The organism is Geodermatophilus sp. FMUSA9-8 (assembly GCF_037034165.1).
GTDB classification, from domain to species: domain Bacteria; phylum Actinomycetota; class Actinomycetes; order Mycobacteriales; family Geodermatophilaceae; genus Geodermatophilus; species Geodermatophilus nigrescens.
In genome coordinates this window covers 1-56,987 of the sequence record NZ_JBAGKE010000004.1, presented here as the reverse complement: position 1 = coordinate 56,987, position 56,987 = coordinate 1, and the positions used below count along the sequence as shown (strand labels likewise).

Genomic DNA, 56,987 nt, shown 5'->3' with positions numbered 1-56,987 from the left:
CGGTCGCCGGCGACGGGCGCGGCGACCACCTCGACGTCGCCACCGCCCCGGCGCGCGTCGCCGACCTGCTCGGCTGACCGGGTTGCGGCACGGCCCGGTCCCGTGGCCGGGGGCCGCCGACTCCGGTAGGCACGAGCGGTGACCGTGATCGGCTTCCACAACTCCCACGAGCAGGTCCACCCCGCGGACCTGCTCGCCGCCTCGCAGCACGCCGAGCAGGTCGGCTTCACCGCCGCCATGTGCTCCGACCACCTGACCCCGTGGAACCCGCGGCAGGGGGAGTCGGGCTTCGCGTGGTCGTGGCTGGGCGCGGCGCTGGCCACCACCGGGCTGCCGTTCGGAGCGGTCAACGCGCCCGGCCAGCGCTACCACCCGGTGATCGTCGCCCAGGCCATCGCCACCCTCGGGTCGATGTTCCCCGGCCGGTTCTGGGTGGCGCTGGGCTCGGGCGAGGCGATGAACGAGCACGTCACCGGACACGTGTGGCCGAACAAGGAGCTGCGCGACGCCCGGCTGCGCGAGTGCGTCGACGTCATCCGGGCCCTGCTGGCCGGCGAGGAGGTCAGCCACGACGGGCTGGTCGCCGTCGACCGGGCGCAGATCTGGACGCTGCCCGAGCAGCAGCCCGCCCTGATCGGGCCCGCCGTCACCGCGCGCACCGCCGCCCGGCACGCCGAGTGGGCCGACGGGCTGGTCACGATCAACCAGCCGCACGACGTCCTCCGCGACGTCATCGCCGCCTACCGCGACAACGGCGGGCAGGGGACGCTGACGATCCAGGTGCACGTCTCCTGGGACCCCGACGAGGACCGTGCGCTGGAGATCGCGCACGACCAGTGGCGCAGCAACGTCTTCCCCCCGCCGCTGTGCTGGGACCTGGACACGACGACGGCGTTCGACCAGGCCAGCGAGTACGTCCGCCCGGAGGACGTGACGTCGGCGGTCCGGGTGTCCTCCGACCTCGGCCAGCACGCCGCGTGGCTCAACGAGTACGTCGACCTCGGCTTCGACCAGGTCTACATCCACCACGTCGGCAAGGAGCAGACGGCGTTCCTCGACGCGTTCGGGGAGAAGGTGCTGCCGCAGCTCGACGTCACCCGCCCGGCGCCCGCGGTGTCGGTGCGCCCGCTGCGGCCGCAGCAGGAGCCGCAGCCCGCCGTCCTGAAGTAGCCGCCCGCCTGCTCCCGTTGATCATCGGATGCGTGCACGGCCGGCGGGCGTGTCCGCCCGTGTCGCGTGCACGCATCCGATGATCAACGCGCCCACAGTCGTGATCATCGGACCGTTGCCGCAAGCGACGGCGTGTCCGCGCGTGTCGGCGGCAAGGCGCCGATGATCAACTCGCCGGGTCGGCGTCGGCCGAGCGGACCGGCGTCGTCCGGTTGCCCCGCGCGGCCGGGGTCGACAGGCTCGGCCGCGTGAAGATCACCGACACCGCGGACCTCTGGTGGAAGACGGCCGTCGTCTACTGCCTCGACGTCGAGACCTACCTGGACTGGAACGACGACGGCATCGGTGACTTCGCGGGCCTCGCCCAGCGCATCGACCACCTGGCGGACCTCGGCGTCACCTGCCTGTGGCTCATGCCCTTCTACCCGACGGCCGAGCGCGACGACGGCTACGACATCACCGACTTCTACGGCGTCGACCCCCGGCTGGGCAGCCACGGCGACCTGGTCGAGGTCATCCGCACCGCCAACGACCGTGGCATCCGCGTGATCGCCGACCTCGTCGTCAACCACACCTCCATCGAGCACCCGTGGTTCCAGCAGGGCCGCCGCAGCAAGGACGACCCGTTCCACGACTTCTACGTCTGGCGCGAGGACGAGCCGCCGGACACCTCCGACCAGGTGGTCTTCCCCGACCAGGAGGACTCCGTCTGGACGTTCAACGAGCCGACGGGGGAGTGGTACCTGCACCGCTTCTACAAGGAGCAGCCCGACCTCGACGTGACCAACCCGCGGGTCCGCGACGAGATCGCCAAGATCATGGGCTTCTGGCTGCAGCTGGGCCTGTCGGGTTTCCGCGTCGACGCCGTCCCCTTCTTCCTGGAGACCGAGGGCGGCGCGGACGCCGAGCGCTTCCCGGACCCGCACGAGTACCTGCGGGCCCTGCGCTCCTTCCTCGGCCGCCGCACCGGCAGCGGCGTGCTGCTCGGCGAGGTGAACCTGCCGCACGAGCAGCAGCGGGACTTCTTCGGCGGCGACGACGGCGACGAGCTGACGATGCTGTTCGACTTCGTCGGCATGCAGGCGATGTACCTGTCGATGGCCCGCGCCGACGCCGGCCCGCTGGTGAAGGCGCTGGTCGAGCGCCCGTACGTCGACCCCGACAGCCAGTGGGCCACCTTCGTGCGCAACCACGACGAGCTCACCCTCGACAAGCTGTCCGACGACGAGCGCGCGGAGGTCTTCGCCGCCTTCGGGCCCGAGGAGCGGATGCAGGTCTACGGCCGCGGCCTGCGCCGCCGCCTCCCGCCGATGCTCGACGGCGACCCGCGGCGGGTCCGCATGGTCTACAGCCTGCTGTTCTCGCTGCCGGGCACCCCCGTGCTCTTCTACGGCGAGGAGATCGGCATGGGGGAGGACCTCTCCGCCGAGGGCCGGCTCGCCGTGCGCACGCCCATGCAGTGGACGGCCGGCGCCAACGGCGGCTTCTCCACCGCCGACGCCGACCGGCTGCCGGGGCCGGTGGTGGAGGGCGGGTTCGCGCCGGAGTTCGTCAACGTCGAGGACCAGCGCCGCGACGAGGACTCACTGCTGTCGTTCATGAAGCTGCTCGTCCGCCGCTACCGGGAGTCGCCGGAGCTCGGCTGGGGCACCTTCCGCGTCCTCGAGCAGCCGCACGCGTCGGTGCTGGCGCACGTGTGCGAGTGGGACGACGGGACGCTGCTGGCCGTGCACAACCTCGGCCCCGAGCCGCGCACCGTGCCGCTCACCCTCGACGGCTGCGACGCCTCGCACCGGCTGGAGGACCTGCTGGTCACGCAGTCGACGCCGGTCGGGGCCGACGGCGCGGTGGAGCTGACGCTCGACGGCTACGGGTACCGCTGGCTGCGGGTGGTCGCCGAGGGCAGCCGCCGGCTGCTGTGACCGCCGGTCACCGGCGTTCGACGGGCGGTGCCCGCGCGCCGGGCGCTGGTCCGGCGCCCGGTGGCGGTCCCGGCGCGCCCGGGAGCCTGCCCGGTGCTGTCGGACGGCGCGCCTAGCGTGCTCGGACGATGACCGATCCCGCCGCTCCGCAGCCCGTCCCGCAGGCCCCCGGCCAGCAGCCGCCCGTCCCGTCCGCCGCCCCGCCGGGCGCCGGCGCGCCGGTCACCGCCCCGCTGACCGCGCCCGGCGCCACCGCCGCCGGTGCGGGCCCGGCGCCCGGCGCGTCCGCCGCGTCCGCCGCCCCGGCGGTCGTGCCCGAGCAGCTGCCGCCCGGGCACCAGGCCACCGGGCCGCTGCCGGGGCGCCCGCCCGCGCCGCCGGCCGGCCCGTCGGCCGGCCCGCGCCGGCGCACGGTCCCGCGCGTGCGGATGGGCCCGTGGGCGCCGGTCGCGGGCGGGGCGCTCGGCCTCGTGGCCGGGGTGGTCGCCGTCCTGCTGCTCGCCGGGCGGGCCGACGGCTACGCGGAGGCCCTCTCGCTCACCCTGCTCGTCGTCGGGCTCACCCTGCTCGGGGCTGCCGGGGTGCTGCTGGCCGACGAGGTGCGGGTGGTGCGCCGCGGCACCAGCGACGCCGGCGTCCGCCCGCAGTGGGTGGAGGCCACGGCAGGCCTGGTCAACGGGCTCACGCCGGCCCGGCTGCTCCTGGGCACGTCCGCCTTCGTGCTGTTCCTCTCGGCCTACGCCGCGACCTGACCGCCGCGACCTGACCGCGGGCTGAGCCGGCGCGCGGTCGCGCCGGCTCAGGCCCCGGAGTCCTGGTGGTGGTCGGGGTCGCGCAGCTCGCCCGGGTCCATCCGCCCGTCGACGATGTCCCCGGCGAGGTCGTCGACGACGCGGCCGGTGGCGAACGCGTGCGCCCGCAGCACGGTCAGGGTGTCGACGACGTCGAGGTCGAGGGCCACCGAGGCGACGCCGGTCGCCTGCCAGACCCGGTTGCGGCGGCGGGCGTCGGGGGAGTCCCACCAGCGGGCGCCCTCGTCGGCCCGTGCCCCGCCCGAGGAGCGCACCATCTCCTCGGTGAGCACCAGCACCGCGGCCTCCACCTCCTCGCGCGGCACGCCGGTCAGCGTGTCCAGCTCGCGGGCGTAGAGGTCGACCACGATCGTCGGGCCCAGCGGCGGCGCCAGCGGCAGCGAGAACACCGCCCGGAAGGGCGTCTCGCCGAGCAGCGCGTCGTGCAGTTCGGGCCAGTTGCGGTTGATGTCCTCGATGTCGAACACGATCGCCCGCCCGGTGTCGTGCGCCCGCAGGCACGGCCCGTCGCCGGTGGTGAACTGCAGCTGCTCGGCGCGCGAGGTGGTGCGGTCGCTGGCGCCGATCGGCGTCCGCAGGCCCGCGCCCTCGTGGATGCTCAGCGCGGCGCCGTCGACGCCGACCGCCTGCGCGAAGGCCCGGGCCAGCCGGGAGGGGGCCATCTCCGGGCCGCCCTCGCCGTCCCCCGGGGGGTCCTGCAGTGCCTCGAGGAAGCGCCCCGCCGCGTCGTCCGACGTCACCGATCCGGTCTCCTCACGTTCCGATCGCCCGACCACCTTCGTGCACGGCCGAGGGCGGCACCACACCGGGGTCGCTCAGCGGTACGCGTCGACGGCGAGCACCACGGCCAGCGCCAGTCCGGCGACCGCGATGAGCCGCCGCAGCAGCGCCTGCGGGGCCCGGCGCACCACCCGCGGGCCGAGCCGCCCGCCCACCAGGCAGCCCAGCGCGAGGGGCAGGGCCGCGCTCCAGGCCACGTCGGCCAGCACGATGAAGCCGACGGCGGCCACCGCGTTGGCCGACCCCAGGACGACGTTCTTGAGCGCGTTGCTGCGCGGCAGCGCTTCCCCGGTGCCGAGCAGCACGGTGGCCAGCAGCAGCACGCCCGCGGCCGCGCCGAAGTAGCCGCCGTAGACGGCGATCAGCCCGGTGAGCGCGACCAGCCACCAGGGGTCCCGCGCCCCGTGCGCCCGGCGCCCCTCGACGGCCAGCTCGGCCGGCGGCCGCTGCAGCAGGATGGCCAGCGCCGCCGCGCCGATGAGCACGGGCACCAGCCGCTCGAACGCCTCGGCCGGGGTGACGAGCAGGAGCAGCGCGCCCGCGGTGCCGCCGAGGACGCCGGCGACGACCAGGGGCACCAGCCGCCGGCCCTGTCCGGCGAGCTCGGGCCGCGAGGCGCTCACCGAGCCGACGCTGGTGAGCACCAGGGCCACGGTGTTGGTGACGTTGGCGGTGACCGGCGGCAGGCCGGTGGCCAGCAGCGCGGGGTAGCTGACCAGCGAGGCGAGCCCGGCGATGCTGCCGGTGAGGCCCGCGCCGACGCCGGCGGCCACGAGCAGCAGCCACTCGAGGACGCTCACCGGGTCACCAGCACCACGACCGCGACGACGCCGAGCAGGACGATCGCCGTCCGCAGCACCGCCGACGGCAGCCGTCGTCCGTAGCGGGCGCCGAGCAGCCCGCCGGCCAGCGAGCCGGCCGCGACCAGGCCGGCCGCGGGCCAGTCCACCCGGTCGGCGGCGACGAGCACGTAGGCCAGCGCCGCCACCCCGTTGACCGCGGAGGTGAGCACGTTCTTGAGCGCGTTGAGCCGCTGCAGGGGCTCGGCGAGCAGCAGGCCGAACAGCCCGACCTGCAGCACGCCCTGGCTGGCCGCGAAGTACCCGCCGTAGCTCCCGGTGGCGTAGGCGGCGCCCACGAGCCCGGCCAGGCGCCACCCGCGCGGCGGCCCGGGGGCGCCGGCGCGGCGGTCGGCCAGCCGCCGGGTGAGCAGCGGCTGCACGGCCACCAGCACCACCGCGAGACCGACCAGCGCCGGCACGACCGCCTCGAACGCCGCGGCCGGCAGGTGCAGCAGCAGGAAGGCGCCGGTGAGCGCCCCCAGCACGGACGCCGGCAGCAGCCGCAGCAGCAGCCCGCGCTGGCCGGCCAGCTCCCGCCGGTAGCCGACCGCGCCGCCGACGTTGCCGGGCACCAGGCCCAGGCTGTTGGTCACGCTGGCGGTGACCGGCGGCAGGCCGGTGGCCAGCAGCACCGGGAAGGTGACCAGCGTCCCGGAGCCGACGACGGCGTTGATCGCCCCCGCGGCGAGCCCGGCGACGGCGACCGCTGCCATCTCCCATCCCGTCACGACCGCATCAGCGGAAGCCTGGCACAGCCGCCCGGGCCGGGCGGACCCCCGTCAGGCGGGGACGGTCACCTCGTCGTGGGCGGGGGAGGAGACGTCGACCCGGTTCTTGCCGGCCGCCTTGGCCGCGTACATGGCGGCGTCGGCCCGGCGCAGGGTGGCCGACGGCGAGCCGCCGGGCTCCAGACGGGCGGCGCCGACGCTGGCGCCGACCCACGCGGTGTCCTCGCCGAGCAGGACCGGGCGCGACACGGCCTCGACCAGCCGCTGGCCCAGGGCCCGGGCGTCGGCCTCGTCCCCGTCGGGCATGAGGACCGCGAACTCGTCCCCGCCGAGGCGGGCGCACAGGTCACCCTCGCGGACGGCCGCCGACAGGCGCGCGGCCACCTCCGCGAGCAGCTCGTCGCCGGCCGCGTGCCCCAGCCGGTCGTTGACCCGCTTGAAGTCGTCGAGGTCGACGAACAGGGCCCAGCCCCCGGACGGCCGCTGCGCGTCGAGCGCGGAGGTGAAGGCCGCCCGGTTGGCGAGTCCGGTGAGCGCGTCGGTGAGGGCGCGGGTGCGGACCTCCTCGTGGGCCTCCGCCCCGCGCAGCGCCAGGCTCACCTGGTTGAGCAGCGACCGGGCGGCGACCACGCCCTCGGAGGGCACGGCCGGCGCCGCGCCCATCAGCACCACGGTGCCCGGCACGCCGGGCATCGGCAGGCAGGACCAGGCGGCCCGCACGCCGGCCGCCCCCGTCAGCTCCGCCGTGGGGGACACCGGGTACTCCGGGGACACGGCGAGGTCGCCGGGGAAGGACGAGCGGGGCAGCGGCGGCGGGTCCGACCGGAACGGTCCGGCGTGCCCGACCGGGACGAGCAGCTCGCCGGCGCCCGCGAGGACGACCACGCGCAGGCCCGGGGTGGCGGCGCAGACGGCGGCCCAGGCCTCACCCGCGCGGCGCAGGACGGCGTCCCGGTCGGTGAGCCCCAGCAGCTGCGTGCCCAGCGTGGCGAGCGCGCCGTCCCGACGCCGGGACTGCTCGCGGCCGAAGAGCTGGCTCGCCAGGTGGCGGGCGACGGCGACGGTCACCGCCATCACCGGCAGGGTGCCGGCGACGGCGGCGGCGTGCACCGGGGCGGTCCCGAACAGGTGCGGCCCGGCGAGGGTGGCGGCGAGCAGCGCGGCGCCCACGCCCGTGGCGTGCAGGGCCACCCCGCGGCCTCCGCCGTAGACCGAGCGGGACCACAGCATGGGGAAGGCCAGGCCGAAGGCGGCGGCCGGGACGCCCAGCGGGGCGGTGAACGCCGCGAGCGCGAGACGTCCACCACGTCGCAGGCCGCCACCGCCCGGCCGAGCCGGTAGCGCACGACGGCCGAGCCGGCGATGGCGGCCGAGGCGACCGCCAGGGGGAGCGCGCCGCCCCGCGCGAGCGCCGGTGCGGCCGCCCCGATCGTCAGCAGCAGCGACGCCAGGACGCACAGGCCGAACAGCCAGCGGGTGCGTTCGACGAGCGCGTCGGGGCGGGACCAGGGGGCACCGGAGGTGGTGCGCGGCGGCTCCGCAGCGGTCATGGCGGTCTCCTGGGGACGGGTTGCTGCCCAGGAGATCGGTCCGTTCCCGTTCCGGCTCGACCCGTGCTCCGTGGATCTCCTCCGGACGGGTCAGTCGTCCTTGCGGCCGGCGTCGACCACCCGCAGCACCAGCTCGCCGGCCTCGTCGGAGGCCGCCAGGTCCACCTCGGCGTCGATGCCCCAGTCGTGGTCGCCGGCCGGGTCGTCGAGGACCTGCCGGACCCGCCAGGTCCCGGGCGTCGACCGGTCCCACACGAGCAGCGCGGGCCCGCGGGCGTCCGCGCCGGTGCCCAGCTCGCCGTGCTCGGCGAAGTAGCCGCGGACCACCTCGCCCCACTGCTCGGCGTCCCAGCCGGAGCCGGCGTCGAGCTCGCCGAGGTCGTACCAGCGGCGGCGGGCCCACAGCTGCACGCGGGCGAACAGCGCGTTGCGCACCATCGCCGTGAACGCGCGCTCGTTGCCGGTGAGCGGCCGGGCGCGCGCCGGCGCGGCGACCGGCGCGTCCAGCGGCTGGTCGGGGCTGGTGAGCTGCTCCCACTCGTCGAGCAGCGAGGAGTCCACCTGCCGCACCAGCTCGCCGAGCCACTCGACGACGTCGACGACCTCCTCGGTGCGCGCCGCCGCCGGGACGCCCGAGCGCAGTGCCTTGACCGCGTCGGACAGGTACCGCAGCACCGCGCCCTCGGAGCGGGTGAGCCCGTAGAGGGAGACGAACTCCTTGAACGTGAGCGCCCGCTCCCACATCTCGCGGACGACGGCCTTCGGCGAGGGGTGCGCGTCGCGGGCCCACGGGTTGCTGCGGACGTAGACGTCGAAGGCGTGCTCGAGCAGCTCCTCGAGCGGCTTCGGGTAGGTGACGTCCTCGAGCAGCTCGATGCGCTCCTCGTACTCGATGCCCTCGGCCTTCATCTGCGCGACCGCCTCGCCGCGGGCCTTGTTGGCCTGCGCCGCGAGCACCTGCCGCGGGTCGTCGAGGGTGGCCTCCAGGACGCTGACGACGTCGAGGGCGAAGGTGTCGCCGTCGGGGTCGAGCAGCTCGACGGCGGCGAGCGCGAACGTCGACAGCGGGGTGTTGAGCGCGAAGTCCGGCGGCAGGTCGACCGTCAGCCGGTACCGGCGGCCGTCGGCCTCCGGCTCCGGCAGCCGCTCCAGCACGCCGGCCTGCAGCAGCGAGCGGGCGATGCCGACGGCCTCCCGGATGTGCCGCAGCTGCCGCTTGCGCGGCTCGTGGTTGTCGGTGAGCAGCCGGCGCATCGCCGCGAACGGGTCGCCGGGCCGGTCGACGACGTCGAGCAGCATCGACGTCGAGACGCGGAAGGAGCTCTGCAGCGGCTCGGGCTCGGCGGCGACGAGACGGTCCATCGTCGCCTGCGACCAGGGCACCATGCCCTCGGGCGCCTTTCTCCGCACGAGCTTGCGGCGCTTCTTGGGGTCGTCGGCGACCTTGGCGAACTGCCGCAGGTTCTCCACCTCGTGCTCGGGCGCCTGCACGACGACGGTGCCCGCCGTGTCGTAGCCGGCCCGCCCGGCGCGGCCGGCGATCTGGTGGAACTCGCGGGCGTTGAGCAGGCGGGTGCGGGTGCCGTCGTACTTGCTGAGCGCGGAGAACAGCACGGTCCGGATGGGCACGTTGATGCCGACGCCGAGGGTGTCGGTGCCGCAGATGACCTTGAGCAGCCCGGCCTGGGCGAGGGTCTCCACCAGCCGGCGGTACTTCGGCAGCATCCCGGCGTGGTGGACGCCGATGCCGTGGCGCACCAGCCGCGACAGCGTCTGCCCGAAGGCCGAGGTGAACCGGAACCCGCCGATCGCGTCGGCGATCGCGGCCTTCTCCTCCTTGGAGCAGACGTTGACGCTCATCAGCGCCTGGGCCCGCTCCAGGGCCTGCGCCTGGGTGAAGTGGACGACGTAGACCGGCGCCTGCCGGGTGTCCAGGAGCTCCTGGATCGTCTCGTGCGCCGGCGTCGTCGCGTACCAGTGGTGCAGCGGGACCGGCCGCTCGGCGGTGGCCACCAGCGCGGTGGGCCGGCCGGTCCGCCGGCCGAGGTCCTCGCGCAGCCGCGTGGTGTCGCCGAGGGTGGCGCTCATCAGCAGGAACTGGGCGCGCGGCAGTTCGAGCAGCGGCACCTGCCACGCCCAGCCGCGGTCGGGGTCGCCGTAGAAGTGGAACTCGTCCATGACGACGAGGCCGATGTCGGCGTCGGCGCCCTCGCGCAGCGCCACGTTGGCCAGCACCTCGGCGGTGCAGGCGATGACCGGCGCGTCCCGGTTCACCGCGGCGTCGCCGGTGAGCATCCCGACGTTGGCCGCCCCGAAGACCCCGCACAGGGCGAAGAACTTCTCGCTGACCAGGGCCTTGATGGGCGCCGTGTAGAAGCTGCGCCGCCCGGCGGCCAGCGCCGCGTACTGCGCGCCGGTGGCGACCAGGGACTTGCCGGAGCCGGTCGGCGTCGCCAGGACGACGTTCGCGCCGCTGACCAGCTCGATCAGCGCCTCCTCCTGGTGCGGGTACAGCGGCGTGCCGCCGTCCTCCGCCCAGGCGGCGAACGAGGTGAACAGTTCGTCGGGGTCGTCGCCGCGGGCCCGCAGCGCGCCGAGGTCGCGGGGGTCGTCGAGCAGGGGGAGGGGCGCCGGCCCCGTCGTGCTGGTGGTCATCGTGGGTGACAGCGTGCCGGACGGCCCGGGACTTCCCGGCGGGGCTCCCGCGCCGGGTCCCGGTAACGACACGGCAACGACTCCTGCGGACGAGGTGTGAGGTGGCCGACGTATGGTGAGAAGGTGAACAGTAGATGAACGGGAAGTGAGGTAGAGATGCGCGTCGAGGAACGCCCCCTGATCCACTGGGTGCCCGTGACCGGCCCGGACGGCCGCCGTCACATGGAGATGCGCTGGGACGCCGCCGCCCTGGGCGTGCCGGCCGAGGCGCCGCGTCTGCGGAAGACGGCCTGAGGAGTCCGTTCGGGTTCCGCTGCCGGACGCCCGGGTAGGCGGACGGCGACGCGGTGCGGGGGAGACGACCCCGGGACCGCGCGCCGTCCACCCGCGCACCGAGGAGTCCCCGTGTCGTCACCCCGTCCCGAGTCCCAGCCCGAGCAGCAGCAGACCCCGCCCGGCACGCTGGGTGAGATGGACCCCAAGCCCGACCACGGCGAGGAGACCTACCGCGGCTCGGGCAAGCTGACCGGCAAGGCCGCCGTCATCACCGGCGGCGACAGCGGCATCGGCCGCGCCGTGGCCATCGCCTTCGCCCGCGAGGGCGCCGACGTCCTGATCAGCTACCTCAGCGAGCACGAGGACGCCGAGGACACCGCGAGGCACGTCCGCGAGGCGGGCCGGACGTGCGTCCTCGTCCCCGGTGACATCTCCGACAGGGCGCACGCCAAGACCATCATCCCGAAGGCCGTCGAGGAGTTCGGCAAGGTCGACGTCCTGGTCAACAACGCCGCCTTCCAGATGTCGCACGACACCCTGGAGGAGGTCCCCGACGACGAGTGGGACCACACCGTCGCCACCAACCTCACGGCGATGTTCGTCCTGTGCAAGGACGCGATCCCGCACATGCCCCCGGGCGGGTCGATCATCAACTCGTCGTCGGTGAACTCCGACATGCCCAGCCCCAGCCTCGCGCCCTACGCGATGACCAAGGCCGGCATCGCCAACTTCACCGCGAGCCTCGCGCAGATGTACGCGGAGAAGGGCATCCGGGCCAACAGCGTCGCGCCCGGGCCGGTGTGGACGCCGCTGATCCCCTCGACGATGCCCGAGGAGAAGGTGGCCAGCTTCGGCCAGCAGGTGCCGATGGGCCGCGCCGGCCAGCCGGCCGAGCTCGCGCCGGTGTACGTGCTGCTGGCCAGCGACGAGGCGTCCTACGTGTCGGGCGCCCGCGTCGCCGTCACCGGCGGCAACCCGATCCTCTGACGTCCGCGGACCTCGCACCGTGGTGCCCGACCTCGCGCTGCAGCACGAGGTCGGGCACCACGGTGCGAGGGTCGCTCAGCCGCGGAGGGCCTCCGCGAGCGCGGCGACGTCGGCCGGGCGGACGCGGCAGCAGCCGCCGACCAGCCGGGCGCCCGCGCCGACCCAGGCCGCGGCGTCGTCCGGGTCGATCCCGCCTGCGCCGGTCCACCGCCGGTGCGCCGCGTCCCAGCCCTCCCCGGAGTTCGGGTAGGCCACCAGCGGCACCCCGGCCGACGCCGCGGCCGCCAGTGCCGGGCCCACGCCCGCCGGGTCGGTGCAGTTGACGCCGACGGCGACCACCTCCGGCACGCCGCGAGCCATCGCGAACACGTCCGCGGCCGGCTCCCCGCGGCGGGTGCGGGCCACGCCGTCGGCGCCGACGACGGTGGTCAGCGACAGCCACACCGGCACGCGCAGCGCGGTCGCCTCGGCGAGCACCGCCTCGACCTCGGCGGCCGCGGGCAGCGTCTCGCAGGCCAGCACGTCGGCGCCGGCCTCGGCCAGTGCCGCCATCCGCGGGCGGTGGAAGGCCCGCAGCCGGTCGACGCCGACCTCGCCGACGTAGGCGCCGGTGTACTCCGAGCCATCGGCGAGCGCCGCGCCGTACGGCCCCACCGAACCGGCCACCCAGGAACCCGGGGCGCCCTCGCGGGCCAGCGCGACCGACCGGGCGACCAGCGCCAGCGCCTCCTCCCGGTCCAGGCCCGCGGCGGCGAACCCCTCGACGGTCGCCTGGTAGCTCGCCGTCGTCGCCACCTGCGCACCGGCGGCGGCGAAGGCGGCGTGCGCGGCGACCACTGCGCCCGGGTCGTCGCGCAGCAGCCGCGCCGACCACAGCGCCGAGGACACGTCGTGCCCGCGCGCCTCGAGCTCGGTCGACAGCCCGCCGTCGAGGACGACGGGACCGGTGGCGAGCGCGTCGGCGAGGGAGGTCACCGGCCCATCGTCCGCCCTGCGGCCGGACGGGGGCGCCCGCAGGATCGGGGGATGGTCTTCATCTGGAGCAGCAACTGGCGCCCCCGGCGCCGCCGCCGCGGGTACGGCCCGCCGCCCGGCTACGGGTACGGCTACCCGCCGCCGGGCTACGGCCGCCGCCGCCGGGACGACTCGTGCCTGCGCGACCTGCTGTTCCTCAACACCGGCTGCTGCCTGGCCAACGCGATCGGCTGCGGCATCGACGGGCTGTTCCTCGTGCCGACGACGGTCCGCCACGTCTCCGCCGCCGGCACCGGCCCGCGGGGCTCGCGCGTCGCCGAGCGGCTGGTGGCCGCGGTGCGCGTCTACCAGCGCGAGATCAGCCCCCGGCGCCCGCCGTGCTGCTCGTTCAGCCCCACGTGCTCGGCCTACGCCGTCGAGGCGCTGGAACGCCACGGTGCCCGGCGCGGTGCCTGGCTGACCGTGCGCCGGCTGGTGCGCTGCCGCCCCGGCGCAGCCGGCGGTGCGGACCCGGTGCCCGCAGCCGCCTGAGGTCAGCGGGCGAGGCGGTAGTGGCTCAGCACGACCCCGGTGGTCGTGGGCACCGACTCGACCAGCTCCCAGCGCAGGTGCGCGCCGGCGGGGAAGAGCGTGCGGCCGCTGCCGAGCACGACCGGGGCGACGGCGAGCCACGCGTCGTCGACCAGGCCCGCCGGCAGCAGCGTGGCCAGCAGGTCGGGGCTGCCGAGCACGGTGAGGTCGAGGTCGGTGCCGGCCTTGAGCTCGGCCACCGTCCGCGCCGCGTCGCCCGCGAGCACGGTCGTGTTCGCCCAGGTGGGCGCGTAGCCGGCGTCCCGGGTGACGACGTACTTCCGCTTCGCGTCGAGCACGGGGCCGAACGGGTTGTCGGTCGTGCCGGCCCACGCGGCCTGCATCGACTCGAAGGTGCGCCGGCCGAAGAGCATCGCGCCCTCGCCGGCCATCCCGCGGCCCATCACCTCGCCCATCACCGCGTCGGGATAGGGGCCGAACCAGCCGCCGTGGGCGAAGCCGCCCCGGGTGTCCTCGTCCGGCGACCCGGGGGCCTGGGCGACCCCGTCCAGGCTGACGTTCTCGACGATCGAGATGGTGCCCATGTCACTCCTCCGCTCCGACTGCTACAGAAGTAGTAGTAGCCGCTACGCAAGACGTAGCGCAAGGGGTAGCCTCGGCGCGTGCCCGAGCGCAGCTACGACGACCCGTGCGGCATCGCCCGTGCCCTCGACGCGGTGGGGGAGCGCTGGGCGCTGCTCGTCGTCCGCGAGCTGCTGCTCGGCCCCAAGCGCTACAGCGAGCTCGCCCGCGGCCTCCCCGGCAGCAGCCCCACGGTGCTCAGCCAGCGGCTGCGCGACCTGGAGGCGTCGGGGATCGTCACCCGCACGACGGCGGGCCCCCCGGGCGGCGGGCGGGTCTACGCGCTGACGCCCCGCGGCCGGGAGCTCGACGACGTCCTGCTGGCGCTGGGCCGCTGGGGCTCGCGCACGGAGCAGACGTCGGCCGGCGCGCTGTCGCCCGACGCGTTCGTGCTCGCGCTGCGCACCACGGCCGACCCCGCGCGGCTGGCCGGCTGGTCGGCGCGGGTGGAGCTGCGGATCGAGGACGACGCCGCGCCCGACCGGGTCACGCTCACCGTCGACGGCGGCCGGCTCGCGGCCGCGCGCGGTCCCGCCGGGGAGCCCGACGCCGTCCTCGCCGGGCCCGGCGCGGCGCTGCGGCCGGTGGCGTTCGGCCGGCGGTCCCTCGACGACGCGCTCGCGGCCGGTGACCTGCGGCTCGAGGGCGACGCGGCGGCGGTGCGCCGGCTGCTGGGCGCCGTCGTCCCGCCGGTCCCCGCCTGAGCACCCACCCCCGCTGCCGCGGTCCCGGGAGCGGGGGCGTCGGGGAGACTGTCCGGGTGCCCGCCAGCGACGAGACCTCCGGCGACCTCCCGGTCACCGGGTCCCTCGTCGTGCCGGCGTCGGCCCTGTCGTGGCGGTTCTCCCGCTCCTCGGGCCCGGGCGGGCAGGGCGTCAACACCGCCGACTCGCGGGTCGAGCTGTCGGTCGCCCCGCTGGACCTGCCCGGCCTGACCGGCGCCCAGCGCGACCGGCTCGGGCAGCGGCTGGCCGGCCGGCTCGCCGACGGCGTGCTCACCATCGCCGCCAGCGAGCACCGCCAGCAGCTGCGCAACCGGCAGGCCGCCCGCGAGCGGCTGGCCGCGGTCCTGCGCGCCGCGCTCGCCCCGCCCCCGCCGCCGCGCCGGCGCACGAAGCCGACCCGCGGCTCGCAGGAGCGGCGGATCGCCGAGAAGAAGCGCCGCGGCGAGCTCAAGCGCCGCCGCGGCGGGTGGGACTGACCGGTCAGAACTCCGGCATCGGCACGCCGGGCGGGCGCACCGCCACCCACAGCGGCAGCTGCCCGTCGGCCGAGCGGGTCGCCTCGACGACCTCGAACCCCAGCCCGCGGGCGAACCGCACCACCGCCCAGGCGGGGGCGACCAGCGCGGCGGGGACCCCGTCGCGGTCGCAGCGGTCGAGCACCGGCGCGAGCACCGCGCCGCCGAGGCCGCGGCGGCGCGCGCGCGGCCGGGTGACGAGCACCCGCAGCCGCCAGTGCGGCTCGCGGGGGAGGGCTGCGGCGAGCACCTCGTCGGTGCGGGCGACGGCGTCGGCCCGGTCGGCGTGCAGCCGCGGGACCTCGCGGCCCAGCGCCGCGGCGACGTCGGCCGGCAGCGGGTCGGCCGCGCCGTCGGGCGCCTGCCAGGAGGCGACGGCGTCGACGTCCTCGCTCACCCAGGTGGTGCCGGTGGTGACGCCGCGGTGCGCGTCGAGCTCGGCCAGCCGGGTCAGCCGCTGGGTGCGCCCGTCGAGGGGCAGCGCCCAGCGCACCCACCGCGACTCGGCCAGCGACACCGTCACCGTGGCGGCGATCCGGGGGACGTCGCGCGGCTCGGCGGGCCGGATGACGGGGACGCCGACGTGGACCGTCGGCCCGGGCTCGCTCATGCCGCCATGACACCACGGCCCGCGCGCACGGGCCCGGACACGGCGACGGGGGCCGGTCCACAGCGGACCGGCCCCCGTCGGAGGTCGTGCGGGACGTCGCTCAGACGTCGAAGCCGGCGCGGTCGACCTTGCGGTGGTACCGCGTACCGAGCTTGCCGCCCAGGACGGCGCCGAGCAGCGTCACCAGCAGCGCGGCGACGCCGGCGACGATCCCGGCCGTGGTGAGGGTGTCCCCGCTGATCGGGATGCTCGGCAGGTTGAGCTGCGAGAGCACGTTGTACTCCGAGCCGAGCACCGCGCCGAGGACGGCGAGGACCGCGATGACGAGCAGGCCGATCACCCACACCGCGACGCCCTGCCGGACGCCGTCGAAGCGGGCCATGCGCCCGGCGACGTAGCCACCGGCGAGGTAGGCGAGGAACAGCACCACCAGCAGCGCGATGCCGCCGACGATGCCGATGGTGTCGGCCTGAGCGGTGGCCTGGTCCGCGGCCTGGTCGACGGCCTGGTCGACGCTCGAGACCTGCGTCAGGCCGAAGGCGACGCCGGCCGCGGACAGCAGGGCCAGCAGGATCACGGCCAGGCCGTTGGCGGACAGCCAGCCGAAGAAGGCCGCTCCCCACTTGATGCCGCCGAAGCGGGCGTGCTGGGCGTCGACGGCGTCCCGGGCCTTGCCGCGGGTGGACGACGCGCCGGCCGACGCCGAGGTGGCGTCGCTTCCGTACGAGGAGCTCATGGTGCCTTCCTGGGAACAGGCGCGACCGGCCGTCCGGGGCGTGTGGGACGGCCGGTCGCGGGGGAGGGGTCCGGTGCCGCGTGGCGGACCGGGGAGCCCCGTCCCGGCCCCGGGCTCGGGGCGGGGACGGGGCCTCGGCTCAGCGGCCGATCTTGCCGTCGTCGTCGCGGTCGAGGGCGTCCTTGGCCTTCTGCACCAGGCCGCGGTCGTCCCGGCCGGTGGTGCCGGTGCCGGCGGTGCCGGCGACGCCGGTGGTGCCGCCGTCGACCTCGATCTCCTCCTTGCGCACCTGCTCGCTGACCTGCTGCTGCTCGGTCACCGTCTGGGTGTCCAGGCGGACGCGCTCGACCGGCACGGCCTCCTTCTGCACCACGGGGCGCTCGGCGTGCAGGACGACCTCGTGCTCCTCCTCGGAGATGGCCGGGCCGTCCATGGCGTTGCCGTAGTTGGCGTCGGTGATGGGCTCGCGCTCGACCCGGACCTCCTCGTGGGAGACCGGCACGGTCTGCGTCACGTTCTCGGTCACGACGTACTTGCGCAGCCGCGCCCGGCCGGCCTCGACCCGCTGGGTGCCCACGTTGAGGTGCTCCTCGGAGCGGGTCATCGCGTTGTCGGTGGTCGGGCCGGAGGTGTCGTGGCCGACCGCGCCGCGGACGTCGTCGTAGGTGCCGTCGCCGTCGCGGTCCCGACCGGTGGTCCCGGTGGTCTGCGTGGTCGTGCCGGTCGCCATCGCCTGGCCGGTGGTGCCGGTCGTCATGCCCTGTCCGGTCGTGGTGCCGGAGGTGCCCAGGCCGTAGTAGCGGTAGAGCTCCTGCTCCTCCTGCGGCGACAGGTGCCCGCCGGAGACGTCGACGTGCGGCGCGTTCTTGACGCGGCTCTTGTCGTAGGGCAGGCGCAGCTCGCCGCCGGAGACGGAGGCGTCGGCCAGGGGCACGAAGGCCTCCTTGGTGCCGAACAGGCCGGTGCGGATGGTCGCCCACTCGGGGCGGCCGGTCTCGTCGTCGAGGTAGACCTCGCCGACGGTGCCGTGCTTGCCGTCGGGGCCCATGGCGGTGCTGCCGATGACGTCGCTGATCTGCTGGTCGGAGATCACGTGTGCTCCTCGCGGAAGGGGGTCGGGGGACGGCCCGCTCCCGCTCTCGGCGGTGCACCGGGGGTCAGCGGGCCGACCTGGGGATGCCCCGCCGCTTTACGTCGTAAACCCGTTCTCGTCGCCGGGGACCAGGCCCAGCCGCCGCACGCCCCCCAGCCGTTCCAGGAGGTTCTCCAGCGCCTCCTCGAACTCCGCCGCCGACTCGTCGCGCGACAGCAGGTCCTCGAGCTCCACCACCAGCGGGTACTGCGAGAGGTCGGTGCCGGTGCCGGGCACGCCCTCCGGCTCGTCCTCCGCGTTGATCGGTACCCCCTTCTGCGACACCTCCAACAACAGGTGTCCGAGGAGGAAGCTCGAGTACGCGCGGTAGGCGGCGACGGCGGCCTCGGCGGAGAAGCCGCTGGCCGTCATGGCGGTCAGGAAGGACTCCACCCAGCGCAGGCTGCGCAGCGGCGGGCGGACCCAGGGCGCGGCCGGCGGACGGGTGGCCACCAGCGGGAATACCTCCGGGTGGGCGAGCGCGATGCGTCGCACCCCGTGCGCCAGCCGCTGCAGGTAGTCCTGCCAGCCGCCGGCGGCCTCCATGTGCACGTCGGGGTCGCCGTAGAGCTCGTCGATGACGGTCTCCACGACGCCGTCGAGCAGCTGCTCGCGCCCGGGAACGTAGCGGTAGAGCGCCATCGCCTCGACGCCGAGCTCGGCGCCCAGCCGGCGCATGGTCAGGGCGGCGAGGCCGTGCCGGTCGATGAAGGCGATCGCCGCGCCGAGGATGCGGCGGCGGTCCAGGGGCGTGCGCCCGGTGGTGGGCGCCCCGGCGGGGACCACCGCCGCCGCGCCCGCCCGCCCCTCGGGGGAGTCGGGGTCGGGACGACGCATCGGGATCGTGTCGTCGGTGCCGTCCACGGACACCTCCTCGCGTCGCCGGCATCCCGATCCTCCCCTCCGTCCCGGGCCGCACGGCGACCGGGCACCACCGGTGAGGTCTCCGGAACGAACGGTTGACGTCGCTGCCGCCGTGGGGAAACCGCCGCCCGCGACGCTCCTGGGCGTGTCCGCAGCCCCCGTCCCGAGCGCCGTCCCGGCCGGCCCGCGCACGCGGACGACCGAGACGCACTGCCCGTACTGCTCGTTGCAGTGCGGGATGGCGGTGACCGCCGGGGACCGGCCCGCGACCCTCGTGCCCCTGGACTTCCCGACCAACCGCGGCGGGCTGTGCGCCAAGGGCTGGTCGGCGCCGGAGCTGCTCGACCACCCCGAGCGGCTCACCCGCCCGCTGGTGCGCGCGGTGCCCGGCGACCGCACCAGCCCGCTGGTCGAGTCGACCTGGGACGAGGCGCTGGACCGGGTGGTCGCCGCGGTCCGGCGCACCCAGGCCGAGCACGGCCGTGACGCCGTCGGCTGCTTCGGTGGCGGGTCGCTGACCAACGAGCAGGCCTACCAGTTCGGCAAGTTCGCCCGGGTCGCCCTGCGCACCAGCGCCATCGACTACAACGGCCGCTTCTGCATGTCCTCGGCCGCCGGCGCGGCCGTGCGCGGGCTCGGCCTCGACCGCGGGCTGCCGTTCCCGCTGTCCGACCTCGCCGGGGCCGACGTGGTCGTGCTGGTGGGCAGCAACCCGGCCGACACCATGCCGCCGGCGATGCAGCACCTCGACGCCGGCCGGGCGCGGGGCGCGCTGCACGTCGTCGTCGACCCCCGCCGGACGGCGACCGCGCGCGCCGCCGGCCTGCACCTGCAGCCGCTGCCGGGCACCGACCTGGCGCTGGCCAACGGGCTGCTGCACCTGGCGGTCGCCGAGGGGCTGGTCGACGAGGCGTACGTGGCCGCGCGCACGACCGGCTTCGAGGCCGTGCGCGACGCGGTGGCGTCCTACTGGCCCGACCGGGTCGAGCGGATCACCGGCGTGCCCGTCGCGCAGCTGCGCCGCACCGTCACCGCCCTCGCCCGCGCGGGGAACGCCGTCGTGCTCACCGCCCGCGGCGCCGAGCAGCACCGCTCCGGCACCGACACCGCGACGGCGTGGCTGAACCTGGCGCTGGCCCTCGGCCTGCCCGGCCGGCCCGGCAGCGGCTGGGGCACGCTGACCGGCCAGGGCAACGGGCAGGGCGGTCGCGAGCACGGGCAGAAGGCCGACCAGCTGCCCGGCTACCGCAGGCTCGCCGACCCGGCCGACCGCGCGCACGTCGCCGCCGTCTGGGGCGTCGACCCCGCCGACCTGCCGCTGCCGGGCCGCAGCGCCTTCGAGCTGCTCGATGCGCTCGGCACCGACGGCGGCGTCCGCGCGCTGCTGGTGCTCGCCTCCAACGTCGCCGTCTCCGCGCCCGACGCCCGCCGGGTGGTCAGCCGCCTGGGCGACCTCGACTTCCTCGCCGTCAGCGACTTCTTCCTGTCCGAGACCGCGGAGCTCGCCGACGTCGTCCTGCCCAGCGCCATGTGGGCCGAGGAGTCCGGGACGATGACCAACCTCGAGGGCCGGGTCATCCGCCGGCGGCGGGCGCTCGACCCGCCCGACGGCGTCCGCGACGACCTGGCGCTGCTCGCGGAGCTGGCGCAGCGGCTGGGCGCCCGTGGCTTCTCCGCCGACCCGGAGACCGTCTTCGCCGAGCTCGGCCGGGCCAGCGCCGGGGGAGCGGCCGACTACTCCGGCATCACCTACGACCGCATCGACGCCGGGCAGGGCGTGTTCTGGCCGTGTCCCGCCACCCCGGACGACGGGCCGGCGCACCCCGGCACCCCGCGGCTGTTCACCGAGCGCTTCGCCACCCCCGACGGCCGCGCGCGGTTCGTGCCGGTGCACCACGTCGAGGCGCACGAGCAGCCCGACGACGAGTACCCGTACGTGCTCACCACCGGCCGGGTGCTCGCCCACTACCAGTCGGGCACCCAGACCCGCCGCACCCGCAGCCTGCAGCTGGTGGCGCCGATGCCGCGCGCGGAGCTGCACCCCGACCTCGCGCGCCGCCTCGGCATCGCGCACGACGACGTCGTGGAGCTGGCCACCCGCCGCGGCCGGGCCCGCTTCGCCGCCGCCGTCACCGACGCCATCCGGCCCGACACGGTGTTCGCGCCCTTCCACTGGGGCGGCGGGTCCAGCGCCAACGCGCTCACCGACCCCGCGCTCGACCCCGTCAGCCGGATGCCCGCGTTCAAGGTCTGCGCGGTCGCCGTCACCCGGGTCGGCGGCCCCGCCGAGCGCCTCCCGGCACCCGACGCGGCCGGCCAGCCCGCGCCCCGCCCGCACGCCCGACCCACCCCGCCCGCCCCGCGGTCCCCGTCCCGCAGCCCGAGGAGGAGCCATCCCGTGAGAAGCAGCCCCCGATTCCTGCAGGGCGTGTTCCCGCTGACCGGGGAGGGCCTGGCCAAGCCGGGCCCGGTCGACCCCGCGCTGCGCTACCAGGTGCCCGCCGGCGCCACCGCCCAGGCGCTGTACTTCCGCGGCGGCAACTCCACGCCCGAGCTGGTCTACGTGCTGCTCGTGCGCGACGGCGAGCCGGTGCGCTGGTTCCCGATCGGCGCCAAGGGCGACGTGCACGTGCCGCTGCGGGTGGTCGAGGACCTGCCCGGTGGCACCGTCGTCGAGCTGCACGCCGCCGCCCCCGAGGGCGTCACCGGCGAGCTCGTCGTCGACCTGGGCCTGGTGGAGGTCTGATGGGGACGGTCCTCGGTGGCCGCCCCGCGGGGCTGACCACGATCGCGGTCGACGACGAGCTCGACGACGCCCGGGCGCGGCTCGTCGTCGTCGGCAACGGGATGGCCGGCGCCCGGTTCGTCGAGGAGGTGCTCGAGCGCGGCGGCGGCGAGCAGTTCCGCGTCACCGTGTTCGGCGACGAGCCGCACGGCAACTACAACCGGATCATGCTCAGCCCGGTCCTGGCCGGGGAGACGCACGAGGACGACATCGTCCTCAACAGCCACGACTGGTACGCCGACAACGGCGTCACCCTGCGCGCCGGCGTCCGGGTCGAGCGGATCGACACCGCCGCGAAGCTCGTCTACGCCGCCGACGGCACGGCCACCGCCTACGACCACCTCGTGCTGGCCACCGGCAGCTCCAGCTTCATCCCGCCCATGGCCGGCGTCCGGCGGGAGGACGGCGGCCTGCTGCCCGGCGTGTACGGCTTCCGCACCCTCGACGAGACCCGCGACATGCTCGCCGCCACCCGCCGATGCCGGCGCGCCGTCGTCCTGGGCGGCGGCCTGCTCGGCCTGGAGGCCGCCCGCGCGCTGCAGGGCCACGGGCTGGCCGTCGAGCTGGTGCACGCGATGCCGCACCTGATGAACGCCCAGCTCGACGCGGAGGCCGGCGCCATCCTCAAGCGGAGCGTCGAGGCGCTCGGGATCACCGTGCACCTCGACGTGCTGGCCACCGAGGTGCTCGGCACCGACGCCGTCGAGGGGGTGCTGCTGCGGGACGGGCGGCGGCTGGACTGCGACCTGCTCGTCGTCGCCGCCGGCGTCCGCCCGCACACCGACGTCGCGCTGCTGTCGGGGCTGGAGGTGGAGCGCGGCGTCGTCGTCGACGACCAGCTGCGCACCGACGACCCCGACGTCTACGCCATCGGCGAGTGCGCGCAGCACCGCGGCTCGGTCTACGGCCTGGTCGCGCCCGCCTGGGAGCACGCGCGGGTGCTCGCCGACGTGCTCACCGGCACCGACCCGACGGCGGAGTACCACGGCAGCCGGACGGCGACGAAGCTCAAGGTGGCCGGCGTCGACGTCGCCACCATGGGCGTGAGCGCCCCCGAGCGGGACTCCGACGAGTTCCTCGTCATCTCCGAGCCCCGCCGCGGCGTGCACCTGTCGGTGGTCATCCGCGACGACCGGCTGGTCGGCGCGACCCTGCTCGGCGACACCCGCAAGGTCGCCCACCTGACCCAGGTGTTCGACCGCGGCACCGCGCTCCCCGAGGAGCGCATCCGGCTGCTGGTCGACCTCTCCGACGGGAAGGAGGAGGTCGGCGTCGCCGAGATGCCGGCCGACTCCCAGGTCTGCAACTGCAACGGCGTGACCAAAGGCGCCATCTGCGGGGCCGTGGCCGACGGCTGCGGCAGCGTCGGCGCGGTCATGGACCGCACCCGTGCCGGCAAGGGCTGCGGGTCCTGCAAGGCGCTGGTCAAGCAGGTCGTGGAGTGGGCCGCCGACGGCGAGGTGACCGAGGACCCGGCCGCCTCCTGGTACGTCCCCGGCATCCCGCTGACCAAGCCCGCGCTCGTGGCCGCCGTCCGGGAGCAGGACCTGCGCAGCGTGTCGGCCGTCTTCGCCGCGCTCGCGCCGGGCGGCAAGGAGGACGCCCGCTCGAAGATGGCCCTCACCTCGCTGCTCAAGACGGTGTGGGGCACCGACTTCGTGCGGGAGAAGGACGCCGAGTTCGTCAACGACCGCGTGCACGCCAACATCCAGCGCGACGGCACGTTCTCCGTGGTCCCGCAGATGAAGGGCGGGGTGACGACGCCCGCGCAGCTCAAGCGGATCGCCGAGGTGGCGGAGAAGTACGAGGTGCCGATGGTCAAGGTCACCGGCGGCCAGCGGATCGACCTGCTCGGCGTGCGCAAGGAGGACCTGCCGGCGGTCTGGGACGACCTCGGCATGCCGTCGGGGTACGCCTACGGCAAGAGCATGCGGACGGTGAAGACCTGCGTGGGCAGCGACTTCTGCCGCTTCGGCCTCGGCGACTCCACGCAGCTCGGCATCGACCTGGAGACGCGGTTCCAGGGCATCGAGAGCCCGGCGAAGATGAAGCTCGCCGTCGTCGGGTGCCCGCGCAACTGCGCCGAGGCGTACGTGAAGGACGTCGGCGTCGTGGCGGTGGGCAACGGGAAGTGGGAGGTGTACGTCGGCGGCGCGGCCGGGGCGACGGTGCGCAAGGGCGACCTGCTCGCCACCGTCGGCTCCCCGGAGGCGGTGATCGAGCTGACCGGCCGGTTCCTGCAGTACTACCGGGAGAACGCCCACTGGCTCGAGCGCACCTACGACTTCGTGCCGCGCGTGGGCCTGGAGCACCTGCAGCGCGTGCTGCTGGAGGACGCCGAGGGCATCTGCGCCGACCTCGACGCGGCGATGCAGCGCTCGGTCGACGCCTACACCGACCCGTGGGGCCAGGACGGCCGCACGCCGGCGACGCCGGGGCAGTTCGCGACGTCGCTGCCGCTGGTCCCGCTGCCGCAGGTGCCGGTCCGGTGAGCGCGCCGCACCTGGAGGCCGCCGCGCCCACCACGCCCGGCACCGCGCTCGGGTCGCCGGCCACCGACGTCGCCGTCCCCGGGACCGCGCCGGCGCCGGCCGCCCGGGCGCACGTCGTCGGCCGGGCGGAGGACGTGCCGGCGGGGGAGGGGCGGGCGTTCGTCGCCGGCGGCGTGCAGGTCGCCGTCTTCCGGCTGCGCGACGGCTCGCTGCACGCCACCCAGGCCGCCTGCCCGCACGCCGGCGGGCCCCTGGCCGACGGGCAGACCGACCCCGACGTGCTCGTCTGCCCGCTGCACCTCTACGGGTTCCGCTGGACTGACGGCACCTCGACCGGCGGCGTCGGCCCGCTGACGCTGTACCCGGTGCGCGAGACCGACGGACTGCTCGTCGTGGAGGTCTGAGCGACGTGTGCACGCAGCGCGGTCCGGGGGAGCCCGCGACCGCGCCGCGTGCACAGAGCGACGACGGCGAGTGTGCGCCCAGCGGGGTCCCCGGCCCGTGCGTGAGCCCGGTGGGCGCACACTCGGCGGGTCGGCGTGAGCGTCAGTCCTCGATGACGTCGAGGCCCTGCTCGCGCAGCCGCTGCAGGCTCGCGAGCATCCCCGCCAGTGCGTCCGGCGGGTGTCCCTCCCAGTCCCCGACCTCGCCCACCACCCGCAGCGGCGAGCGGGTGCGGTAGGACCGCGTCGGGTTGCCCGGGAACCGCTTGTCGGTGACGTTCGGGTCGTCCTCGAAGGACCCGAGCGGCTCGACGACGTACACCCGGCCCCGGTCGCCGGTGCCGGCCAGCGCCGTGGCGAGCTCCGCGCCCCACACCGCGGTGTCGAGCAGTGTCGTGAAGTACACGTGGTTCATCACCCGCCCGGCCTGGAAGTTGGAGGGGTGGCCGGGGACGAGCTCGTCGCCGACGGCGAGGTCGGCCCGCGTCCCGTGGAAGTACGGCCCCGCGACGTCGGCCGGCTCGTCGGTCACGCCGGAATCCTGCCGTCCTCAGCCGTGCATGCGCGCGCCCTTGGTGACCTTGTCGACGGCGTTCCTCGGCCCGTGCAGCGCCAGGCCGACCAGGTCGAGCTCGGCACCGCGCACGGCGCGCACCGCGGCCCGGTTCTCCGCGTCGCCGCCGGTGGCGAACAGGTCGGCGGTGAACAGCGACGTCGGCAGCCCGCGCTCCAGCGCCCGGGTGCGCACGCGCGCCAGCACCTCGCCCGACGCGGTGAGCACCAGCACCGGCTGGCGGAACATGGCCAGGTAGGCGGTGCCGTCGGCGTCCTCGTACGGGCGGCCGATGAGCTCGGGCACCGCGGCGGCCACCGCGCTGGACAGGAACGCGGTCACGTTCAACTCCTGCCACGGCAGCAGCCCCTCCCGCAGCACCACGGCGATCTTGGTCGGCCACGGCGGGCCGACGTCCACGGTCTCCTCGACGGCGGCGCTCTCCTCGACGGCGGTGTCCTCGACGGTGGTGGTCTCCATGCCCCCCAGCGTCGGGCCGGCGGGTGGCCCGGTTCTTGTACGTTCCTGACGTGGCAGCCGACGTCGTCGCCTGGCGGCCGGCGGTCCCCGGGCTCACCGAGGTGTTCCACGCCCGGTTCACCGACCACGTCTACCCGGCGCACACCCACGACGCCTGGACGCTGTTGCTCGTCGACGACGGCGCCGTCCGCTACGACCTCGACCGCCACCCGCACGGCGCCTCGGCGGCCGCCGTCACGCTGCTGCCGCCCGGCGTCCCGCACGACGGCCGCTCGCAGTTCCCCGGCGGCTTCCGCAAGCGGGTGCTGTACCTGGAGCCGGCGACGCTCGGCGAGGAGCGCGTCGGCCGCGCCGTCGACCGGCCGGCGTTCGCCGACCCCGTGCTGCGCGACCGGGTGTCCCGGCTGCACGCCGCCCTCACGCCGGCGACCGAGGACCTCGAGGCGGCCAGCCGGCTGGCGTTCGTCGTCGAGCGACTGGGCCGCCACCTCGACCGCGCCGTCGCCGCGCCGGACGAGGTCCGCGACGACCGCGTCGCCGACCGGCTGCGCGACCTGCTCGACGCCCGCCTCGTCGAGGGCCTGCCGCTGGAGGCGGCCGCCGCCGACCTCGGCGTCTCGGCCACCCACCTCGTGCGCGCCTTCACCCGCCGGCACGGCCTCCCGCCGCACCGCTACCTGACCGGGCGGCGGGTCGACCGCGCCCGGCGGCTGCTGCTGGCCGGGATGCCGCCGGCCGACGTCGCCCAGGCGGTCGGGTTCCACGACCAGGCGCACCTGACCCGGCACTTCCGCCGGATGCTGGCGACGACGCCCGCCGCCTACGCCCGCTCGGCCTGAGCGCTCAGGGCGCGGCGACCTCGACCGCGGCCTCCATCGGCCCGCCGCACGCCGCGCTGCCGCCGACCCGCACCCAGTCGAGGTCGCGCTCCTCCTCGGCCAGCACGGTGCCGTCGGCGGCGAGCACGGTGACGACGGCCGAGTCCGGCGTCGTCATGTCGACCGGGACGCCGGCGGTCGAGCCGGTCAGCGCGGCCGTCACCGCGGCGCGCGGCACCGGGTCGGCGTCCTCGCGGACGACCTGCCCGCACCCGCCCGCGCAGGCCACCCGGACCGACGCCGGCGCGGGCTCGCCCCAGTCGCCGGCGAGCTGCACGCGCAGCCCGTTGGTCCACCCGATCGCGGGGCAGACCGCGCCGTCCGGGCCGCCGGGGGCCCCCGCGCAGCCGGCCAGCAGGACGGCGGTGAGCAGCAGCGGCGTCCTCACTCGAGCAGCGCCTCCCCGAGCGGCTCGGCGCGCTCGAGCACCGCGCCCGCCGCGTCGAGGGTCTCGACCGAGGCCAGCCCGTCCGGCGGAGGCCCCACCGCCGCGACGCCGTCGACCAGCGGCACCTCGCCGAGCACGCCGCCGGCCGCGTCGAGCAGCCGCGCCGACGCCGCCTCGGCCGGGGCCACGACGACCAGGGTCGGCAGCACCGGCGAGTCGGCGCTCGCGTCGGTCACGTCGCACACCGCGGCCACCACCCGGTCGCCGTCGCCGGCGGCCCGCAGCTCCGAGCCGCAGGTCCAGCCGGCGCTGCCGGTGCGGTCGACGGCCACCCCGGCCGTCGTCCCCACGTACACCGCGCCCGACGGCAGGGTGGCGGTGAAGACGGCCAGCCGGGCGGTGCCGACGGTCGGCGCGGGCACGTCACCGGCCCACAGCACGGAGAAGGCGACGTCGTCCGGGCCCAGCCCGGTGCGCGCGAGCAGGGCGTCCATCTCGGCTCGCAGGACCTGGTCGCCCGGCGCCGCCGCCGGCTGCGCACGGGCCCAGGCGACGTCCAGCTCCGGTTGCGTGAACTGGCTCCAGGGCGTGTCCGGCATGGTCGTGATCACCTCGGTGCCGTCGCGCTCGACGCGGTAGCGGTAGGCGGCGTCGGAGGGCAGCGGCGAGGGCCCGCGGTCGACCAGCGCGACGCCGTCAGGGGCGTCGACGCGGGCCCAGGTGCGGGAGGCGGTGCCGTCGGCGGCGATCTCGGGCCGCTCCGAGACGCTGACCACGTCGCCCGGCTCGGTGACGACCACCACCGCGCCGGTGACCGGATCGGCCGAGGCCAGCGGCTGGGCGGGGTCGACGACGCGCGGCAGGCCGTGCACCGCCATCTGCTCCGGGGCCGCTCCGGCCGGGCCGGTGAACCACGCGGCGACGGTTCCGCCGCGCGCGCCGAGGTCGGTCTCCAGCTCCGGGTCGGGCACGAGCGGGGCCGGCTGGTCGCCGTTCGGGGCCGCGACCAGCGCCCACCGCTGCCCGGCGACCTCCCCGGCGAACACGACGCGCCGGCCGTCCAGGGCGGGCTCGGGCACGCCGGCGGCGTCGCCCGACCACGGCAGCCGCCGCACCCCCTCGACGAAGGCGGCGTCGCCGGCCAGCGAGCCGCGGGGAGGCCCGTCCAGCACGCCGTCCGGGACGGACCCGGGCGCGGCCACGCCGGTCGCCGGGGCGGGGTCGTCCCCGCCGCGCACGACCACCGGCACCGCGACCACCACGGCCGCCACCGCGACGGCGACCGCGGCAGTGCCGGTGCGCCGCCGCCGGTCGCGCCGGTGCCGCGCCACCACCGCGGCGGCGAGGTCCTCCCGCGGCGGGGGAGCGGTGCGCTCGGCGAGCCGGGTCAGCCGGTCGGTCAGGTCGTCCATCGGGAGCCCTCCCCGGGCACGGGCACGGGCGCGGTCAGCAGCGCGCGCAGCCGGGCGAGCCCTCGGGTCGTCTGGGTGTTGACCGCACTCGCGGAGCAGCCCATGGCCTGCGCGGCCTGCTGCTCGGAGAGGTCGGCGTAGTAGCGGAGGACGACGGCGGCGCGCATCCGCGGCGGCAGCGTCCGCAGTGCCGCGCGCAGCTCCTCGTCGCCGTCGCGCTCGTCGGCCGGTCCGGCCCGGTCGGGCACGGACTCGACCACCTGCTCGCCGGTCGACAGCCGGCGCCGCCAGCTGGTGTGCGCGGTGACCACGGCCCGGCGGACGTACGCCGTCGGGTCGCCGCGGCCGGCCACGCGGTCCCAGTGCCGGTAGGTGCGCAGCAGGGCGGTCTGCACGAGGTCCTCCGCGTGCCCGCGGTCGCCGGCGAGCAGGACGGCGAGGCGCAGCAGCCCCGCCTGCTCGCGGGACACGAACGACTCGAAGCAGGTGTCCTCGCTGCCCACCCCGTGCCTCCCGCCGGTCGCCGTCACCCTCTACACGCGGCGGGGCCCCCGGCGGACCCACAGCGGCGGGTCACGGGACGGTCACGATCACCGTCGTTGCCCGCGCCGCCGGGGACGGCGGGGACGGCGGTCGCGGCGCGAGCGTAGGAGCGCGGCGGGTCAGCCGGCCAGGTCGGCGAGCGCGTCGGCGACCGCCCGGTCCCGCACGAAGTCCAGCGCCAGCAGCCGGTGCACCAGCACGCCGCGGCGGGTCAGCCGCAGGTCGGCCGGGCGCAGCCGGGGGAGCGCCGCGCCGCCCGGGCGCGGGGTGGCCGGCGGCGGGTCGAGCAGGCCGTCGCGCTGCAGCTCGGCCAGGTCCTCCAGGGCGCCCCACGCCGTCCAGCCGCGCGGGTCCTGCGGCACCGGAGTCATGGGCAGCGGGACGCGCTCGCGCCGGCCGACGGCGGCCAGCAGCACCCACTGCCGCCCGGTGAGCCCGGTGGCCAGCCGCAGCCCGCGGTGCACGACGGCGGGGTCGAGGTCGGGGGAGACGGCGGCCTCGGCGAGCAGGTAGCCGAGGTGGCGCACCCGCCACTCCTCGGCGGTGGCGCGGGCGGCCAGCAGGACCGCCTCGCCCACCTCGTCGGCCGGCGCGCGCTCGCCCGGGCCGGGCAGGAGGAAGGCGTCGGTGCGCACGGTACGACCCTGGGCGGCGCGGGTCACCGACAGCTCGGTGGCGAAGGCGAGCGCGGCGCCGGCGCGGCAGCGGCCGCGGGTCGACGCCGGGGACGGCGGCTCGGTGTCGGCCGCGTCCGCGGTGCGCCGCAGCCAGGCGGCGAGCCCCGCGTCCAGGCGCACCCGCGCCGGCGCCGGGTCGAACAGCAGCCCGGCCGCGCCGCGCGCCATCGACCCGGCCACCAGCTCGCCGGCCTCCACCAGCGCGCGACCCGGCGCCCGTTCCCGCTGCTCCACGCGTCGATCATGGCCGAGCCGGGCGCCGCGTGTCGGCCCGGCGGCGGCCGCCTCACCACAGGGGGGCAGGGGCGGTGAGCAGATCGGAACAGGAGTTCCCCGTGACGGCGACGGCGGGGAAACCGCGGCCCGCGACGCTTCCGCCCCATGGCCGCCCCCACCCGCACCGCGCCCCCGACCGCCCCCGCACCGCCGAGCCCGCCGCGCGGCGGGCGCTGGATCGACGACTGGCGCCCCGAGGACCCGCAGTTCTGGGAGAGCACCGGCAAGCGGGTCGCCCGCCGCAACCTGTTCTTCTCGGTGTTCTCGGAGCACGTCGGCTTCTCGGTCTGGAGCCTGTGGTCGGTGCTCGTGCTGTTCCTGCCCGAGCCGGTGTTCGGCATCGACCCGGCCGGCAAGTTCCTGCTCACCACGCTGCCCACCGCGCTGGGCGCCTTCGTGCGGCTGCCCTACACCTTCGCCGTCGCGACCTTCGGCGGGCGCAACTGGACGATCGTGAGCGCCGCGCTGCTGCTGGTGCCCACCGTCGCCACCGCCGTCGTCCTGGAGCCCGGCGTCTCCTACTCCACCCTGCTGGTCGTCTCGTGCCTCGCCGGGGTCGGCGGCGGCAACTTCGCGAGCTCGATGGCCAACATCAACGCCTTCTACCCCGACCGGCTCAAGGGCTGGGCGCTCGGCCTCAACGCCGGCGGCGGCAACCTCGGCGTCCCGGTGGTGCAGCTCGTCGGCCTGCTCGTGCTGGCCACCGCCGGGGCGGAGCACCCGCGGGTCGTGCTGCTCGTCTACGTCCCGCTGATCGTGGTCGCCGCCGTCGGCGCGGCCCTGCTCATGGACAACCTGACGACGGCGCGCAACCAGCCGCGGGCCATGCGCGAGGCCACCCGCGAGCCGCACACCTACGTGATGGCGTTCCTCTACATCGGCACGTTCGGCTCGTTCATCGGCTTCGGGTTCGCCTTCGGCCAGGTGCTGCAGAACCAGTTCGCCGCCGACTTCGCCACCCCGCTGGCCGCGGCGTCGCTGACCTGGCTGGGCCCGCTGCTCGGCAGCCTCGTGCGCCCGCTCGGCGGCTCGCTGGCCGACCGCTTCGGCGGCGCCCGGATCACCTTCTGGACGTTCATCGCGATGGCGGCCGGCGCCGCCGTCGTGTTCACCGCCAGCCGGGTGGGGTCGCTGCCGCTGTTCGTCGTCGGGTTCGTGCTGCTGTTCGTGCTCAGCGGCGTGGGCAACGGGTCGACCTACAAGATGATCCCGGCGGTGTTCCGCACCCAGGCGCAACAGGCGGTGGCCGCGGGCGGCGACCCGGCCGCCGCCGACCGGCACGCGCTGCGCATGTCCGGGGCGCTCATCGGCATCGCCGGCGCCGTGGGCGCGTTCGGCGGGGTGCTGGTGAACCTCGCGTTCCGCCAGTCGTTCCTCACCACCGGCAGCGGCGACGCCGCCTACCTGGTGTTCATCGGCTTCTACGCCGTCTGCGTGCTGGTCACCTGGGCGGTGTACCTGCGCCCGACGTCCCGCATGGCGGGGGTGTAGGCCGCCTCCCTGCGGGCCCCCGAGCGGGGGCCCGCAGGGCCGCGAGGGGGAGCCGCGGGCGGGCTCAGCGGCGCGGGGGGGACGGCACCTGGCCGCGCGTGGAGCCCGGTGGGGCGACAGATCACAAGGCCAGGCGGTAGCCGCGCTTGACGACGGTCTCGACCAGGCCCGGCCCGAGCGCCGCGCGCAGCCGGGTCACCGCCATCTCCACCGCGTGCCCGTCCCCGCCGCCGGGCAGGCCGCGCACCAGGTCGGCCTTCGCGACGACGGCGCCCGGCCGCACCGCCAGCGCCCGCAGCACCGCCATCGAGCCGGGCGGCAGCTCCACCAGCCGGTCGTCGAGCACCGCGGCGTACCCGCGCACCTGCAGGCGGGCGCCGCCGACGCCGAGCACCGGGTCGCGCTCGGGCAGCCGGGCCACCACCTCGCGGGCCAGCGCGCCCAGCCGCGAGCGCTCGGGCTGCACGGTGGCCACGCCCGCCGCCTCGAGCGGGCCCGCGGTCACCGGGCCGACGGCGACCGGCAGGACGCCGCCGGTCAGCGCGGCCACCACGGCGTCGTGCTGCCCCATCTCCGCGGCCACCGACAGCAGGCTGGCCGCGGCCGGGGCGCTGGTGAAGGTGACGGCGTCGACCCCGCGGGCGACCACCGTCGTCACCAGCCGGCGCAGCGGCGCGACGTCCTCGGGCAGCACCCACCGGTAGACCGGCACGGTGAGCACCTCGGCGCCGGTGGCGCGCAGCGCCTCGACGAAGTCCGGCAGCGGGTCGCCGTGCAGCTGGACGGCGACGCGGCGGCCCTCCAGCGGGCCCTCCGCGCCGGAGAGCAGGTGCTCGAGCACCTCGGCGGAGGACTCCGACGCCGGCGACCACGCGTCGACCAGCCCGCCGCCGCGGATCGCGCCGCGCGCCTTGGGGCCGCGGGCGAGCACGCGGGCGGTGCGCAGGTGCTCCACCAGCGGCAGGTCCCACGCCTCGGCGGCCTCCAGCCAGCCGCGGAACCCGACGCCGGTGGTCGCCACCACCAGGTCGACCGGCGCGGCCAGCACCGCCTCGGTGGCCGCGACCAGCTCGGCGTCGTCGGCCAGCGGCACGATCCGGATCGCCGGCGCGTAGACCACCCGGGCGCCGCGGCGGTCGAGCAGCGCGCCGAGCTCCTCGCGCCGGCGGGCCGCGGTGACGGCCACGGTGTACCCGGCCAGCGGGGCCGGTGCACCGGCCGGCGGGTCGGCAGCCGGTGATGCGTCCGCGGGAGCCGGGTCGGGCTGGGGAGCGGTCACCGCACCATGGTGGCGGGTCGGCGTTGCGGGCATGTGTCGGCCCCGGGCTCAGGGACGCCCGGCGTCCCAGCAGGCGAGCAGCACGGTGGCGTCGTCCTGCAGCACGCCGCCCTGGTGGTCGAGCACGGCCCGCATCAGCCGGCGGGCCGTCTCCGGCGGCGGGTGTCCCGCGGCGGACGCCCGGGTCAGCAACTCGACGAGCCGCTCCTCGCCGAACCAGGCCCCCGAGGCGTCCCGGGCCTCGGTGACCCCGTCGGTGTGGACGGCCAGCCAGTCCCCGGGCTCGAGCACCTCCTCGCCGACGGTGACCCCGCCGGCCTCGATCCCGAAGGGCACCCGCCGCCCGCCGCCGAGCTCCTTGACCACCCGGCCGCCGCGCAGCAGCAGGGGCGGGGGGTGGCCGGCGTTGACGTACCGCAGCCGCCCGGAGCCGGTGGCCAGCTCGGCCAGGACGCCCGTGACGAAGGAGCTGCCGGGGAACGTCGCGGCGACCACCTCGTCGACGGCGAGGGCCTGCTCGAAGACGCTGCGGCCGTCGCGGCGCACGCTGCGGTAGGCCGCCAGCGCGCCGGCGGCGATGAGCCCCGCCGGCAGGCCGTGGCCCATCGCGTCGAACACCGCCATCGAGACGGTCTCGCGGGACAGGGAGTAGTCGAAGGCGTCCCCGCCGACGTCCTCGGCCGGCTCCAGCAGCCCGGCGAGCACGAACTGCTCGGAGGCCGCGGTGAGCGGCGGCAGCTGCTGCCAGATCAGCTCGGCCGACACCGACCGCCGCACCGTGCGCCGGGCGCGTTCCAGCGCGTCGCCGTAGGGGCCCATCGAGGTGACCAGGTGGCCGACCAGGGAGGACAGCCAGCGGCACTGGGCGCGCAGGCCGGGGTCCTCGAGCTCGGCCGCGCTGCCGACCTGCACCTCCAGGACGCCGAGCCGGTCCGCGCCGTCGACCAGCGGCACCCACAGCCGCGGGGCGCCGTGCCCCTCCGACGGCAGCGGGGTGCCCGTCTGGAAGACGCGGCCGGGCAGCGTCCCCTCGACGGCGATCGGCTCCCCGGCGGGCTCGTCGTCGCACGGCAGCCGCCACAGCCGGCGCTGCTGGTGGTCGACGACGTGCACGACGACCTCCACGCCCAGCATCCGGCCGGCGTCGGCGGTGAGGGCGGGCAGCCGGTCGGGGGAGGCCGTGCTCGCGGTGTCCAGCAGCTGCAGCAGGGCGGCGAGCGGGCCGGTGGTCGGCCGGTGGCGGTACTGCGGGCGGGTGTAGGGGACCCGCCGGGCGGTGACGAGCTCGTCGAGCCGCTCGTTGACCGCGAGCGCCAGCAGGTCGCCGTCGACGGGCGGCAGCGGGAGGACGCCGCTGAGGTGGGCCTCGACGGCCATGAGGTCGGCGTTCCCGCCGAGCGAGAAGTACCGCACCCACAGCTGTTCGTCGTCGAGACCCGCCAGGGCCTTGGCCGCGCGCAGCGCGGCCAGCTGCTCGGACGGCGGGACGGGGCCGGACCGCTCCATCAGCGGCGCCGGCGGACGGCGGAGTCGACCACGGTGCGCGCGGCCTGCCGGAGGGTCCCGGCCTCCCCGCCGGAGCGGGCGACCAGCATCCCCAGGGCGGCCTCCTCGCTGATCCCGTGCCGGGCCATCAGCACGCCCTTGGCCGTGCTGACGAGGTCGCGGGCGGCGAGCGCCTGGCGGAGCTCGTCGCTGGTCCGGCGGGCCCGCTCCCGGTGCTGCACGTTGGCCACCGGGATCGCCGCCTGCGCGGCGGCCATGGTCACCAGGCGCTCGGTGTGGGCGTCGAGGACACCGGGGGCGTCGGCGTAGACCTTGAGCGCCCCCAGCGTCCGCTCCCCGGCGACGAGCGGGGCGCTGAGCGCAGCGGTCAGGCCGAGCCGCGCCGCCCCGGCCGCCCAGCGGGGCCAGCGGGTCTCCGTGGCCAGGTCGGGGACCCGCACGAGCTGCCGGCCGGCGACCGCGGCCAGGCACGGCCCCTCGTCGAGCTCGTACTGGAGGGCGTCGGCCTGCTCGACCCGGCGGTCGGTGGCGCCCGCGGACCGGCGGCCCTGCTCGTCGACGATCGACACCCCGGCGCCGGCCGCCCCCGGCACGGTCTCGAGGACGAGCGCGCTGAGCAGCCCCAGCGAGGTGTCGACCGTCTCCTCGGACAGCAGCAGGCCCGCCATGCGGGCGAAGACCACCGACAGCTCGTCGGCCAGCGGGAGGTGCGGGGACGCGTCAGGGCGCATGGGTGCACCTCGTCAGGAGTGCGGCCACCTCGGCACCGGCTCTGGGTGGACGTGGTCCGCCCCCGGAGGTTAGTGCCGCGGCGGGGCCGCGGCTCAGCGCAGGGCCGCCGCCGTCCAGGTGGGCACCGCGCCGCCGTCGCCGGTCACCAGCCCGCGGCTGGCCAGCAGCCGCAGGTGCGCGTCGGTCTCGGTGACGGCGAAGATCCGCATCCGCCGCGCGTACTCCGACCACGGGCGCGACCAGGTGAGGTGCGCGGCGAGGTCCCAGGGCGTGCTGCCGGGATGCTCGCGGACGGCGGCCAGCAGCTCGGCCAGCCGCCGCTCGTGGTGGGCGCGCAGCTCGCGGGTGCGCGCGCCGAGGCCGCGGAACCGCCACTCGTGGCCGGGCAGCACCTCGGCGGGCTCCCGCGCGCCGACGGCCTCCAGCGAGCCGAGGTACTCGCGCAGCGGGTCGGCCAGGCCGCCGGCGTGGGTGGAGATGTTGGGGCTGATGCGGGGGAGGACGTGGTCGCCGGCGAAGAAGAGGCCGGTGTCCTCGTCGGCGAAGCACAGGTGCCCGGCGGTGTGCCCGGGCGTGTGCACCGCGCGCAGCGACCAGCCGGGCAGGTCGGCGCGGTCGCCGTCCTCCAGCAGCCGGTCGGGCCGGGCCAGCCGGTGCCACTGCGCGCGCTGCTCCGGCGTGCCGGCGTCGGCGCGGGCGTCCGCCTCCGGCGCACCCAGGCCCACCAGGAAGGCCACCTCGGTCTCGGTGGACAGCTCCGGCGCCCGCCCGGTGAGCGAGGCCAGGCCGCGGGCGTCGGCCGGGTGCATCGCGATCCACGCGCCGGAGGCCTCCCGCACCCGGGCGGCCAGCCCCACGTGGTCGAAGTGCATGTGGGTGACCAGCACGCCGCGGACGTCGGCGACGCCGGCGCCGATGCCCGACAGGCCCGCGCACAGCGCCGCCCAGCTGTCGTCGGCGTCCCAGCCGGTGTCGACCAGCCCGAGCCCGCCACCGGCCAGCTCCAGGACGTAGGCGTTGATCCAGCGCAGCGGGCCGGCCAGCGGCACCGGCACCGACCACAGCCCGGGGCGCACCCGCTCGACGCCCGGCACCGTGCGCTCCCGCCACGCCGCCTGCTGCGCGGGCCCGGTCACCTCCATGCCGGTCACCTCCATGCCCGTCGCTCCTCCGCCGGTCCCTCCCACGCCGGTCCCTCCCATGCCGGAACCCTCCACGCCCGGCACTCTGCCACCGCACCGGGCCGCCGGGCTGGGAGGATGGGAGCCGTGCCGACGCCGCCCGCCGTCCCCGTGTCCGCCACGCCGCGCCGGCTGCGGCTGATCTGCGCGGTCGCCGCCGCCGTCGTCGTGGCCGTGATGGTCGTCGTCGCGGTCCTGCTCACCGAGTCCTCGACCGGCGTGGTCACCTTCGGCCTGGTCGACCAGGTCGCCGTCGTGGGCCTGGGCCTGTTCGTCGGGGGCGGCGTGATGCTGGCCGGCGCGTCCCGGGTCGACGCCGACGCCGACGGCGTGCGCGTGCGCAACGTGCTGGTGAAGCACGAGCTGGGCTGGGACCGGGTGCGGGCCGTGCGGTTCGACCGGCACTCCTCGTGGGCCAGCCTCGAGCTCACCAACGACGACGAGGTCGCCGTCCTCGCCGTCCAGGCGGTCGACCGGCAGCGCGCGCTCGACGCCGTCGAGGGCCTGCGGGCGCTGCTCGCCGCCCACCGCGCGGCCCATCCGAAGCCCGCCACCGGCCCGCTGCTCTACGAGTGGGAGGCCCGGGAATGACCCGGAGGTCCCGGACGCTGTAGCATGGGCGTGCCTCCCCGCTACACGAGGCGCGTGAACCACTCCAGCGGCCCCGCCCCGGGCCGCTGACCCAAGAGGAGCCCGCTCCCACCTGGCGCCGCCGAGGCGCCCAGGTCACCGGTTCGCGAGACGCCGGCCCGCCCCGGCCGGCGTCCCGCGACGTACCCGGCCCATCCGTGGGCCGGGGCGGTACCGGCGAGACGGGCCCTGTGAGCACACCGCTCACGGGGCCCTCGTCGTCTCCGGTCCCGGAGGGCGGCTCCTCCCGTGTGAACTGCAGAGGAGAGGCCATCACCGAGCCCCGTATCAACGACCGTATCCGCGTCCCCGAGGTCCGTCTGGTCGGACCGGAGGGCGAGCAGGTCGGCATCGTGCCGATCGGCGAGGCGCTGCGCCTGGCGCAGGACTCCGAGCTCGACCTCGTCGAGGTCGCGCCGATGGCCCGGCCGCCGGTCGTCAAGCTGATGGACTACGGGAAGTTCAAGTACGAGTCCGCCCAGAAGGCCCGCGAGGCCCGGCGGAACCAGGCGCTCACCGTCATCAAGGAGATGCGGCTGCGTCTGAAGATCGACCCGCACGACTACGAGACCAAGAAGGGCCACGTCGAGCGCTTCCTCAAGGCGGGCGACAAGGTCAAGATCACCGTGATGTTCCGCGGTCGCGAGCAGTCGCGCCCGGAGATGGGCTACCGCCTGCTGCAGCGGCTGGCCGGTGACGTGTCCGAACTGGGCGTCATCGAGTCCAACCCGAAGCAGGACGGCCGCAACATGGTCATGGTGATCGCCCCGCACCGGAACCAGGCCGCGACCGACGGCGCCCGCCGTCAGGCCAAGGCCGAGCGGGCCGCCGAGGGTCAGACCCCGACGGCCTGACCGGCGCACCGCAGGACCGCACCACCGAGACGGCCGGCGCCGTCGCGGCAGCCCCGCGCTGCCGCGCGGCGCCGACACCCACGAACAGGACGACGAGGACATGCCGAAGCAGAAGACCCACAAGGGCACCGCCAAGCGGGTGCGCGTGACGGGCACCGGCAAGATCATGCGCGAGCAGGCCAACAACCAGCACAAGTTCGAGCACAAGTCCTCGCGGCGCAAGCGCCGGCTGGAGAAGGACCAGGTCCTGAGCCCCGCCGACACCAAGGCCGTCAAGAAGCTGCTGGGCATCTGAGCCCCCGCCTCCCGTAACGAACAAGGAGTACTCACGTGGCACGCGTGAAGCGGGCGGTCAACGCCCAGAAGAAGCGCCGGACGACCCTCGAGGCCGCCAGCGGCTACCGCGGTCAGCGTTCGCGCCTGTACCGCAAGGCCAAGGAGCAGATCCTCCACTCGGCCACCTACAACTACCGCGACCGCAAGGTGCGCAAGGGTGACTTCCGCAAGCTGTGGATCACCCGCATCAACGCCGCCGCGCGTCAGAACGACATGACCTACAACCGGTTCATGCAGGGCCTCAAGCTGGCCGGCATCGAGCTCGACCGCCGCGTGCTCGCCGAGCTCGCGGTCAACGAGCCGGCCGCCTTCGCCGCGCTGGTGGAGACCGCCCGCGCCGCCGTCGCCGCCGCTCCGGCCGGTGGCGAGCAGGCCGCCTGACGTTCCGCCTCCCGACGCCGCCGGCGTCCGGTCCTCCGGGGCCGGCGCCGGCGGCGTCGGTGTGTCCGGGGTCCGTGCGACAGGGGAGGACGACGACGTGAGCGAGCTGCTGACCGAGCGCTCGGGCCGGGTGGCCGCCGCGCGGAAGCTGACCCGCCGGGCCGGCCGCGACGAGGCCGGCGCCTTCCTCGCCGAGGGCCGGCAGGCCGTGAGCGAGGCGCTCGCGCTGGCCGTGTCCGACCCGGACGCCGTCCGCGAGGTCTTCGCCACCGAGGCCGCTGCGGCCGCGCACCGCGACCTGCTCGCCGGCGCCGCCGTCCCGGTCCGGCTGGTCACCGAGAGGGCCGCGGCGTCGCTGTCGGAGACCGTGACGCCGCAGGGCCTGGTCGCCGTCTGCGCCCTGCGCGACCTGCCCGCCGGCCGGCTCGCCGCCGACCCGCCGGCGCTGGCGGTGGCCCTCGCCGGCCTCGCCGACCCGGGCAACGCCGGCACCGTGCTGCGCACCGCCGACGCCTGCGGCGCGGGCGCGGTGGTCTTCGGCGCCGGGTCCGCCGACCCCTACGGCGGCAAGGCCGTGCGGTCCAGCGCGGGCAGCCTGTTCCACCTCGACGTCGTCCGGGGCGCGCCGTTGGAGCCGCTGGTCGGCGACCTGCGGGCCCACGGGGTCACCGTGCTCGCCGCCGACGGCGGGGGAGAGGCCTCCCTCGACGGGCTGGGCGACGTCCTCGCCGGGCCGGTGCTGTGGCTGTTCGGCAACGAGGCGCGCGGCGTGCCGCCGGAGCTGGCCGCGGCCGCCGACGCCCGGGTGCGGATCCCGATGCGCGGCCGCGCCGAGAGCCTCAACCTGGCCGCCGCCGCGGCCATCTGCCTCTACGCCACACAGCTCGCCCAGGGCTGACAGGCTGCCCGGGTGGACGACGACGCGGCCAAGGCGACCCTCCTGCGTTACCTGACCTCCGCCCGCGAGGCGCTGCTCTGGAAGCTCGACGGGCTTTCGGAGTACGACGTGCGCCGGCCGCTGACGCCCACCGGCACCAACCTGCTCGGCCTGGTGAAGCACCTCGCCTGCGTGGAGGCCGGCTACCTGGGCGGCGTGCTGGGCCGGCCGTTCCCCGAGCCGATGGTCTGGGACGACCCCGGCGCGGGGGACGACGACGACCTGTGGGCGCGCGCCGACGAGTCCCGTGCCGACGTCCTCGCGCTCTCCGCCCGGGTGGCCGCGCACGCGGAGGCCACCGTCGCCGCGCTCCCGCTGGACGCCACCGGCGAGGTGCCGTGGTGGCCCGAGGAGCGCCGCCACCCCACGCTGCACGCGCTGCTGGTCCACGTGCTGGCCGAGGTGGCGCGCCACGCCGGCCACGCCGACGTGCTGCGCGAGGGCCTCGACGGCGCGGCCGGCCTGCGCCGGGACAACGACAACCTCACCCGCGACGGCGACGCCGCCCGGGCCGCCTACGTCGCGACGGTCGAGGCGGCCGCGGCGGCCTTCCGCTGAGCCGGGACCGGGTCCGGCGCGGGCGCCACCCGGACGCGCGGAGGGGGACGGCGCGACCGCGCCGTCCCCCTCCGCCCCGTGCCCGGCCGGACCCTCCCCGGTCAGCCGAGCACGGGCGCCGCCGGCGGCGGCACCGCCGCGGCCGCCGCCCGCGCGGTGGCCGCCCGGGCCACCGCGCCGCGCGAGGCGGCCTTGCGCTCGTACATCCGCAGGTCGGCCCGGTGCAGCAGGTCGGCGAACACGACGCCGTCGGCCGGGCAGACGCTCACCCCGATGCTCGCGCCCACCGTCACCTCGGTGCCCAAGAGCGGCACCGGACGGCGGATCGAGGCCACCAGCTCCTCGGCGACCCGCGCCGCCTCGGCGGCCGCGGTCTCCGGGTGCAGGTCGGGCAGCGCGACGAGGAACTCGTCCCCGCCGAGCCGGGCCAGCAGGTCGCGGCGGCGGACCCGGTCGCGCAGCCGGCCGGCCACCACCTGCAGCAGCTCGTCGCCGGCGGCGTGGCCGAGCGCGTCGTTGACCGCCTTGAACCCGTCGAGGTCGACGAACAGCAGGCCGAGGGCGTCGCCGCGGGCTCGGGCCTCCCAGATCGCCGCCTCCACCTGCTCCTCCAGTCGCCGCCGGTTGGGCAGGCCGGTGAGCGGGTCGGTGTAGGCGAGCTCCTGGATGCGGGCCAGCGCCGCCGACGTGCGGTCCCGCTCGCGGACCAGCGCCCGCTCGGCCTCCACGCGGGCGGTCACGTCCACCTGCACGCCGATGTACTGGACGACGGTGCCGTCGGCGTCGTGCACCGGCGCGAGGTGCAGCTCGTTCCACCACGGCGTCCGCTCGGGGCCGCGCACGTTGAGCACCGTCTCGCGACAGGACTCGCCCGCGGCGACGGCGGCCCGGATCCGCGCGACGGCGGCGGGGTCGGCGTCGGGGCTCTGCAGCTGCCGGCAGTTGCGGCCGAGGATGTCCTGCGCGGACAGCCCGGCGAGCTCCCGGAAGGCGGCGTTGGCGTAGACGATCGGCTGGTCGGCCAGCCGCATGTCCACCACGGTCACGCCGCTCGGCGTGGCCTCCAGCGCCCGGCGCAGCAGCACCTCGGCGTTGGTGGTGCCGACGGCGAGACCGCCGGCGGGCCGGCCCGCCGGGGCGGCCGCGGCCGGCGCGTGCGCCGGGAGCCCGGCGACGGGGCCGACCCGCGGTGCCACCCGCGACAGCAGCGACTGCGCCGCGGCCGACACCGTGTCGCGGTCGTAGGTGAGCGCGTACTCGAAGGTGCGCTCGAGGTCGGGACCGTCCTCGCCGAGGTCGCGGGCGAGCAGGGCCGCGCTGAAGTGCGGGGACAGGACGGCGACGTCCCACTCGCCGCGCACCGGGTCGGCCGGGTCGAGGTGGGCGCCGCGCACGCCGGGCAGCGGCTCGACCGGCAGGTCCTCGCCCAGGGCGCAGACGAAGCCGGCGCGGGCGACCAGGTCGCGGTAGCGCTGGGTGGTGGAGACGGTGAAGTGGCGCGCCTCCTGGAAGGTCGAGGCGACCACGCAGGTCTCGCCCAGCCGCATCGCCTCGCGCTCCAGCTGCTTGGACAGCTCGATGAGCAGGGCCTTGGGCGCCCGCCGCAGCGGGGTGCCGTCGGGCAGGCAGGCGAAGGGCGACACCGCGCCGAGCGCGCCGGCCGGGGCGCCGGCGCCGGGCAGCGCCAGCTCGCCGACGGTCAGGCCGGGCGCGGCACCCGGGCCGGGCCGGCCGAACAGCCAGCCCTGGCCGAGGGTGGCGCCGAGGCCGCGGGCGGTCCGCAGGTGGCGCTCGTCCTCGATGCCCTCGGCCAGCACGACGGCGCCGCTGCGCTCGGCGTAGGCGTTGACCGCGTTCATGATCTCGGCGATCTGCGGGCCGGGGCGCTCCTGCACCAGGCGCAGGTCGAGCTTCACCACGTCGGGGCGCAGCAGCGGCAGGAACGCCAGCGACATCGACTCCGCGCCGACGTCGTCGACGGCGATCGACCAGCCGAGCTCGCGGACCCGCTCCACCGTGCGCAGGAGCTCGGCCGGGCGGGCCGCGATCGCCCGCTCGGTGATCTCCATGACGACCCGGACGTGGCCGGGCGCCCGCTCGGCGATGGCCAGCAGGTCGGCCAGCGGGGCGGTGTCGAGCACCTCGGGCTCCACGTTCACGAAGACCGTCAGCGGGGCGACGAGGGCGGCGTCGACGGCGCCGCGGAAGGCGGCGGCACGGCACGCCTCGTCGAGCTCGGCCAGCCGGCCGGCGGCGCGGGCGGCCGCGAAGAGGGCGTCGGGCCGTTCGAGCGGGCCGACCGGACCGCGGGCGAGCGCCTCGTAGGCGACCACCCGTCCGGTGTCGAGCTCCACGATCGGCTGGAAGACGCTGTGGACGCCGCGGATGGCGTCGTCGAGCAGCGCGGCGGACACGACGTCGGCCACGGTGTCGGTCACCGTGCCGCCGGGCGCCGGTGCCTGTGAGGAGAGGGTCACGCGGTCGTTGTCGGCACGGGAGGCGGAATCCGACACCCGGTGGTCCGGGATCTCCCCCCGGAGGGTCAGGAGGGAAGGGCGATGAGGACGACGGCCGCGGCCGCGGCGCCCAGCCCGGCCCGCTGCGCGGCGACCAGCCGCTCGCGGAGCAGCACCTGCGCCAGCACCACCGTGCTCACCGGGTAGAGCGACGCCAGCACGCCGGTGATCGCCAGCGACCCGCCGGCCTGGGTGGCCACGAGGAACAGCGCGTTGGCCGTCATGTCGCCGATGCCGGCCAGCAGCACCACCGGCAGGACCCGCCGCGGCACCCGCAGCCCCGACCCGCCGGCCAGCGCCAGCCCGCCGACGAGCAGCACCGACACCACGCGGGCGGCGGCCAGCGGCGTGAGCCCGGCGTCGTCGCCGGTGCGGTCGAGCACGACGAAGAACAGGCCGAAGCCCGCGCCGGCGGCCAGCGCGGGGGCGACGGCCGACAGCCGGGCCGAGCGCAGCGAGGCCAGCCCGCCCTCCGCCGACACCAGCACCACCGCGACCAGCGCCAGGACGATGCCGGCCACCGCCACCGCGCCCAGCCGCTCGCCGAGCAGCAGCCCGCCGAGCACCGGCAGCGCCGCGGCCGACACCGCCGTCACCGGCGCCACGACGCTCATCACGCCGGTGGCCAGCGCCCGGTAGAAGAGGACCAGCCCGGCGCCGCCGGCGATCCCGGCGACCGCGCCCCACAGGAGGTCGGCCGGCGCCGGGTCCCCGCCGAGCCACGGCAGCAGCAGCGCCACGGTGAGCAGGCCCGCGGCCTGCGACAGCGCGACGACGGTGGCCGCGGCGACCCGCCGGCTGGCCATGCCGCCGGCGAAGTCGGCCATCCCGTAGACGACGGCCGAGGCCAGCGCCAGCAGCGTCGCCATCCGGTGCGCCTCCCCGTGTCCGTCCCCGCCGCACCGCCCTGCCGGCCCGCCGCGCCGCCCGATCCTGGCAGCCGCCGCCGACGGGACCGGAACCCGCAGGCGGACGGGGAGGAGAGCCGGGCAGAATGGCCTCCCGTGTCCGGCGCCAACGACCCCTACGACCCCAAGCAGGTCGCGGCCCTGTCCGCCGAGGCCCTCGACGGAGCCGTCGCGGCGGCCCGGGAGGCCTTCGCGTCCGCTGCCGACCTCGACGCGCTGGCCGCCGCCCGCCCGGCCCACCTCGGTGACCGCGCGCCCGTGCCGCTGGCCCGCCGCGAGCTCGGCGCGCTGCCGCCGGCCGCCCGCGCCGACGCCGGCAAGCGCGTCAACGCCGCGCGCGTCGCCGTCACCGAGGCCTTCGACGCCCGCCGCGCGGAGCTCGAGGCCGAGCGCGACGCGCGGGTGCTGGCCGAGGAGCGGGTCGACGTCACCCTGCCCTGGGACCGCGCCCCGCGCGGCGCCCGCCACCCGCTGACCACGCTGCAGGAGCGCATCGCCGACGTCTTCGTCGGCATGGGCTACGAGGTGGCCGACGGCCCCGAGCTCGAGGCCGAGTGGCTGAACTTCGACGCGCTCAACATCGGCCGCGACCACCCGGCGCGCACGATGATGGACACCCTCTTCGTGGCGCCCGAGGACTCCGGCCTGGTGCTGCGCACCCACACCAGCCCGGTGCAGGCCCGCACGCTGCTGTCCCGCACGCCGCCGGTCTACGTCGTCGCGCCCGGGCGGGTCTACCGCACCGACGAGCTCGACGCGACGCACACCCCGGTGTTCCACCAGGTGGAGGGCCTCGCGGTCGACCGCGGCCTGACCATGGCGCACCTGCGCGGCACACTCGACTCCCTGGCGCGGTCGCTGTTCGGCCCGGAGGCGATCACCCGCTGGCGGCCGAGCTACTTCCCCTTCACCGAGCCCTCGGCGGAGTTCGACGTCTGGTTCCCCGAGCACCGCGACGGCCCGCGCTGGGTCGAGTGGGGCGGCTGCGGGATGGTCAACCCGCGGGTGCTCGTGGCCTGCGGCGTCGACCCCGAGGAGTTCAGCGGCTTCGCCTTCGGCATGGGCATCGAGCGGGCGCTGCAGTTCCGCTCGGGCGTCGGCGACATGCGCGACATCGTCGAGGGCGACGTCCGGTTCACGAAGGCGTTCGGAGTGGAGCTCTGATGCGGGTCCCCGTCGGCTGGCTGGCCGAGTACGTCGACGTCCCCGCCGGGACGACCGTCGAGGAGCTCGACGCCGCCTTCGTCCGGCTGGGCCTCGAGGTCGAGGAGGTCCACACCCCGGCCGAGGTCACCGGCCCGCTGGTGGTCGGCCGGGTGCTGGGGATCGAGGAGCTCACGGGCTTCAAGAAGCCGATCCGCTGGTGCCAGGTCGACGTCGGCGAGGGCGCCCCGCGCGGCATCGTCTGCGGCGCCCGGAACTTCGCCGTCGGCGACACCGTCGTCGTCGCGCTGCCCGGCGCGGTGCTGCCCGGCGGGTTCGAGATCGCCGCCCGGAAGACCTACGACCACGTGTCCGACGGGATGATCTGCTCGGTCCGCGAGCTCGGCATCGGCGAGGACCACGCCGGGATCCTCGTGCTCGGCGACGGGTTCGAGCCCGGCGCCGACGCCCGCCCGGTCGTGGGCCTCGACGACGTCGTCGTCGAGCTGGCCGTCACCCCCGACCGCGGCTACTGCCTGTCCATGCGCGGCATCGCCCGCGAGATGGGCACCGGCCTCGCGGTCGGCTGGCGCGACCCGGGCGCCGCCGAGGACCCGAGCTGGTCCGGCGAGCCGGCGTGGGACGTCACCGTCGCCGACGCCGAGCGCTGCGACCGGTTCTCGATGGTCGCCCTGGAGGGCCTCGACCCGACCGCGCCCAGCCCCTGGTGGATGCGCCGCCGGCTGGCCCAGTCCGGCATCCGGTCGATCTCGCTGGCCGTCGACGTCACCAACTACGTGATGCTCGAGCTCGGCCAGCCGATGCACGCCTTCGACCGCGCCGCGGTGACCGGCCCGATCGTCGTCCGCCGGGCCCGCGAGGGCGAGCGGCTGACCACCCTCGACGGCGCCGACCGCGTGCTGTCCGACGACGACCTGCTCATCACCGACGACACCGGCCCGATCGGGCTGGCCGCGGTCATGGGCGGGGCGTCCACCGAGATCGGTGACGGCACGACGGACGTCCTGCTGGAGGCCGCGCACTGGGAACCGACCGGGGTGGCCCGCACCGCCCGCCGGCACCGGCTGCCCAGCGAGGCGGCCCGCCGCTTCGAGCGCGGCGTCGACCCGGAGATGACCGTCGTCGCGCTCGCCCGCGCGGCGGCGCTGCTCGCCGAGTACGGCGGCGCCCGCGTCGTCGGCGCGCCGGTCGACGTCGACACCCGCCGCCCGCGCCCGACGATCGCGCTGGCCGCCGACCGGCCCGGCCGGGTCTCCGGCGTGCCCTACCCGCCGGAGCAGGTGGTCGAGCTGCTCGGCGCCGTCGGCTGCGCCGTGGAGGCCGACGGGGACCGGCTCACCGTCACCCCGCCGTCCTGGCGCCCCGACCTCACCGACCCGGCCGACCTGGTCGAGGAGGTCGTCCGCCTCGCCGGCTACGACGACGTCCCCTCCGTGCTGCCCACCGCCCCGCCCGGGCGCGGGCTCACCGAGACCCAGCGCCGCCGCCGCGCGATCGGCCGGGCGCTGGCCGAGGCCGGCCACGTCGAGGCGCCGGCCTACCCGTTCCTCGCGCCGTCGGTGTTCGACGCCCTCGGCCTGGACGCCGACGACGAGCGGCGCGCCGTGGTCCTCGTGCGCAACCCGCTGTCGGAGGAGGAGCCGGCGCTGCGCACCACGCTGCTGCCGGGCCTGCTCGCCACCCTGGCCCGCAACCTGGCCCGCGGGCAGCGCGACCTCGCCCTGTTCGAGCACGGCGCGGTCTTCCGCGGCGGCGACCGCACCCCCGCGCCGCTCCCCGGCGTCGACGCCCGGCCCGACGACGAGACGCTCGCCGCGCTGCTGGGCGCGGTGCCCGAGCAGCCGTGGCACGTCGCCGTCGCCCTCGCCGGCCAGCGCGAGCCGCGCGGCTGGTGGGGCCCGGGCCGCCCGGCCGGCTGGGCCGACGCCGTGCAGGCCGCGCGCGTGGTGGCCGCGGCCGCGGGCGTGGAACTGTTCGTCCGCCCCGGCGAGCGGGCGCCCTGGCACCCGGGCCGCTGCGCCGAGCTGGTCGTGCGCGTCGGCGACGACGACGTCGTGGCCGGGTACGCCGGCGAGCTGCACCCGCGGGTGTGCGCGGCGCTGGACCTGCCCGCCCGCACGTCGGTGATGGAGCTCGACGTCGACGCGCTCCCGGCCCGGCCGGTGCCCGTCGGCCCGCGGATCTCCGCCTTCCCGCCGGTGTTCCTCGACCTCGCCTTCGTCGTGCCCGACGAGGTCACCGCCTCGCACGTCGAGTCGCTGGTGCGCGGGGGAGCGGGCGAGCTGTTCGAGGCGGTGCGCCTGTTCGACGTCTACTCCGGCCCGCCGGTGCCGACCGGGTCGCGCTCGCTGGCGTACTCGCTGGTGCTGCGCGCGCCCGACCGCACGCTCACCGCGGCCGACGTCGCCCAGGTGCGCGAGGGCATCCTCGCCGTCGTCGCCATGCAGGGGATCACCCTGCGCAGTGGTGATGCCTGACCTCTCCGGGCTGGTTGTGCTCGTCACCGGGGCGTCCGCGGGCATCGGCCGGCACCTCGCCGAGGGGCTGGCCGCCCGCGGCGCCGCCGTCGCCGGCCTCGCCCGCGGCGGGGAGCGGCTGCGGGCGGCGATGGACGACGTCGCCGCGGCCACCGGGGGGCGCACGCTGGCCGTGCCCGCCGACGTCACCGACGCCGCCGCGGTCGACGCCGCCGTCGCCCGGGTGACCGCGGAGCTCGGCCCGGTGGGCCTGCTGGTCAACAACGCGGGCGCGATCGACGCCGCCGAGGTGCTGCTGTGGGAGGCCGACCCCGAGCAGTGGTGGTCGGTGGTGGAGAGCCAGGTGCGCGGGCCGTTCCTCCTCGCCCGCGCCGTGCTGCCGGGGATGCTCGCGGCCGGCGGCGGGCGCGTGGTCGGGCTGGCCAGCGGCCTGGGCACCCGCGGCGACGCACGCTACAGCGCCTACTCGGCCGGCAAGTCCGCGCAGATGCGGATCACCGAGGCGATCGGGCTGGCCGGCGCCGGGCACGGCGTGCGCGCGTTCGACGTGGCGCCGGGCGTCGTCGACACCGCGATGACCCGCGCCATGCCCATGCACGCCGGCCGCACCGAGTGGACCCGGCCCGCCGACGTCGTCGACCTCGTCGTGGCCATCGCCGCCGGGGAGCTCGACGCGTGGTCGGGGCGCTTCCTGCGCGCCGGCGCCGACACCCTGGACGCCCTGCGCGCCACCACCCCGGCCGGCGACGCCCGCCGGCTGCGGCTGCTCCCGTACGGCGACGCCGACCCCCTGGCCTGACCCCGCGCCTGTTCCTCCGCGGCGGCCCGTGCTCTGCCCACCCCCGCGGGGCAGTGCTCGAGGACTCCGCCTGCGGGTGCTCGTGCTCTGCCCACCCCCGCGGGGCAGTGCTCGAGGACTCTCCCCGCGGGTGCTCGTGCTCTGCCCACGCCTGCGGGGCAGTGCTCGAGGACTCCGCCTGCGGGTGCTCGTGCTCTGCCCACGCCTGCGGGGCAGTGCTCGAGGACTCTCCCCGCGGGTGCTCGTGCTCTGCCCACACCGGCGGGGCAGAGCACGACCCGGCTCGGGAGGCCGTGCGTCCTCCGGGGAGGTCGTGCTCTGCACACCATCGCGCGCAGAGCACGACCGTGCCGGCACGGGGACCCGACCTCGACGATGAAAGGTCATGCACGCTCCTGTATGGTCATGCATCGTGAACACAGGGCAGACGTGGACGGTCGGGGTCACCGGCGCCACCGGGTACGCGGGCGGTGAGGTGGTCCGGCTGCTGGCCGGGCACCCGCACCTCCGGCTGGCCGGGGTGCACGCCAACTCGAGCGCCGGCCGACGCCTGGGCGAGCTGCAGCCCCACCTGCTGCCCTTCGCCGACCTCGAGGTGCGGCCGAGCGCGCCCGCGGACCTCGCCGGCTACGACGTCGTCGTCCTCGCGCTCCCGCACGGCGAGTCGGCCGCGATCGCCGCGCAGCTGCCCGAGGACACGCTCGTCATCGACTGCGGCGCCGACCACCGGCTCGAGGACCCGGCCGCCTGGGCCCGCTGGTACGGCGGCGAGCACTCCGGCTCCTGGCCCTACGGCCTGCCCGAGCTGCCCGGCCAGCGGGAGAAGCTGGCCGGCGCGCGGCGGATCGCCGTCCCCGGCTGCTACCCGACGTCGGTCACCCTCGCGATGGCCCCGGCGCTGGCCGCGGGCCTGGTCGAGCCCGACATCGTCGTGGTCGCCGCCTCCGGCACCTCCGGCGCGGGCAAGGCCGCGAAGCCGCACCTGCTCGGCAGCGAGGTCATGGGATCGGCGAGCGCCTACGGCGTCGGCGGGGTCCACCGGCACACCCCGGAGATGGCGCAGACCCTCGGCGCCGCCGCCGGCCAGCCGGTGCGGATCAGCTTCACGCCCACGCTGGTGCCGATGAGCCGGGGCATCCTCGCCACCTGCTCGGCGCCGCTGCGGCCGGGCACCGACGCCGAGGCCGCGCGGGCCGCCTACGCCGAGGCCTACGGCGACGAGCCGTTCGTGCACCTGCTGCCCGAGGGCCAGTGGCCCACCACCGCGCAGGTGCTCGGCGCGAACACGGTCGCGGTCCAGGTCGCCGTCGACCCCGACGCCGGCCGGCTGGTCGTCGTCGCCGCCGTCGACAACCTCACCAAGGGCACCGCGGGCGGGGCCGTCCAGAGCGCCAACATCGCCCTCGGCCTGCCCGAGACCGCGGGCCTGCCGCTGGTGGGGGTGGCCCCGTGAGCGTCACCGCACCCGCGGGCTTCCGGGCCGCCGGCGTCGCGGCCGGGCTCAAGAGCACCGGCGCCCAGGACGTCGCGCTGGTCGTCAACGACGGCCCGCAGGACGCCGCGGCCGCCGTCTTCACCACCAACCGCTTCCCCGCCGCGCCGGTGCTGTGGAGCCGGCAGGTCCTCTCCGGCGGGCGGCTGCGGGCGGTCGTCCTCAACTCCGGCGGCGCCAACGCGTGCACCGGCCCGGAGGGTTTCCAGGACACCCACGCCACCGCCGAGCACACCGCCGCCGCGCTCGGGCGTGCCGGTCTGGAGGTCGGCGCGGTCGACGTCGCCGTCGCCTCCACCGGGCTGATCGGCGTCCGGCTGCCGATGGACCGGCTGCTGCCCGGCGTCACCGCCGCCGCGGGGGCGCTGTCCGCCGACGGCGGTCCCGACGCCGCCCGGGCGATCATGACCACCGACTCGGTGCCCAAGACGACGGTGCAGCAGCGCGACGGCTGGTCCGTCGGCGGCATGGCCAAGGGCGCCGGCATGCTCGCGCCGAGCCTCGCCACGATGCTCGTCGTCCTCACCACCGACGCCGCCGTCGAGCCGGCCGTCCTGCAGGAGGCGCTGGCCGCCGCCACCGGCGTCAGCTTCGAGCGGGTCGACTCCGACGGCTGCCTGTCCACCAACGACACGGTCATCGCGATGGCCAACGGCGCCAGCGGCGTCACGCCGTCCGCGGCGGAGGTGGCCGAGGCGCTCACCGCCGCGGCCACCGACCTCGCCATGCAGCTGCTCGCCGACGCCGAGGGCTCCACCAAGGACATCGCGATCACCGTCCGCAACGCGGCCAGCGTGCGCGACGCGCTCACCGCCGGCCGGGCCTGCGCGCGCAACAACCTGCTCAAGACGGCGCTGTTCGGCAACGACCCCAACTGGGGCCGGGTGCTCGCCGCCATCGGCACCACCGACGCCGCCTTCGAGCCCGACGGCGTCGACGTCACGATCAACGGCGTGACCGTCTGCCGGGGCGGCGCCATCGGCGACCCGCGCGAGGGCGTCGACCTCACCGGCCGGGCCATCACCATCGACGTCGACCTCCGGGCCGGCACCGAGCAGGCCACGATCTGGACCAACGACCTGTCCATCGCCTACGTGCACGAGAACTCGGCGTACTCCACATGAGCACCGCACAGGACCCGAGCCCGCCCGACGTCCGGATCGACGAGCAGCCCCCGCCGCCGCGCCGCCGCATCGGCACCACCCGGGTGATGCGCACCTACGACCCGGAGGGCGACGCCCGGAAGGTCGCCGTCCTCACCGGGGCGCTGCCGTGGCTGCGCGAGTTCCACGGCAACGTGGTGGTGATCAAGTACGGCGGCCACGCGATGGTCGACGAGGAGTGCCGCCGCGCCTTCGCCGAGGACATGGTGTTCCTGCGGACCTGCGGCATCCTGCCCGTCGTCGTCCACGGCGGCGGCCCGCAGATCACCGGGATGCTGTCCCGGCTCGGCATCGCCAGCGAGTTCCGCGGCGGCCTGCGGGTGACCACCCCGGAGACCGTCGAGGTGGTCCGCATGGTGCTCACCGGCCAGGTCGGCCCGGAGGTCGTGGGGCTGATCAACTCCCACGGCCCGCTCGCGGTCGGCCTGTCCGGGGAGGACGGCGGGCTGTTCACCGCCGAGCGGACGACGGCCGTCGTCGACGGCGAGCCGGTCGACGTCGGCCTGGTGGGCGACGTCGCCGCGGTCGACCCGGCACCGGTCACCGCGCTGCTGGCCGCCGGGAAGATCCCGGTGGTGGCCACGGTGGCCCCCGACCGCGACGGCGTGGTGCACAACGTCAACGCCGACACCGCCGCGGCGGCGCTCGCCGTCGCGCTGGGCGCGGTCAAGCTCGTCGTCCTCACCGACGTCGAGGGCCTCTACGCCGACTGGCCCGACCGCGACTCGCTCGTGCAGCAGATCGACGCCGCCGAGCTCGCGGAGATCCTCCCGGACCTCGACGCCGGGATGATCCCGAAGATGGCCGCCTGCCTGCGGGCGGTCGAGGGCGGGCTGAAGCGGGCGACCGTCGTCGACGGCCGCACCCCGCACGCCTTGCTGCTGGAGATGTTCACCACCGAGGGCACCGGGACGATGGTCGTCCCCGCCCACAGCCTGAGCGGAGAGGAGCCGGCATGACCCACACGGAGGAGCTGGCCACCCGCTGGTCGGCCGTGATGATGGGCAACTACCGCACGCCCCCGGTCGCGCTCGCCCGCGGCGAGGGGTCGGTCGTCTGGGACGTCGACGGCCGCGAGCACACCGACCTGCTCGGCGGCATCGCGACGACGATCCTCGGCCACGCCCACCCGCGGGTCACCGAGGCGATCACCCGCCAGGCGGGCACCCTCGGCCACGTCTCCAACCTGGCGATGCACGAGCCCGGCGTCACCCTCGCCGAGCGGCTGCTGGAGCTCGCCGGCCGGCCCGGGCGGGTCTTCTTCTGCAACTCCGGCGCCGAGGCCAACGAGGCCGCCTTCAAGATCAGCCGGCTCACCGGCCGGCCCGAGGTCGTCACCGCCGAGGGCGCCTTCCACGGCCGCACGATGGGCGCGCTCGCGCTCACCGGGCAGCCGTCGAAGGCCGCCGCGTTCGCCCCGCTGCCCGGCGGCGTCCGGTACGTGCCGTACGGCGACGCCGCCGCGCTGGCCGGCGCGGTCGGCGGGCAGACGGCGATGGTGCTGCTCGAGCCGATGCTCGGCGAGGGCGGCGTGCTGCCCCCGCCGGCGGGCTACCTGGCCGCGGCCGCCCGCACCGCCGCCGACGCCGGGGCGCTGTTCGCCGTCGACGAGGTGCAGACCGGCACCGGCCGCACCGGCCACTGGTTCGCCTCCCAGGCGGACGGGCTCCAGCCCGACCTGATCACGCTGGCCAAGGCGATCGGCGGCGGCCTGCCGCTGGGCGCCACGCTCGCCTTCGGCGACGCCGCCGAGCTCATGACCGCCGGCTCCCACGGCTCGACGTTCGGCGGCAACCCGATCGCCTGCGCCGCCGCGCTCGCCGTCCTCGACACCGTGCGCGACGAGGGCCTGCTCGAGCGGGCCAAGGAGCTCGAGCACCGGTTCACCGCCGGCATCGAGGGCCTCGGCCACCCCGGCGTCTCCGGCGTGCGGGGGAGGGGCGCGCTGCTCGGCGTCGTCCTCACGGCCCCGGCCGCCGCAGCCCTGGAGGCGCACCTGCGCGCCGCCGGCTTCCTCACCAACGCCGTCGCCCCCGACGTGGTGCGGCTGGCCCCCTCCCTGGTCGTGACGGACGCCCAGGTCGACGCGTTCGTCGCCGCCCTCCCCGCGGCCCTCGACGCCGCCCTCCAGGAGACCGCCCCGTGATCCGGCACCTCACCCGCGACGACGACCTCACCCCCGGCGAGCAGGCCGAGGTCCTGGCGCTGGCCGCCGAGCTCAAGCGCACCCGGCACACCGACGCCGCGCCCACCCCGCTGCGGGCCGCGAACGGCGTGCCCCGCGCGGTCGCCGTCCTGTTCGACAAGCCCTCCACCCGCACCCGGGTGTCGTTCTCCGTCGGCGTCGCCGAGCTCGGCGGGTACCCGCTGGTCATCGACGCCGGGTCCAGCCAGCTCGGGCGCGGCGAGCCGGTGGAGGACACCACCCGGGTCCTCGACCGGCAGGTGTCGGCGATCGTGTGGCGCACCTTCGGCCAGGACCGGCTGGAGACCATGGCCGCCACCAGCCGCGTGCCGGTGGTCAACGCGCTCACCGACGACTTCCACCCCTGCCAGATCCTCGCCGACCTGCAGACGGTGATCGAGCGCAGGGGGTCGCTGGCCGGCCGGTCGCTCAGCTACCTCGGCGACGGCGCCAACAACATGGCGCACTCCTACCTGCTCGGCGGCGCCACCGCCGGCATGCACGTGCGGATCGGCTCCCCGGAGGCCTACCAGCCCGCCCCGGACGTGCTCAAGCGGGCGGCGGAGATCGCTGCCGAGACCGGCGGCTCGGTGCAGTGGACCGCCGACGCCGCGGCCGCCGCCGACGGCGCCGACGTGCTGGTCACCGACACCTGGGTCTCCATGGGCCAGGAGGACGAGTACGACACCCGCGTCGCGCCGTTCCTGCCCTACGCGCTGGACCAGGCCGCGGTCGACCGCGCCGCCGACGACGTCGTCGTCCTGCACTGCCTGCCCGCCTACCGGGGCAAGGAGATCGCCGCCGACGTGATCGACGGCCCGCGGTCGGCCGTCTGGGACGAGGCGGAGAACCGGCTGCACGCGCAGAAGGCCCTGCTGCTGTGGCTCCTGGAGCGATCCGGGTGACGGGGGACCGCGCGTGACCGGGGCGCTGACCCGCTCGGCCCGGCAGGCGCGCATCGCCGAGCTGATCACCGCCCGGCCGGTCACGTCGCAGACCCAGCTGGCGGCCCTGCTGGCCGACGGCGGCATCGAGGTCACCCAGGCCACGCTGTCCCGCGACCTCGAGGAGCTCGGCGCGGTCAAGCTGCGCGGCACCGACGGCGCCCCGGCGTCCTACGTGCTGCCGCCGGAGAACGCCCCGCTGCGCCCGGCCCAGGCCGCGCCCGCCCGCCTCACCCGGCTGCTGGCCGACCTGCTCACCAGCGCCGACGGCAGCGCCAACCTCGCCGTCCTGCGCACCCCGCCCGGGGCCGCCCAGTTCCTCGCCTCGGCGCTGGACAAGGTGGGACTGCCCGACGTGCTGGGCACCATCGCCGGGGACGACACGCTGCTCGTCGTCTCCCGTGCCCCCGACGGCGGCCCCGCGCTGGCCGAGCGGCTGCGGGCGATGGCCGCGCGGACCCCCGCCGTCTACCCCGAGCTGCACAGCGACCTGACCGACGACGCCCCCGTCCCTGAGCCCCCCGGAGGACCGACCCCGTGACCGACCCGACCGCCCCCGCCTCGCAGACCCGGCTCTGGGGCGGCCGCTTCGGCGGCGGCCCCTCCCCGGCCATGGCGGCGCTGTCGAAGTCCACCGACGTCGACTGGCGGCTGGCCCCCTACGACCTGGCCGGCTCCCGCGCGCACGCCCGCGTGCTGCACCGCGCCGGCCTGCTCGCCGACGACGAGCTCGAGCAGATGCTCGGGGCGCTCACCGAGCTGTCGGCCGAGGTCGCCGCCGGCACCTTCGCGCCCGTCGAGGCCGACGAGGACGTGCACGAGGCGCTCGAGCGGGGCCTGATCGCCAAGCTCGGCACGCTCGGCGGGAAGCTGCGCGCCGGCCGGTCCCGCAACGACCAGGTCGCCACCGACCTGCGGCTCTACCTCCGCCACAACGTGCGCGCCCTGGTCGGGGAGCTCTCCTCGCTGGAGTACGCCCTCCTCGGGCTGGCCGAGCGGTACCAGGACGTGCCGGCCCCCGGCATGACCCACCTCCAGCACGCCCAGCCGGTGCTCATCGCCCACCAGCTGCTCGCGCACGCGCACGCGTTCGCCCGCGACGTCGACCGGCTGCAGGACTGGGACCGCCGCGCCGCCGTCAGCCCGCTGGGCTCGGGCGCGCTGGCCGGCTCGTCGCTGCCGCTGGACCCCGACGCCGTCGCCGCCGAGCTCGGCTTCGACCGGGCCGCCGACAACTCGATCGACGCGGTCAGCGACCGCGACTTCGCCGCCGAGTTCTGCTTCGCGGCCGCGCTCATCGGCGTCCACCTGTCCCGGCTGGGGGAGGAGGTCGTGCTCTGGACGTCGACCGAGTTCGGCTGGGCCCGCCTCGACGACGCCTGGGCCACCGGGTCGTCGATAATGCCGCAGAAGAAGAACCCCGACATCGCCGAGCTCGCGCGCGGCAAGTCCGGCCGGTTCGTGGGCAATCTGACCGGCCTGCTCACCATGCTCAAGGGCCTGCCCCTGGCCTACGACCGCGACCTGCAGGAGGACAAGGAGCCGGTCTTCGACTCCCTCGAGCAGCTGCTGCTCCTGCTGCCCGCGGTCACCGGGATGGTCGCCACGCTGACGCTGCGCCCGGAGGTGCTCGAGGCCGCCGCCCCGCAGGGCTTCGCGCTGGCCACCGACGTCGCGGAGTGGCTGGTGCGCAACGGCGTCCCGTTCCGCTCGGCGCACGAGATCTCCGGCGCGATGGTCGCCTTCTGCGAGGAGGCGGGCGTCGAGCTCGACGAGCTCGACGACGACCAGCTCGCCGGCATCGACGAGCGGCTCACCCCCGAGGTGCGCTCCGTGCTCTCGGTGCGCGGCGCGCTGGAGGCCCGCAGCACCCGCGGGGGGACGGCGCCCGAGCGGGTCGCGGGCCAGCTGGCGACGCTGAAGGACGTCGCCGCCGCGCACGGCCGGTGGTCGGCCGGCTCGCCCGTGGCGGCCGCGCTCTGACCTCGCCGGGGCGGCTGCTCACCGCCGACGAGCTGCTCGGGCCGGTCGACCAGGTCGCACCGGCCCTGCTCGGCTGCTGGGTGGTCACCGACCGGCCCGAGGGCACCGTCGCCGTCCGGCTCACCGAGGTGGAGGCGTACTCCGGGGAGGGGGAGGATCCCGCCTCGCACGCCCACCGCGGGCCGACGCCGCGCGCGGCCATCATGTTCGGCCCGCCCGGGCGGCTGTACGTCTACTTCAGCTACGGCGTGCACTGGTGCGCCAACGTCGTCGTCGGCCCGGCGGGGCGCGGGTCGGCGGTGCTGCTCCGCGCCGGCGAGGTGGTGGTGGGGGAGTCCCTGGCCGCCGTCCGCCGTCCCTCCGCGCGGGTGCCGCGGGACCTCGCCCGCGGGCCCGCCCGGCTCACCGCGGCGCTGGCGATCGGGCCGGGCGACGGCGGCGCCGACGTCCTCGACCCCGCCTCCCCGGTGCGCCTGCACGCGGGGGAGCCGCCGGCCGGGGTGTCGGCCGGGCCCCGGGTCGGCATCAGCCGGGCGACCGAGCTGCCGTGGCGGTTCTGGGAGACCGGGGCGCCGTCGGTGAGCGCGTTCCGCCCGGGGGGACGCCGGCGTCCCCGGAGCGCCGGGCAGGATTGATCCCGTGACCGATGTCCTCCCCGAGCTGAAGCGCCGCGGCCTCATCGCCCAGACCACCGACGAGGCCGCGCTGTCCACGCACCTCGCCGGGGGACCGGTCACCTACTACTGCGGGTTCGACCCCACCGCGCCGAGCCTGCACGTCGGCCACCTGGTGCAGGTCATGGTCCTGCGGGCGCTGCAGCGGGCCGGGCACCGGCCGGTGGTGCTGGTGGGCGGCGCCACCGGGCTGATCGGCGACCCCCGGCCGACGGCGGAGCGCCAGCTCAACGACCGCGCCACGGTGGCCGGCTGGGTCGACAGCATCCGCCGGCAGCTGGCGCCGTTCCTCGAGCTGCCGGCCGAGCGCGGGGGCCTGCCCGCCCCGGTGTACGTCGACAACCTCACCTGGACCGAGCCGCTGTCGGCGATCGACCTGCTGCGCGACCTCGGCAAGCACTTCCGGGTGGGCCGGATGCTCGCCAAGGAGGCGGTGTCGGCCCGGCTGAACTCCGAGGCGGGCATCAGCTACACCGAGTTCAGCTACCAGATCCTCCAGGCGCACGACTACCTGCAGCTCTTCCGCCGGCACGGGGTGACGCTCCAGACCGGCGGCTCCGACCAGTGGGGCAACCTGACCGCCGGCATCGACCTGGTGCGGCGCGTCGAGGGCGCCGGCGTGCACGCTCTCTCCACCCAGCTGGTCACCAAGTCCGACGGGCAGAAGTTCGGCAAGAGCGAGGGCGGCACGGTCTGGCTGGACCCGTCGCTCACCTCGCCGTACGCGTTCTTCCAGTTCTGGCTCAACGCCGACGACGCCGACGCGCTCACCTGGCTGCCCCAGTTCTCCGAGCGCCCGGCCGAGGAGGTGGCCGCGATCGTCGCCGAGAGCACCGAGCGGCCGGCCTCCCGGGCGGCGCAGCGCGCGCTGGCCGAGGAGCTGACGGCCCTGGTGCACGGGCCCGAGGAGCTGCGCCAGGCGGAGGCGGCCGGGCGTGCGCTCTTCGGGCGCGACGACCTCGCCGCCCTGGGGCCCGAGACGCTGGCCGCCGCCCTGCGGGAGGCCGGCAGCGTCACCGTCGACGGCGGAACGCCGACCGTCGCCCAGCTCCTCCAGCAGACCGGGCTCGTCGCCAGCCTGTCCGAGGCCCGGAGGACGGTGAAGGAGGGCGGCGCCTACCTGAACAACGAGCGGGTGACCGACGCCGACGCGGTCCCCGGTGAGGACGCCTGGCTGCCCGGGGGCTGGCTGGTGCTGCGCCGCGGCAAGCGCTCCGTGGCCGGCGTGCAGCGGGTGACGCCCTAGCCCGACGCCCGTGTGAACGGCGTGTGACACGCCGGTTCCGGAACGGTGTCCGGCGTCACCGCGGCCCGGGTTTGACACGGGTCCGACAGCCACGTAACTTTCTCTCTGCGCGCCGCACGGCCCGGGAGGGCAGCGGAGAGGCACCGGTAGGAGCCCCCGTTGCGGGCGCGAGAGGACAACACAGCCTCCAGCA

54 protein-coding genes (1 of these 54 running past the window's edge) are annotated in these 56,987 nt (G+C 76.5%); 31 read left to right on the top strand and 23 right to left on the bottom strand.

Annotated features, from left to right (window positions below; genetic code table 11):
• From WA616_RS09980 to WA616_RS09965, 4 genes are all read left to right on the top strand, one after another.
• A protein-coding gene (locus tag WA616_RS09980) for a hypothetical protein (protein ID WP_336029374.1) crosses the window boundary here: on the top strand, positions 1–77 show its 3' portion. Its footprint begins 583 nt before the window's first position; the window shows 77 of its 660 coding nt (coding positions 584–660); the start codon falls outside the window, past its left edge; its stop codon occupies positions 75–77.
• Positions 78–138: 61 nt separating this feature from the next.
• On the top strand, positions 139–1,170 hold the full coding sequence (locus tag WA616_RS09975) for a TIGR03885 family FMN-dependent LLM class oxidoreductase (RefSeq protein WP_336029372.1): 1,032 nt from the start codon (positions 139–141) through the stop codon (positions 1,168–1,170).
• A 248-nt stretch (positions 1,171–1,418) separates the two neighbouring features.
• Entirely contained in the window at positions 1,419–3,092 is a 1,674-nt protein-coding gene (locus WA616_RS09970; protein ID WP_336029370.1) for an alpha-amylase family protein, read from the top strand.
• A gap of 128 nt (positions 3,093–3,220) precedes the next feature.
• Positions 3,221–3,844, top strand: a complete 624-nt coding sequence (locus WA616_RS09965) for a hypothetical protein (protein WP_336029369.1) — start codon at positions 3,221–3,223, stop codon at positions 3,842–3,844.
• A gap of 47 nt (positions 3,845–3,891) precedes the next feature.
• Here WA616_RS09965 and WA616_RS09960 read toward each other — a convergent pair whose 3' ends face one another.
• The 5 genes from WA616_RS09960 to WA616_RS09940 form a co-directional block, all read right to left on the bottom strand.
• Positions 3,892–4,644, bottom strand: coding sequence for a hypothetical protein (locus WA616_RS09960; protein ID WP_083629005.1), 753 nt, complete (start codon positions 4,642–4,644; stop codon positions 3,892–3,894).
• Positions 4,645–4,719: 75 nt separating this feature from the next.
• Complete coding sequence (locus WA616_RS09955) at positions 4,720–5,484, bottom strand: sulfite exporter TauE/SafE family protein (protein WP_336029367.1); 765 nt, start codon at positions 5,482–5,484, stop codon at positions 4,720–4,722.
• Positions 5,481–6,239, bottom strand: coding sequence for a sulfite exporter TauE/SafE family protein (locus WA616_RS09950; protein WP_442901994.1), 759 nt, complete (start codon positions 6,237–6,239; stop codon positions 5,481–5,483). The genes WA616_RS09955 and WA616_RS09950 overlap by 4 nt, the downstream gene beginning before the upstream one ends.
• A gap of 66 nt (positions 6,240–6,305) precedes the next feature.
• Entirely contained in the window at positions 6,306–7,445 is a 1,140-nt protein-coding gene (locus tag WA616_RS09945; protein ID WP_336029364.1) for a GGDEF domain-containing protein, read from the bottom strand.
• A gap of 449 nt (positions 7,446–7,894) precedes the next feature.
• Positions 7,895–10,459, bottom strand: coding sequence for a DEAD/DEAH box helicase (locus WA616_RS09940; RefSeq protein ID WP_336029363.1), 2,565 nt, complete (start codon positions 10,457–10,459; stop codon positions 7,895–7,897).
• A 405-nt stretch (positions 10,460–10,864) separates the two neighbouring features.
• Here WA616_RS09940 and WA616_RS09935 point away from each other — a divergent pair, with 405 nt between their 5' ends.
• Positions 10,865–11,722 (top strand): SDR family oxidoreductase, encoded by an 858-nt coding sequence (locus WA616_RS09935; RefSeq protein WP_336029361.1) that lies wholly within the window; start codon positions 10,865–10,867, stop codon positions 11,720–11,722.
• 75 nt (positions 11,723–11,797) lie between these two features.
• Here WA616_RS09935 and mmuM read toward each other — a convergent pair whose 3' ends face one another.
• Positions 11,798–12,697 carry a homocysteine S-methyltransferase gene (mmuM, locus tag WA616_RS09930; RefSeq protein WP_336029359.1) on the bottom strand — a complete coding sequence of 300 codons (900 nt, stop codon included), beginning with the start codon at positions 12,695–12,697 and terminating at the stop codon, positions 11,798–11,800.
• 51 nt (positions 12,698–12,748) lie between these two features.
• Between mmuM and yidD the strand changes: the two genes are divergently transcribed.
• Positions 12,749–13,228, top strand: coding sequence for a membrane protein insertion efficiency factor YidD (yidD, locus tag WA616_RS09925; RefSeq protein WP_336029358.1), 480 nt, complete (start codon positions 12,749–12,751; stop codon positions 13,226–13,228).
• Positions 13,229–13,230: 2 nt separating this feature from the next.
• Here the strand turns inward: yidD and WA616_RS09920 are convergent, their stop codons facing one another.
• Positions 13,231–13,812, bottom strand: coding sequence for a dihydrofolate reductase family protein (locus WA616_RS09920; protein ID WP_073422501.1), 582 nt, complete (start codon positions 13,810–13,812; stop codon positions 13,231–13,233).
• Between the two features lie 78 nt (positions 13,813–13,890).
• Between WA616_RS09920 and WA616_RS09915 the strand changes: the two genes are divergently transcribed.
• Positions 13,891–14,553, top strand: coding sequence for a winged helix-turn-helix transcriptional regulator (locus WA616_RS09915; RefSeq protein WP_336029354.1), 663 nt, complete (start codon positions 13,891–13,893; stop codon positions 14,551–14,553).
• Between the two features lie 56 nt (positions 14,554–14,609).
• Positions 14,610–15,050: an alternative ribosome rescue aminoacyl-tRNA hydrolase ArfB gene (gene arfB / locus WA616_RS09910; protein ID WP_336029353.1), complete on the top strand. Its 441-nt coding sequence runs from the start codon at positions 14,610–14,612 to the stop codon at positions 15,048–15,050.
• A 4-nt stretch (positions 15,051–15,054) separates the two neighbouring features.
• Here the strand turns inward: arfB and WA616_RS09905 are convergent, their stop codons facing one another.
• The 4 genes from WA616_RS09905 to WA616_RS09890 all read right to left on the bottom strand — a co-directional run bounded on the left by WA616_RS09905 (position 15,055) and on the right by WA616_RS09890 (position 18,431).
• Positions 15,055–15,699, bottom strand: a complete 645-nt coding sequence (locus WA616_RS09905; protein ID WP_336029352.1) for an N-acetyltransferase — start codon at positions 15,697–15,699, stop codon at positions 15,055–15,057.
• A 100-nt stretch (positions 15,700–15,799) separates the two neighbouring features.
• Positions 15,800–16,435, bottom strand: a complete 636-nt coding sequence (locus WA616_RS09900) for a hypothetical protein (protein ID WP_336029351.1) — start codon at positions 16,433–16,435, stop codon at positions 15,800–15,802.
• Between the two features lie 139 nt (positions 16,436–16,574).
• Entirely contained in the window at positions 16,575–17,528 is a 954-nt protein-coding gene (locus WA616_RS09895) for a PRC and DUF2382 domain-containing protein (RefSeq protein ID WP_336029350.1), read from the bottom strand.
• A 96-nt stretch (positions 17,529–17,624) separates the two neighbouring features.
• Positions 17,625–18,431, bottom strand: coding sequence for a TetR/AcrR family transcriptional regulator (locus WA616_RS09890; protein WP_336029348.1), 807 nt, complete (start codon positions 18,429–18,431; stop codon positions 17,625–17,627).
• A 145-nt stretch (positions 18,432–18,576) separates the two neighbouring features.
• Between WA616_RS09890 and WA616_RS09885 the strand changes: the two genes are divergently transcribed.
• From WA616_RS09885 to WA616_RS09875, 3 genes are read left to right on the top strand one after another with little or no spacing between them, the layout of a single operon-like run.
• Positions 18,577–21,177 carry a molybdopterin oxidoreductase family protein gene (locus WA616_RS09885; protein ID WP_336029347.1) on the top strand — a complete coding sequence of 867 codons (2,601 nt, stop codon included), beginning with the start codon at positions 18,577–18,579 and terminating at the stop codon, positions 21,175–21,177.
• Positions 21,177–23,708, top strand: a complete 2,532-nt coding sequence (nirB, locus tag WA616_RS09880) for a nitrite reductase large subunit NirB (protein ID WP_336029346.1) — start codon at positions 21,177–21,179, stop codon at positions 23,706–23,708. The genes WA616_RS09885 and nirB overlap by 1 nt, the downstream gene beginning before the upstream one ends.
• Complete coding sequence (locus tag WA616_RS09875) at positions 23,705–24,112, top strand: Rieske (2Fe-2S) protein (RefSeq protein ID WP_336029344.1); 408 nt, start codon at positions 23,705–23,707, stop codon at positions 24,110–24,112. The genes nirB and WA616_RS09875 overlap by 4 nt, the downstream gene beginning before the upstream one ends.
• Before the next feature lie 142 nt (positions 24,113–24,254).
• Here the strand turns inward: WA616_RS09875 and arr are convergent, their stop codons facing one another.
• Both arr and WA616_RS09865 read right to left on the bottom strand, forming a co-directional pair.
• Positions 24,255–24,683, bottom strand: coding sequence for an NAD(+)--rifampin ADP-ribosyltransferase (gene arr / locus WA616_RS09870; protein WP_336029343.1), 429 nt, complete (start codon positions 24,681–24,683; stop codon positions 24,255–24,257).
• Between the two features lie 18 nt (positions 24,684–24,701).
• On the bottom strand, positions 24,702–25,184 hold the full coding sequence (locus WA616_RS09865; RefSeq protein WP_336029341.1) for a DUF2000 domain-containing protein: 483 nt from the start codon (positions 25,182–25,184) through the stop codon (positions 24,702–24,704).
• 50 nt (positions 25,185–25,234) lie between these two features.
• Between WA616_RS09865 and WA616_RS09860 the strand changes: the two genes are divergently transcribed.
• Positions 25,235–26,023, top strand: coding sequence for an AraC family transcriptional regulator (locus WA616_RS09860; protein WP_336029338.1), 789 nt, complete (start codon positions 25,235–25,237; stop codon positions 26,021–26,023).
• Between the two features lie 4 nt (positions 26,024–26,027).
• Here the strand turns inward: WA616_RS09860 and WA616_RS09855 are convergent, their stop codons facing one another.
• From WA616_RS09855 to WA616_RS09840, 4 genes are all read right to left on the bottom strand, one after another.
• Complete coding sequence (locus tag WA616_RS09855) at positions 26,028–26,450, bottom strand: hypothetical protein (RefSeq protein WP_336029336.1); 423 nt, start codon at positions 26,448–26,450, stop codon at positions 26,028–26,030.
• Positions 26,447–27,862 (bottom strand): hypothetical protein, encoded by a 1,416-nt coding sequence (locus tag WA616_RS09850; RefSeq protein ID WP_336029334.1) that lies wholly within the window; start codon positions 27,860–27,862, stop codon positions 26,447–26,449. Before WA616_RS09850 ends, WA616_RS09855 begins: the two co-directional genes overlap by 4 nt.
• Complete coding sequence (locus tag WA616_RS09845; protein WP_073422712.1) at positions 27,850–28,365, bottom strand: SigE family RNA polymerase sigma factor; 516 nt, start codon at positions 28,363–28,365, stop codon at positions 27,850–27,852. Before WA616_RS09845 ends, WA616_RS09850 begins: the two co-directional genes overlap by 13 nt.
• Positions 28,366–28,524: 159 nt before the next feature.
• Positions 28,525–29,316 carry a hypothetical protein gene (locus WA616_RS09840; protein ID WP_336029332.1) on the bottom strand — a complete coding sequence of 264 codons (792 nt, stop codon included), beginning with the start codon at positions 29,314–29,316 and terminating at the stop codon, positions 28,525–28,527.
• A gap of 147 nt (positions 29,317–29,463) precedes the next feature.
• On the opposite strand from WA616_RS09840, the gene WA616_RS09835 reads away from it, so the two are divergent.
• Complete coding sequence (locus WA616_RS09835; RefSeq protein WP_073422714.1) at positions 29,464–30,849, top strand: nitrate/nitrite transporter; 1,386 nt, start codon at positions 29,464–29,466, stop codon at positions 30,847–30,849.
• 121 nt (positions 30,850–30,970) lie between these two features.
• Here WA616_RS09835 and WA616_RS09830 read toward each other — a convergent pair whose 3' ends face one another.
• The 4 genes from WA616_RS09830 to WA616_RS09815 form a co-directional block, all read right to left on the bottom strand.
• On the bottom strand, positions 30,971–32,128 hold the full coding sequence (locus WA616_RS09830; protein WP_336029330.1) for a uroporphyrinogen-III synthase: 1,158 nt from the start codon (positions 32,126–32,128) through the stop codon (positions 30,971–30,973).
• A gap of 48 nt (positions 32,129–32,176) precedes the next feature.
• Positions 32,177–33,634: a PP2C family protein-serine/threonine phosphatase gene (locus WA616_RS09825; protein WP_336029329.1), complete on the bottom strand. Its 1,458-nt coding sequence runs from the start codon at positions 33,632–33,634 to the stop codon at positions 32,177–32,179.
• Positions 33,634–34,365, bottom strand: coding sequence for a GAF and ANTAR domain-containing protein (locus WA616_RS09820; RefSeq protein ID WP_336029327.1), 732 nt, complete (start codon positions 34,363–34,365; stop codon positions 33,634–33,636). Before WA616_RS09820 ends, WA616_RS09825 begins: the two co-directional genes overlap by 1 nt.
• A 93-nt stretch (positions 34,366–34,458) precedes the next feature.
• The gene (locus WA616_RS09815) at positions 34,459–35,523 is read right to left on the bottom strand and encodes an MBL fold metallo-hydrolase (protein WP_336029325.1); all 1,065 of its coding nucleotides are present in this window, start codon (positions 35,521–35,523) and stop codon (positions 34,459–34,461) included.
• Between the two features lie 102 nt (positions 35,524–35,625).
• Here WA616_RS09815 and WA616_RS09810 point away from each other — a divergent pair, with 102 nt between their 5' ends.
• The 6 genes from WA616_RS09810 (at position 35,626) to WA616_RS09785 (ending at position 39,243) form a co-directional block, all read left to right on the top strand.
• Positions 35,626–36,138 (top strand): PH domain-containing protein, encoded by a 513-nt coding sequence (locus tag WA616_RS09810; protein WP_442901993.1) that lies wholly within the window; start codon positions 35,626–35,628, stop codon positions 36,136–36,138.
• Between the two features lie 290 nt (positions 36,139–36,428).
• The gene (infC, locus tag WA616_RS09805) at positions 36,429–37,031 is read left to right on the top strand and encodes a translation initiation factor IF-3 (protein WP_073422718.1); all 603 of its coding nucleotides are present in this window, start codon (positions 36,429–36,431) and stop codon (positions 37,029–37,031) included.
• Between the two features lie 100 nt (positions 37,032–37,131).
• The gene (gene rpmI / locus WA616_RS09800) at positions 37,132–37,326 is read left to right on the top strand and encodes a 50S ribosomal protein L35 (RefSeq protein WP_073422719.1); all 195 of its coding nucleotides are present in this window, start codon (positions 37,132–37,134) and stop codon (positions 37,324–37,326) included.
• Between the two features lie 35 nt (positions 37,327–37,361).
• A complete protein-coding gene (gene rplT, locus WA616_RS09795; RefSeq protein ID WP_093579784.1) occupies positions 37,362–37,748 on the top strand; it encodes a 50S ribosomal protein L20 in 387 nt (128 codons plus the stop codon).
• Between the two features lie 97 nt (positions 37,749–37,845).
• A complete protein-coding gene (locus tag WA616_RS09790; protein WP_336029320.1) occupies positions 37,846–38,646 on the top strand; it encodes a TrmH family RNA methyltransferase in 801 nt (266 codons plus the stop codon).
• 12 nt (positions 38,647–38,658) lie between these two features.
• Complete coding sequence (locus WA616_RS09785; protein WP_336029318.1) at positions 38,659–39,243, top strand: DinB family protein; 585 nt, start codon at positions 38,659–38,661, stop codon at positions 39,241–39,243.
• Positions 39,244–39,344: 101 nt separating this feature from the next.
• Here WA616_RS09785 and WA616_RS09780 read toward each other — a convergent pair whose 3' ends face one another.
• Positions 39,345–41,720 (bottom strand): diguanylate cyclase domain-containing protein, encoded by a 2,376-nt coding sequence (locus tag WA616_RS09780; protein ID WP_336029315.1) that lies wholly within the window; start codon positions 41,718–41,720, stop codon positions 39,345–39,347.
• A 65-nt stretch (positions 41,721–41,785) separates the two neighbouring features.
• Entirely contained in the window at positions 41,786–42,628 is an 843-nt protein-coding gene (locus tag WA616_RS09775) for an EamA family transporter (protein ID WP_336029313.1), read from the bottom strand.
• 135 nt (positions 42,629–42,763) lie between these two features.
• Between WA616_RS09775 and pheS the strand changes: the two genes are divergently transcribed.
• From pheS to tyrS, 12 genes are all read left to right on the top strand, one after another.
• Positions 42,764–43,831: a phenylalanine--tRNA ligase subunit alpha gene (pheS, locus tag WA616_RS09770; RefSeq protein ID WP_336029311.1), complete on the top strand. Its 1,068-nt coding sequence runs from the start codon at positions 42,764–42,766 to the stop codon at positions 43,829–43,831.
• Positions 43,831–46,308 (top strand): phenylalanine--tRNA ligase subunit beta, encoded by a 2,478-nt coding sequence (gene pheT / locus WA616_RS09765; protein ID WP_336029309.1) that lies wholly within the window; start codon positions 43,831–43,833, stop codon positions 46,306–46,308. Before pheS ends, pheT begins: the two co-directional genes overlap by 1 nt.
• The gene (locus tag WA616_RS09760) at positions 46,301–47,107 is read left to right on the top strand and encodes an SDR family NAD(P)-dependent oxidoreductase (RefSeq protein ID WP_336029308.1); all 807 of its coding nucleotides are present in this window, start codon (positions 46,301–46,303) and stop codon (positions 47,105–47,107) included. Before pheT ends, WA616_RS09760 begins: the two co-directional genes overlap by 8 nt.
• A 412-nt stretch (positions 47,108–47,519) precedes the next feature.
• A complete protein-coding gene (argC, locus tag WA616_RS09755) occupies positions 47,520–48,560 on the top strand; it encodes an N-acetyl-gamma-glutamyl-phosphate reductase (RefSeq protein ID WP_336029307.1) in 1,041 nt (346 codons plus the stop codon).
• The gene (gene argJ / locus WA616_RS09750) at positions 48,557–49,723 is read left to right on the top strand and encodes a bifunctional glutamate N-acetyltransferase/amino-acid acetyltransferase ArgJ (RefSeq protein WP_336029305.1); all 1,167 of its coding nucleotides are present in this window, start codon (positions 48,557–48,559) and stop codon (positions 49,721–49,723) included. Before argC ends, argJ begins: the two co-directional genes overlap by 4 nt.
• Positions 49,720–50,721: an acetylglutamate kinase gene (gene argB, locus WA616_RS09745; protein ID WP_336029304.1), complete on the top strand. Its 1,002-nt coding sequence runs from the start codon at positions 49,720–49,722 to the stop codon at positions 50,719–50,721. The genes argJ and argB overlap by 4 nt, the downstream gene beginning before the upstream one ends.
• Entirely contained in the window at positions 50,718–51,908 is a 1,191-nt protein-coding gene (locus WA616_RS09740) for an acetylornithine transaminase (protein WP_336029302.1), read from the top strand. Before argB ends, WA616_RS09740 begins: the two co-directional genes overlap by 4 nt.
• On the top strand, positions 51,905–52,852 hold the full coding sequence (gene argF / locus WA616_RS09735) for an ornithine carbamoyltransferase (protein WP_336029301.1): 948 nt from the start codon (positions 51,905–51,907) through the stop codon (positions 52,850–52,852). The genes WA616_RS09740 and argF overlap by 4 nt, the downstream gene beginning before the upstream one ends.
• 13 nt (positions 52,853–52,865) lie before the next feature.
• Positions 52,866–53,432 carry an arginine repressor gene (locus WA616_RS09730; protein ID WP_073422730.1) on the top strand — a complete coding sequence of 189 codons (567 nt, stop codon included), beginning with the start codon at positions 52,866–52,868 and terminating at the stop codon, positions 53,430–53,432.
• Complete coding sequence (gene argH / locus WA616_RS09725) at positions 53,429–54,874, top strand: argininosuccinate lyase (RefSeq protein WP_336029296.1); 1,446 nt, start codon at positions 53,429–53,431, stop codon at positions 54,872–54,874. Before WA616_RS09730 ends, argH begins: the two co-directional genes overlap by 4 nt.
• Positions 54,838–55,509, top strand: coding sequence for a DNA-3-methyladenine glycosylase (locus tag WA616_RS09720; RefSeq protein ID WP_336029294.1), 672 nt, complete (start codon positions 54,838–54,840; stop codon positions 55,507–55,509). The genes argH and WA616_RS09720 overlap by 37 nt, the downstream gene beginning before the upstream one ends.
• A gap of 4 nt (positions 55,510–55,513) precedes the next feature.
• Positions 55,514–56,794, top strand: coding sequence for a tyrosine--tRNA ligase (gene tyrS, locus WA616_RS09715; RefSeq protein ID WP_336029292.1), 1,281 nt, complete (start codon positions 55,514–55,516; stop codon positions 56,792–56,794).
• Positions 56,795–56,987: the final 193 nt, after the last annotated feature.

What these genes read in the sequence shown, in the direction of transcription:
- WA616_RS09760 (WP_336029308.1), top strand. Translation starts at nt 46,301, where the DNA reads ATGCCTGACCTCTCCGGGCTGGTTGTGCTCGTCACCGGGGCGTCCGCG.
- WA616_RS09835 (WP_073422714.1), top strand. Translation starts at nt 29,464, where the DNA reads ATGGCCGCCCCCACCCGCACCGCGCCCCCGACCGCCCCCGCACCGCCG.
- WA616_RS09850 (WP_336029334.1), bottom strand. Translation starts at nt 27,862, where the DNA reads ATGGACGACCTGACCGACCGGCTGACCCGGCTCGCCGAGCGCACCGCT.
- WA616_RS09775 (WP_336029313.1), bottom strand. Translation starts at nt 42,628, where the DNA reads ATGGCGACGCTGCTGGCGCTGGCCTCGGCCGTCGTCTACGGGATGGCC.
- WA616_RS09825 (WP_336029329.1), bottom strand. Translation starts at nt 33,634, where the DNA reads ATGGAGCGGTCCGGCCCCGTCCCGCCGTCCGAGCAGCTGGCCGCGCTG.
- WA616_RS09900 (WP_336029351.1), bottom strand. Translation starts at nt 16,435, where the DNA reads ATGAGCTCCTCGTACGGAAGCGACGCCACCTCGGCGTCGGCCGGCGCG.
- pheT (WP_336029309.1), top strand. Translation starts at nt 43,831, where the DNA reads ATGCGGGTCCCCGTCGGCTGGCTGGCCGAGTACGTCGACGTCCCCGCC.
- WA616_RS09940 (WP_336029363.1), bottom strand. Translation starts at nt 10,459, where the DNA reads ATGACCACCAGCACGACGGGGCCGGCGCCCCTCCCCCTGCTCGACGAC.
- WA616_RS09950 (WP_442901994.1), bottom strand. Translation starts at nt 6,239, where the DNA reads ATGGCAGCGGTCGCCGTCGCCGGGCTCGCCGCGGGGGCGATCAACGCC.
- argB (WP_336029304.1), top strand. Translation starts at nt 49,720, where the DNA reads ATGAGCACCGCACAGGACCCGAGCCCGCCCGACGTCCGGATCGACGAG.
- WA616_RS09965 (WP_336029369.1), top strand. Translation starts at nt 3,221, where the DNA reads ATGACCGATCCCGCCGCTCCGCAGCCCGTCCCGCAGGCCCCCGGCCAG.
- WA616_RS09865 (WP_336029341.1), bottom strand. Translation starts at nt 25,184, where the DNA reads ATGGAGACCACCACCGTCGAGGACACCGCCGTCGAGGAGAGCGCCGCC.
- yidD (WP_336029358.1), top strand. Translation starts at nt 12,749, where the DNA reads ATGGTCTTCATCTGGAGCAGCAACTGGCGCCCCCGGCGCCGCCGCCGC.
- WA616_RS09815 (WP_336029325.1), bottom strand. Translation starts at nt 35,523, where the DNA reads ATGGAGGTGACCGGCATGGAGGTGACCGGGCCCGCGCAGCAGGCGGCG.
- WA616_RS09905 (WP_336029352.1), bottom strand. Translation starts at nt 15,699, where the DNA reads ATGAGCGAGCCCGGGCCGACGGTCCACGTCGGCGTCCCCGTCATCCGG.
- rpmI (WP_073422719.1), top strand. Translation starts at nt 37,132, where the DNA reads ATGCCGAAGCAGAAGACCCACAAGGGCACCGCCAAGCGGGTGCGCGTG.
- nirB (WP_336029346.1), top strand. Translation starts at nt 21,177, where the DNA reads ATGGGGACGGTCCTCGGTGGCCGCCCCGCGGGGCTGACCACGATCGCG.
- WA616_RS09820 (WP_336029327.1), bottom strand. Translation starts at nt 34,365, where the DNA reads ATGCGCCCTGACGCGTCCCCGCACCTCCCGCTGGCCGACGAGCTGTCG.
- WA616_RS09740 (WP_336029302.1), top strand. Translation starts at nt 50,718, where the DNA reads ATGACCCACACGGAGGAGCTGGCCACCCGCTGGTCGGCCGTGATGATG.
- WA616_RS09810 (WP_442901993.1), top strand. Translation starts at nt 35,626, where the DNA reads ATGGGAGCCGTGCCGACGCCGCCCGCCGTCCCCGTGTCCGCCACGCCG.
- WA616_RS09920 (WP_073422501.1), bottom strand. Translation starts at nt 13,812, where the DNA reads ATGGGCACCATCTCGATCGTCGAGAACGTCAGCCTGGACGGGGTCGCC.